Origin of the sequence: Streptomyces sp. 378, from assembly GCF_030124145.1 — a bacterium.
Lineage (GTDB): Bacteria > Actinomycetota > Actinomycetes > Streptomycetales > Streptomycetaceae > Streptomyces.
This window is the reverse complement of record NZ_JASKMS010000005.1, coordinates 325,079-378,981: the sequence shown is the minus strand read 5'-3', so window position 1 is coordinate 378,981 and position 53,903 is coordinate 325,079. Positions and strand designations below refer to the sequence as shown.

Here is a 53,903-nt window from a genome sequence, read left to right as displayed (position 1 = left end):
GTCCCAGAACTCGAACATGTTGTCGACGTCGATGCCGAAGTCCGCGACCTTCTCGGCGTTCGTCGACAGCGCCACGAAGTGCTGGGCGACGGCGGCGTCGTCACCGAGCGCGTCCAGCAGCCAGGAGCGGGCCGAGGTGGCGTTGGTGACCGTCTCGATGGTGGTGAACGTCTTGGAGGCGATGACGAACAGCGTCTGTGCCGGGTCCAGGTCCCGGATCGCCTCGTGCAGGTCGGCGCCGTCCACGTTGGACACGAAACGCACCGTCAGCGAGCGGTCGGTGAAGGCGCGCAGCACCTCGTACGCCATCGCCGGCCCGAGGTCGGAACCGCCGATGCCGACGTTGACGATGTTCCGGATCCGCTTGCCGGTGTGGCCGGTCCACTCGCCCGAGCGCACCCGGTTCGCGAAGTCCGCCATCTTGTCGAGCACGGCGTGCACTTCCGGCACCACGTTCTCGCCGTCGACCTCGATGACGGCGTCCCGCGGGGCGCGCAGCGCGGTGTGCAGCACGGCCCGGTTCTCGGTGGTGTTGATCTTCTCGCCGCGGAACATGGCGTCCCGGAGGCCGAAGACGTCGGTGGCGGCGGCCAGTTCGCGCAGCAGCCGCAGTGTGTCGTCGGTGACGAGGTGCTTGGAGTAGTCGACGTACAGGTCGCCGACCCGGAGGGTGTACGCGGTGCCGCGGCCGGAGTCGGCGGCGAACAGCTCACGCAACCCGACTTCGCCCAGTTCCTCGCGGTGCTTGGCCAGTGCCGCCCACTCGGACGTCTGGTTGAGCCTGGTGCGGCCGTCTGCGTTCATCTCGGACTTCAGCCTTCTTTCCTGTGCTGCCTGCGTACCTTGCCCCGCTGCCGGTCCCAACCTAATGGAGCCGCCCGTGACATCGGCTGCCGCGGCGCCGTCCACCGGCTCGACAACAGATACGTTCACCTTGCGCACGGGTATCAGCGCGACCACGGCGAGGACGAAGAAGGCGGCCGTGAGCAGCGGCGGCGTGTTCGGCCCCCAGGCGGCGGCGACGGCTCCGCCGAGCAGGGCGCCGACGGGCACCCCGGCGAAGGCCAGGGTCCGGAAGGCCGAGCTGACCCGGCCCAGCAGCCCGGCCGGGCTGCGCTCCTGCATGAGCGTCGTCGTGTTGACGTTCCACACCATGCCCAGAAGCCCGAACACGGCCAGCGCGCCCACCAGCACGGCCAGGCTGCGTACCGTGCCCATGACGACGAGGAGCACGGTCTGCACCGAGCCGGCGAGCAGCACCGACCGCAGCCGGCCGAGCCGCGCCACCATGCGGCCGTTCACCGCTCCCCCGGCCAGGCTGCCCAGGGTGAAGGCGGTGCCCGCCGCCGCGTATCCGGCCGGGCCCGCCCGGAGCCAGTCGGTGACGAGGAGGACGAGCATGGCGAGCTGGGTGCCCATGCCCACGTTGCACAGGGCCGTGGCGGTGCACAGGGCGCGCAGGGCGCGGTCCCGCCACAGGGTGCGCAGGCCCTCCGCGATCTCCCGGCGCAGGGTGCTGCCCGCCGGTCGCGGCGTCGGGTCGGAGGCGGCCGCCGGCAGGGCGGCGATCAGTGCGGCGGCCACGAGGAAGGTCACGGCGTCGACCGCGAACGGCACGGCCGTCCCGGCTGCCAGCAGCAGCGGCACGGCGGGGCCGCCGACGAGGCCGCCCACGATGCGCTGACCGGTCATCAGCCGGGCGTTGGCGCTGCCGAGCGCCTCCCGGTCGACCAGGGCGGGCAGCAGTGCCGTGGCGGCGTTGTCGAACACGGTCTGGAGGGTGGTGAGGGCGACGGCCAGCACGATGAGGAGGCCGATCGAGGCGTGTCCGAGTGCGACGGCCAGCGCGAAGGCGGCGACCAGCAGCCCGCGCAGGGCGTCCACCCTCCACATGGCCCGCCGCTGGTCCACGCGGTCGGCAACCGCCCCGCCGAGCAGGCCGAAGACGATCCAGGGCAGATAGCCACAGGCCGTGACGGAGGCGATGAGGAGCGGATCGTCGGTCAGGGTGACGGCCAGCAGGGGCAGCGCGGCCGTCCGCAGCGCGTCGCCGAAGCTGGACAGCACGGCGGCGCTCCACAGCCGTCCGAAGCCCCCGCGCCACGCGGGCGCGCACGCCGCCCCACCCACCTCGACCGCCGCCACCGCTCCCCCTCCACGGTTCGTCCGATGCACAAACCGTAGGGGGCACCACTGACAATCGGTCGGCGGCGAAGGCCGGGAGGCGGCTCCGGCCGGGCACCCGATGGTGCCCGGCCGGTGTGACGTCCAGGGGGTGTTCCGAAAGTCCGGGTGCCGTGGGTGCTGTGCGGGACTTTCGAAGACCCTCTAGATCTCGCCCCGGAGTTTGGCGAGCGCCTCGGCGAGGATCGCCTCGCCGTCCGCGTCGCTGCGCCGCTCCCGTACGTACGCCAGGTGCGTCTTGTAGGGCTCGGTGCGCGGCGGGTCCGGCGGGTTGTCCCGGTCCTGGCCTGCCGGAAAGCCGCAGCGGGGACAGTCCCAGGTATCGGGCACCTGCGCGTCGCTGGCGAAGCTCGGCTGGGTCTCGTGTCCGTTGGAGCACCAGAAGGAGATGCGCAGCCGCGGCGCGGACTCGCCGCGCTCGGCCTCGCCCATCGGCCCCGCCCCGACCCGGCTTCCCCGGATCGCGTTGCCACTTGCCACGGTCGTAACTCCCTGCGTGATGGTGCCGCGAAGCGAGTCGGCGTTCCGCTTCGCTGCGAGCGCCTCAGTCTACGTAAGGCCCAACGCGCGTCCAGTGATTGGAGTTACAACCCTCACACCTAGACGCAAGCCCCATGATAGGCCGCGCTCAGCTGCGCGTACCGGACATGGGGCCTTACGTACGAGTTCCGTGCGGATTGCGGCTCGGTCAGTTGTTCACCTTCATCAGGATGCCGAGCACGACGATGCACGCGAACCACAGCAGACCGATCACGACGGTGATCCGGTCGAGGTTGCGCTCGGCGACCGAGGAGCCGCCGACGGAGGACTGCATGCCGCCACCGAACATGTCGGAGAGGCCGCCGCCCTTCCCCTTGTGCATCAGCACCAGCAGCATCAGCAGCAGGCTGAAGAAGATCAGGGCGATCGAGAACCCCAAAACCACGGCTGGACCAACTTCCTCGGATTCGGACGGACGACGCGGGGTCCAGCACAGCGCTGGACCCCGCAAGGGTACGACGGATCGTCGCTACGGCATACTCGCGATGCGCCGGGTCGCCTCCGGGGCGCTCACTGGTCGCGGAAGCGCACGATCTTGACGAACTCGTCGGCGTCCAGTGAGGCGCCGCCGACCAGGGCACCGTCGATGTCGGCCTGGGCCATGATCTCCGCGACGTTGCCGGCCTTGACCGAGCCGCCGTACTGGATACGGATCTTGTCGGCCAGCTCCTGCGAGTACAGCTCGGCGATCTTGCCGCGGATCGCCGCGCAGACCTCCTGGGCGTCCTCGGCGCCGCAGACCTTGCCGGTGCCGATGGCCCAGACGGGCTCGTAGGCGATCACGACGGTCTCGGCCTGCTCGGCCGGGAGGTCCTTCAGACCGCCCTCGACCTGGGCGAGGGTGTGGGAGACGTGGTTGCCCGCCTCGCGGACCTCCAGTTCCTCCCCGACGCACAGGATCGGCGTCAGACCGTGCTTGTAGGCGGCCTTGACCTTGGCGTTCACCAGCTCATCGGTCTCGGCGTGGTACTGGCGGCGCTCGCTGTGGCCGATGGCGACATACGTGCACTTCAGCTTGGCGAGCATGGGGCCGGAGATCTCGCCGGTGAAGGCACCGCCGTCGTGCGCCGAGATGTCCTGGGCGCCGTACTTGATCTTGAGCTTGTCGCCGTCGACCAGGGTCTGCACGGAGCGCAGGTCGGTGAAGGGCGGCAGGACGGCGACCTCGACGGCCTCGTAGTCCTTGTCGGCCAGGGCGAAGGCGAGCTTCTGGACGTGCGCGATGGCCTCGAGGTGGTTGAGGTTCATCTTCCAGTTGCCCGCCATCAGCGGCGTGCGCGTGCTCATTGAGTTCAGTCCTCCAGTGCGGCGAGGCCGGGGAGCGTCTTGCCCTCGAGGTATTCGAGGGAGGCGCCGCCACCGGTCGAGATGTGGCCGAATGCGTTCTCGTCGAATCCCAGGATGCGGACGGCCGCGGCGGAGTCGCCACCACCGACCACGGTGAAGGCCTGGGAGTCGAGGAGGGCCTGGGCGACCGCCTTGGTGCCCTCGGCGAAATCGGGGTGCTCGAAGACGCCCATGGGGCCGTTCCAGAAGACGGTGGCGGCGTCGGCGATCTTCGAGGCGTACAGCGTGCGGGACTCGGGGCCGATGTCCAGCCCCATCTGACCGGCCGGCATGGCGTCCGCGGCGACGGTGCCGGGCCGGGCGGGGGCCTTGGTCTTGAGGTCCGGGAACTCCGGCGCGACCACGACGTCCACGGGCAGGACCAGTTCGACGCCGTTCTTCTCGGCGCGCTCGATGTACTCCCGGACGACCGGGAGCTGGTCCTCCTGCACCAGGGACGTGCCGATCTCGTGGCCCTTGGCCTTGAGGAAGGTGAAGACCATGCCGCCGCCGATGAGCAGGCGGTCGGCCTTGCCGAGCAGCTGGTCGATGACGGCGAGCTTGTCGGACACCTTGGCGCCGCCCAGGACGACCACGTAGGGCCGCTTGACGTCGTCGGTCAGCTTCCTCAGCACGCCGACCTCGGTGGCGATGAGGTGGCCGGCGTAGTGCGGCAGGCGGGCCGGGAGGTCGTACACGGACGCGTGCTTGCGGTGCACCGCGCCGAAGCCGTCACCGACGTAGACGTCGGCGAGGGCGGCGAGCTCGTCGGCGAAGGTGCCGCGCTCGGCGTCGTCCTTGCTCGTCTCACCGGCGTTGAAGCGCAGGTTCTCGACGACCGCGACCCGGCCGTCGGCGAGACCGGCGACGGTGGCACGGGCGGACTCGCCGATCGTGTCGGTCGCGAAGGCCACGTCCGCCCCGAGGAGTTCACCGAGGCGCGCGGCGGCCGGGGCGAGGGAGAAGGCCGGGTCCGGGGCGCCCTTGGGGCGGCCCAGGTGGGAGGCGACGACCACCCGGGCGCCCGCGTCGGCGAGGGCCTTGACCGTGGGCAGCACGGCGCGGATGCGGCCGTCGTCGGTGATGCGCGTGCCGTCCAGCGGCACGTTCAGATCGGCGCGGACGAAGACCCGCTTGCCCGCGACCCCTTCGGTGAGGAGTTCGTCGATCGTCTTCATGAGGGGACTCTCCTGAAAGAGCTCGTGAACGCTCGAAAGCGCTCTTGATCGAACAGCTCTGATCTGTACGTGACGCAGGGCTCGGGCGGCGCGTCCTCGCGCCGCCCGAGCCCTGCTGTCACACGGCCGTGCCTGCTCGGTTGATCAGAGCTGGTTGCCGACGAAGACCGTAAGGTCGACGAGGCGGTTGGAGTAGCCCCACTCGTTGTCGTACCAGCCGATGACCTTCACGTTCTTGCCCTCCTGGACCATGGTCAGGGAGGAGTCGAAGGTGCAGGACGCCGGGGCGTTCACGATGTCGGAGGAGACGATCGGGTCCTCGGTGTACTCGAGGATGCCCTTGAGCTCGCCCTCCGCGGCCTTCTGGAAGGCGGCGTTGACCTCTTCCTTGGTGACCTCGCGGCCGAGCTCCAGCACCAGGTCGGTGACCGAGCCGGTCGGGACCGGGACGCGCATGGCCATGCCGTCCAGCTTGCCCTTGAGCTGCGGCAGGACCAGCGCGGTCGCCTTGGCGGCACCCGTGGTGGTCGGAATGATGTTCTCGGCGGCGGCCCGCGCGCGACGCAGGTCCTTGTGCGGGAAGTCCAGGATGCGCTGGTCGTTGGTGTACGCGTGCACCGTCGTCATCAGGCCCTTGACGATGCCGAAGTTCTCGTCGAGGACCTTCGCCATCGGCGCCACACAGTTGGTGGTGCAGGAGGCGTTGGAGATGACGTGGTGGTTCGCCGGGTCGTACGTGTCCTGGTTGACGCCCATCACGATGGTGACGTCCTCGTCCTTGGCCGGAGCCGAGATGAGGACCTTCTTCGCGCCACCGGCGATGTGCTTCTCGGCGTCGGCCTTCTTGGTGAAGATGCCGGTCGACTCGATGACGACGTCGACGCCCAGCTCGCCCCACGGGATGTCGGCGGGGTTGCGCTCGGCGAGCACCTTGATGGTCTTGCCGTCGACCGTGATGGTGTCGGCGGTGTGGGTGACCTCCTGCTTGAGACGGCCCAGGATGGTGTCGTACTTCAGCAGGTGGGCGGTGGTCGCGGTGTCACCCAGGTCGTTGACAGCCACGATCTCGATGTCTGCACCCTGCTCCAGCAGCGCGCGGAAGTAGTTGCGACCGATACGACCGAAGCCGTTGATGCCTACGCGGATCGTCACGAACCGATCTCCTCGTTGGTACGCCGGCCACGAGGTGCCGGCGAGCTCTGTTTGGGATGTCCCCGACCGCCTACGACCCTACCTCTCGTAAGCCCTGGTAGTGACATCCAGATGCCTCATACACGGCAGGGCGGTCCGTACCCGCCAGTAGGGGTACGGACCGCCCACCACCGAGAGCGGGACCACTCGGTTCGGCCAGGGGACGTGTTTCCCTGGCGACCAGGGAAATCACCCGTCCAGGGAAGCGAGCGCCTTCCTCATCAGTGCCGCCCGGTCGGCAGCGCCGCCGACGTGCTCCAGGCCGAAGCCCAGCAGCACGGTGTCGTCCGTGGTGACGGCGCCGTACGTCTGGAACAGGGCGCCGGTGCGTGCCCAGTCCTTCAGGACGGCCGGGCTGCCCTCGGGCGGCCCGGTCACCTTCCAGGCGCCGAGCGAGGTCTCGAAGCCCTCGGTCTCCTTCGCCGTGCCGCCGACGACGAGCGAGGCGTCGTCGGCGAGGACGCCGTGCCCGCCGCTGCCCGGGTCGGTGACGTAGGCGATCGAGACCTCCACCGTCTTGCCGGCGTAGGCGCTCAGGTCGAAGTTCACCTGCTGCCAGCCGCTGGAGGCGCCGGTGAGGCTGTTCCACGTGCCGGTGGTGCCGGTCGCGGTGCAGCCGTCGGCCGCCACGGTCAGGTAGTGCTTCAGCCAGGGGTGCTCGTTGACGTAGAACCCGCCCTCGCACTCCGTGGGCACGGCGCTCCTGGTGGCGCCGCCCGCCTCGGGAAGGGTCGTCCAGTCGTCGGCACCCGTGGTGTGGGCCTCGACGACGGCGTGGTCGTAGCCGGCCTCCGTGTCCCACAGCAGCTGGGTGCGCAAGGTGGGCTTGTCGGCCGCCGTGATGCCGGTGAGGTCCACGGTGCGGGTGAGGCGCTTGTAGGCGTCGTCGGTGTGGACGGCGGCGGCCATCGACGAGCCCGCGAACGGGCCGTACGGGTTGACGGTGCCGGCGAACTGCCCGGCGCCCTCGCTGGCGAACTGCGGGAACTCGTCGGTCCCGAGCTCGTCCGAGGTCACGCTGTAGGTGCCGGCCTTGTCCAGCGGGTTGCCGGGGGCCGCGCCGAGCGGGCTGGTGACGCCGCCCAGCTCGCCGGAGCCGGTGAAGCCGGTCGCCCCGGGGGTGGCGGTACGGGTGTAGGCGCCCAGGTAGTACTGGCTGAAGTCGTTCGACAGCGTGCCACCGCCGAGGTCCACATGGCCGCCGGCCTGCTCACCGGCCTCGATGAGCCGGCCCCCCTCGTTGAGGAAGGCCCGCAGCTGGAGCTGGGTGGCGACGCCCGGGACGCCCTCGCCCGTGTAGTGGACGACGGTGTCGAAGTGGCTCAGCACGCCCAGCGCGTCGGGTGCGCCCCGCTGGGAGACGTCCCAGACGATCGCCTTGCGGCCGCTCGCCTTGAGCGCGTCCACGTACGTCTGCGCCTGCGTGGCGGCCGCGCCCTCCTCGGCGACGACGAGGGTGTTCGCCCGGGGGCGCTCGGCGACGGTGTAGGTGAAGCGCTCGCTGGCGAGCTTCCTGCCGTTCTTCGCCTCGCCGGTGAACCAGACCTCGACCTTGTCGCCCGGCTCGCCGTCCTTGACCTTGGCCCGGTACTCGTCGAAGTAGAGGTTGTCCTCACCGCCGTAGGTCTCGCCGCCCTTCCAGGGCTTGAGCGCCATGTCCAGGGTGCGGCCGCCGTTGACGCGGTACTTGAGCTCCTTGTCGCGCACCGACTTGCGTACGACGACGGAGACCTCCTGGTCGGCACCGCGGGAGTACGACGTGGGGAACGCGGCCGGGGTGAAGTCGGCGGCGTTCAGGCCGACCGACGAGGAGGGCCGGTCGGGACGGGCGGCGGACTCGGCGACGGAGAGCGCGAACGGGACGTTCTTGGCGAACTCCTGCCGGATCAGCCTCTCGTCGTCCGGGAAGGTGAAGACCGACTGGCAGTCGGCCGCCTTCCACGCGTCGTTCGGGTCGAGGTCCGAGACGGTCTGGCAGGTCGACATCTCTGGGGTGAACATGGCCAGCCCGTTGACGTTCGCCGCGTGGCCGTCCGCCTCGCCGTTGGTGGTGTACAGCTCGGAGGACAGCTGCGGGTGGTAGCCGGGGATCGCTGAGTTGTCGGGCGTGCCGGCCAGCGCCTCGTACAGGACGTCGTCCGGGGTGTGCGTGGCCACCTGCCAGCCGACTCCGTAGAGGAGGAGTTCGGCGGCGGAGTGGTAGTTGATGCCGTAGGTGAAGCCGATCCGCTTCTGGAAGGCGTCCAGGGCCTGGGTCTCCGGTTCGGAGTTCGGGCCCCCGCCGCGGTAGGTCTGGCTGGTGGGATTGGGGGACGACCCCTCGTTGTCGTAGCCCCACTTGTAGGCGAAGTTGCGGTTGAGGTCGACGCCGTCACCGGTGGTGATGGTGCCGTCGCCGTTGACGTCCCGCAGGTTCTTGCGCCACTGGCGGTTCGCCGGGTCCGCGAAGGTGAAGTCGTAGCCGTCGGGGTTGGCCGACAGCAGGAACCACAACTCGGTGGAGTCGACGATCTTCTTGACGCGCCGGTCCTTCTTGTAGTTGTCCAGGTAGTGGTGCATCAGACGCCGTGTCATCTCCGGCGTGATCCACTCGCGCGCGTGCTGGGCGGACATGTAGAGGACGGAGGGCTTGGAGCCGTCCTTCGTCCTCTTCGCGCCCTTGGTGAGCTTCAGCGCGAGGATGTCCTGCCCCTTGATGGTCTTGCCGATGGAGACGACCTTGGTGAGGTCCGGGTTCTCCTGTGCGGTGCGCAGGAGTTCCTCCCGCAGACCGCCCTTGCCGCTGTACGGGCGGAACACGCCCTCGGCAGCGTCCTCGACCCGGGCCTCGGCCCGGGCGGAGAGCTCGTGCACGGTGAGGTCGACGCCCTGCTTCTCCAGCTTCTTCGCCTGCTGGTCCGTCAGGTAGACCTCGACGGTCGCGGCGCCCTTCTCGGGGACGCGCTCGCTCAGTTCGTGACCGTCCTGGCCGGCCGCCAGCAGCAGGGGTACCTGCTTGCGGGTGACGTCGGCGCGGAAGACCTTGACTTCGTCCGGATCGGACGGGGTCGAACCACCCGGTTCCGCCTGGGCGATGGGTGCGAAGCTCGCTCCGCCGATCAGGAGCGCGCCGACAGCGAGGATCGATCTCGCTCTACGTCTCATGAACCCCCCTAGCGTGGGTCCGCCACAGCAGCGAACAGATGCCAGGCTCATGACAGTCCATGATCGAGTCAAGGGTGCCTCACCGACACGCGAACACCGGTGACGACCACCCAAGTGGGCGTCGGCACCGGTGTGCTGACGGCTCGTGAGGTCAGGCCGTCGGCGTCAGCCCACGAGATGGTCGGCCAGGTCCTCGCTGAGGTTGGCCTCCGTACCCGGGATGCCGAGGTCGGAGGCACGCTTGTCGGCCATGGCCAGCAGGCGGCGGATCCGGCCGGCGACGGCGTCCTTGGTCAGCGGCGGGTCGGCGAGCGCGCCCAGCTCCTCCAGGGAGGCCTGCTTGTGCTCCATCCGCAGCCGGCCGGCGGCGGCGAGGTGCTCGGGCACGTCGTCGGCGAGGATCTCCAGGGCGCGCTGCACCCGGGCACCGGCGGCAACGGCCGCGCGGGCCGAGCGGCGCAGGTTGGCGTCGTCGAAGTTGGCGAGCCGGTTCGCCGTGGCGCGCACCTCGCGGCGCATCCGGCGCTCCTCCCAGGCCAGCACCGACTCGTGCGCGCCGAGGCGGGTCAACAGGGCGCCGATCGCGTCACCGTCCCGGACGACGACCCGGTCCACGCCGCGCACCTCGCGGGCCTTGGCGGGGATCGACAGCCGGCGGGCGGCACCGACCAGGGCCAGCGCGGCCTCGGGGCCCGGACAGGTCACCTCCAGGGAGGAGGAGCGGCCGGGCTCGGTGAGCGAGCCGTGCGCCAGGAACGCGCCACGCCAGGCGGCCTCGGCGTCGCAGGTGGCCCCCGAGACCACCTGCGGGGGCAGACCGCGGATCGGGCGGCCCCGCCCGTCGACCAGGCCGGTCTGGCGAGCGAGCTGGTCGCCGCCCGCCACCACACGCACCACGTAGCGCGAACCGCGGCGCAGCCCGCCCGGGGCCATCACGATCAGCTCGGAACTGTGTCCGAAGATCTCCAGGATGTCCCGCTTGAGCCGGCGGGCCGCCATCGCCGTGTCCAGCTCCGCCTCGATCACGATCCGACCGCTCACCAGGTGAAGGCCGCCGGCGAACCGCAGAATGGCGGAGACCTCCGCCTTTCTGCAGCAGGTACGGGTGACGGGGAGCCGGGAGATCTCGTCCTTCACCGCTGCCGTCATCGCCATGGGCCGATCCTTCCATGCATCCGAAAAATACGGTCGTACGCGGCGGCCAACAGCTCCGGGTCGTGCCTCGGGGTGCCGTCGGGCCGGGCCACCGGCGCCAGCTCGACCGCGGCCCCGAACCGCTTGGCGGCATCGGTCAGGGAGTCGCGGTCGGGCACGGCGGCCTCGTCGGCCAGCACCACGTCCAGGGCGAGTTTAGGGGCGTGTCGTCCCAAAACCTCCAAATGACGCTGCGGGGAGAAGCCCTCGGTTTCTCCGGGCTGCGGCGCGAGGTTCAGGGAGAGTACCCGGCGGGCCTTCGTCTGCGAGAGCGCGTCCAGCAACTGGGGTACGAGCAGGTGCGGAATGACCGAGGAGAACCAGGAGCCGGGGCCGAGCACCACCCAGTCCGCGTCGAGGACGGCCTGGACCGCCTCGGGCACGGCCGGCGGGTCGCACGGCACCAGGTGCACGGACTGCACCTCACCCGGGGTGAGGGCGACGGTCGCCTGGCCGCGGACCGTGTCGACCTCCTCCGGGCGGGCCGGGTCGTGGCCCTTGACCAGGGCCTGGAGCTCCAGCGGCACGGCGGACATCGGCAGCACCCGCCCCTGGGCGCCCAGCAGCCGCCCGACCAGGTCGAGGGCTTGGACATGGTCGCCGAGCTGCTCCCACAGGGCGACGATCAGCAGATTGCCGACCGCGTGCTCGTGCAGGTCGCCCTTGGACTGGAAGCGGTGCTGGATGACCCGGGCCCAGGTCTGGCCCCAGTCGTCGTCGCCGCACAGCGCGGCCAGCGCCTTGCGCAGGTCGCCGGGCGGCAGCACGCCGAGCTCGTCGCGCAGCCGGCCGCTGGAGCCGCCGTCGTCGGCCACGGTGACGACGGCGGTGAGGTCACCGGTGATCCGGCGCAGCGCGGCGAGCGAGGCGGACAGGCCCATGCCGCCGCCGAGGGCGACGACCTTGGGCTGGGTGCCCCGGCGGCGCGGTCTGCCGCCCCGGGCCTCGGCGGGCCGGCCGCCCTTGCCGCCCGTGTTGCCCTCGGGCACCACCCGGCGCAGCCGGCTCAGCCGCGGAGTACGTCGTGTCATTCGCGTCCCATGTCCCGGTGTACGACCACCGTCTCCACACCCTCGGCGGCGAGCCGGGCGGCGAGCCTCTCCGACATGGCGACCGAGCGGTGCTTGCCGCCCGTGCAGCCCACGGCGATGGTCACATAGCGCTTGCCCTCACGGCGATAGCCGGTGGCGACGAGCTGGAGGAGCTCCGTGTAGCGGTCGAGGAACTCCTTGGCGCCGGGCTGGTTGAAGACGTAGCCCGACACCTCCTCGTTCAGGCCTGTGTAGGGGCGCAGCTCCGGGACCCAGTGCGGGTTCGGCAGGAAGCGGCAGTCGACGACGAGGTCGGCGTCGACCGGCAGGCCGTACTTGTAGCCGAACGACATCACCGTGGCCCGCAGCTCCGGCTCCTCCTCGCCGGCGAACTGGGCGTCCATCTTGGCGCGCAGCTCGTGCACGTTCAGGCTGGAGGTGTCGATCACCAGGTCGGCGTCCCCGCGCAGCTCGCGCAGCAGCTCGCGTTCGGCGGCGATGCCGTCGACGATGCGGCCGTCGCCCTGGAGGGGGTGCGGGCGGCGGACCGACTCGAAGCGGCGGACCAGGGCCTCGTCGGAGGACTCCAGGAAGACGATCCTCCGGGTGACGTTCTTCGCCTCCAGGTCGGCGAGGGACTCGCGGAGGTTGTCGAAGAAGCGGCGGCCGCGCACGTCGACGACGACGGCGATCCGCGCCACATTGCCCTGGGAGCGGGCGCCGAGCTCCACCATGGTGGGGATCAGCGCGGGCGGCAGGTTGTCGACGACGAACCAGCCGAGGTCCTCCAGGCACTTCGCCGCCGTGGACCGCCCGGCTCCGGACATGCCGGAGATGATCACCAACTCGGGGATGGCCGCTTCCGGGACCGGGGCCTTCTCGTTGGGCGTGCCCGTACTCACCTGTGCTCCGTCTCCGGTTTGTTCTTGCTGCCCGTGGTGCTCGTTCACATTCATGTCTCCTGCCCCCGTCGTTCGTCCGGGGCTCCCGTCGTCACGGGTTCCCCACTGGAACCCATGGTGCCGGGTTCCTCCTCCATGATCTCTCCAGTCGCCGTGTTGACGGCGGGTGCGGCCGGGGCCGACCGGGCGAGTGCCACGGCGATCGTCTCGGCCGTCTTGCGGCCTATGCCGGGGACCTCGCAGATCTGGTCGATGGTGGCGGATCGCAGTTTCTTCAACGAGCCGAAGTGCTTCAGCAGTGCCTGCTTGCGCGTGTCCCCGAGACCGGGGACGTCGTCCAGGGGGCTGGAGCGGAAGCGCTTGGACCGCTTCGTGCGCTGGTAGCTGATCGCGAACCTGTGGGCCTCGTCACGCACGCGCTGGAGGAGATACAGGCCCTCGCTGGTGCGGGGCAGGACCACCGGGTCGTCGTCGCCGGGCAGCCAGACCTCCTCCAGGCGCTTGGCGAGGCCGCAGACGGCGATGTCGTCGATGCCGAGCTCGTCCAGGGCGCGCCGGGCGGCGGCGACCTGGGGGGCGCCGCCGTCCACGACCACGAGCTGGGGCGGGTAGGCGAACTTCTTGGGACGGCCGTCGTCCTCGGTGAGGGTGTTCGCGCTGGTGAGGGTGTCCGTACCGGTGACTGCGTCCGTACCGGCGAGGGTGTCCCCACTCGTGAGGGAGCCCTCGTGCCCGGCGGCCTCACCGTTCCCGGTGCTCGCGGCGCTCCCGGCGGCCTCGCCGTCGGCCCACTCGCCCGTCTTCTCCTTCTCGGCGAGATAGCGCCGGAAGCGGCGGGTGATCACCTCGTGCATCGAGCGAACGTCGTCCTGCCCGGCGAAGCCCCTGATCTGGAAGCGGCGGTACTCGCTCTTGCGGGCGAGCCCGTCCTCGAAGACGACCATGGAGGCCACGACGTCGTCACCCTGGAGGTGGGAGATGTCGTAGCACTCGATCCTGAGCGGGGCGCTGTCCAGTTCGAGGGCGTCGGCGATCTCCTCCAGGGCGCGTGAGCGCGTGGTCAGGTCGGAGGCGCGCTTGGTCTTGTGCAGCACGAGCGCCTGCTGGGCGTTGCGCTGCACGGTCTCCATGAGCGCCTTCTTGTCGCCACGCTGCGGGATGCGCAGGGAGACGCCCGAGCCGCGCCGCGTGGTGAGCCACTCCTGGACGGGCTCGACGGGGTCGGGCAGGGCCGGGACCAGGACTTCCTTGGGGACGGCGTCCCCCGTCTCCTCGCCGTACAGCTGCTGCAGCGCGTGCTCCACGAGGGCGCCGGTGGTGATCTCCTCCACCTTGTCGGTGACCCAGCCGCGCTGGCCGCGCACCCGCCCGCCGCGCACGTGGAAGATCTGGACGGCCGCCTCCAGCTCGTCCTCGGCGACCGCGATCAGGTCGGCGTCGGTCGCGTCGGCGAGCACGACCGCGTTCTTCTCCATGGCCCTCTTCAGGGCCTCGATGTCGTCACGCAGCCGGGCCGCCCGCTCGTACTCCATGTCCTCGGCCGCTTCGCCCATCTGCTTCTCCAGGCGGCGGATGTACGTGTTCGTGCGGCCGGTCATGAAATCGCAGAACTCGTCGGCCAGTTCCCGGTGCTCGTCGGCGGAGACGCGGTCCACACAGGGGGCCGAGCACTTGCCGATGTAACCGAGGAGGCAGGGGCGGCCGGTGCGGGCGGCGTTCTTGAACACGCCCGCGGAGCACGTACGCACGGGAAAGACGCGCAGCAGGAGGTCGACCGTGTCGCGGATCGCCCACGCGTGCGCGTACGGCCCGAAATAGCGGACGCCTTTCTTCTTGTGACCGCGCATCACCTGCACGCGTGGGTACTCCTCGTTCATCGTCACCGCGAGGTACGGGTAGCTCTTGTCGTCGCGGTACTTGACGTTGAACCGGGGGTCGTACTCCTTGATCCACGAGTACTCCAGCTGGAGCGCCTCGACCTCCGTGGACACCACCGTCCACTCCACGGACGCGGCCGTGGTGACCATGGAGCGGGTGCGCGGGTGCAGGCCCGCCAGGTCCTGGAAGTAGTTCGCCAGGCGCTGGCGCAGGCTCTTGGCCTTTCCGACGTAGATCACCCGGCGGTGCTCGTCACGGAACCTGTACACCCCCGGTGAGTCGGGGATCTCACCCGGTTTGGGGCGGTAGCTGGAGGGGTCGGCCATGTCTCACACCCTACTGGCGAGCACCGACAGTCCGGCCCTGCCGCCGGGGCGCGGTCGCGCCCCGGCGGCAGGGCGGTTTCCAACGGCATGCCCCGCCCCGGGGTTACGGCCCCCCGGGAGCGGGAATGGGGCTCACCCACGGGACAAGGCGACGTCCGGCGGACGGAGCCGGTCCCGGTGCAGGCACAGGTTGTCGGTGCGGACCGTCGTTCCCGGTGCGGAGCGGGCGGGCCACGGGTCGGAGGGCTGCGCACATGAAGCGGATGCGGATCGAGAAAACCCGGCGGGCGGTCCGTGCCCGCAGGTACCCGGACGAGCCGTTGGCGCTGCGCGACGCCCTGGACCCGCGCGATCCCGACATCGCGCGGGCCAAGCGCCTGGCCCTGCGGGAACAGGGTGGAAGCGACCGCGCCTAGAAGCCCACGTCCACTGCGAACGCCCGGGGCGCACGCCCCGGGCGTTCGCATGTCCGGACGGAGCCGACCGGAGCGGGTACGTCACTGTCCGGCATCAGGTGTTGTCGGGACCAGGTCAACACGCTTCAATGCGGGGGAACTCGGGGCCCTGAACGACGGCGTACGGATGTGAAGACCTCCCTGACGTCGAGACGGAACGGCCCCGGGCGGCCCGCGCCGACGGTCTGACCAGCCGTCGCCGACTCACAGAGAGGCCCCTGCATGCCGCACGCCCCACAGCACGCGGACGTCGCCACCGCGGAACTGGACTCGGCCCTGCGAGGAGGCCCCTTCCACGTCGCCCTGCGCGCCGCGATCGCCGCCCGCGGCCTGCCCCTGCAACGCGTGCAGCACCATCTGTCCCGTCACGGTGTGAAGGTCGGCGTCACGAGTCTCAGTTACTGGCAGCAGGGGGCCCGGCGCCCACAGCGCCCGGAGTCGCTGCGGGCCGTGCGCGCGCTGGAGGAGATCCTGGAGCTTCCCGAGGAGTCGCTGATCCGGCTGCTCGCGGAGTCCGGGCAGAGCCCGTCCGGTCTGCGGCCGGCCGCCCGCTCCTATCGCTCGCTCGTCGAGGCCTCCGGGGTCCTGGACCAGTTGCTGGCCGAGCTGGGCTGCCCGCCGGACGGGGGCCTGCACACCCTCGGCCACCACGAGCGGCTCCGGATCGGGGCCCGGCGCGAACTGGCCGAGCGCGAGTCGCACCACATCGTGCGCGCCCATCGGGACGGCGTCGACCGCTTCGTGGCCGTCCACCACGGCGACCGGGGAGCCGCGCCCGAGCGCATGCGGGTGCACGCCCTGGAGAACTGCCGTACCGGGCGGGTCCGTTGGCACCGCGACACAGGCGTGCTCGCGGCCGAGCTGCTCTTCGACACCCGGCTGCGGGCCGGGGACACCTTCCTGTTCCGCTACGGCGTCGAGGACGGCACGGCGGGCGTGTCCCGCGAGTACGTCCGCGGCTTCGACTCCCCCGGCGGCCAGTACGCCCTCCAGATCTGCTTCGACGCGGCGGCCGTCCCGGTGCGCTGCCACCGCTTCGCCCAGCACTCGGCGGCGGCGCCGCGCAGCGGATGCCAGGACCTGGCGCTGAGCAGCCGGCACCGGTCGGTGCACCTGGTCGAGCCGCGGGTGCGGGCGGGGTTCCTGGGGATCGGCTGGGACTGGGAGTAGCGGCTCGCGGGGCAGCGGCGGCCCGCGGTCGGCGCTGTGGGCCTCGATCCTGCGTAAACGATTGCGTAAGCGTTTACGTCGGCTGCTCCGATGGGGTACGTTCCCCGCCGGGACCTGATCGAGGAGGCGGGAGCGGCATGGCGACGATGGCCGACGTCGCACGGAGCGCCGGTGTCTCCGTGGCGACCGTCTCACACGTGCTGAACGGCACCCGGCCCGTACTGCCGCACACCCGCCAGGCGGTCCTCGACGCCGTGGAGGAGCTCGGCTACACCACCAACACGCTGGCCCGTTCCCTGGTGACGTCCCGCACCCGGTCGTTCGGGCTGGCGGTGTCGGCGATCAGCAACCCGTACTTCACGGAGATCCTCCAGGGCGTCGAGGCCGCCGCACTGGAGGCCGGTTACAGCCTGCTGATCGCAGATCCGCACGACGACCCGGAGCACGAGCGCAAGGTGGTCCAACTGCTGCACGAGCGCCGGGTGGACGGCATGATCGTCGCACCCTCGGCCGACCCCCGCGGGCTGCTCGCCTACCTGGGGCGGCACGACGTACCGGCCGTGTTCCTGGACCGGCTGGTGGACGCGCCGGGGGCCGCCGCCGGTCCGGGTTTCGACCAGGTGTGCGCCGACAACGCCGAACCGATGTCCCGGCTGGTCACCCATCTCGCCGACCTCGGTCACCGGCGGATCGGGTTGGTGGCGGGGCGGCCCGGGCTCAGCACCACGAGCGAGCGGATCACCGGCTACCGCAGTGGTCTGGCGTTCGCGGGGCTGGCGTACGACGGGCGGCTGCTGGTGCACGGCGACTCGGAGTCGGCCGGCGCCGAGCAGGCCACGGAGGCCCTGCTGTCCCTGGGTGTGCCGCCCACCGCCCTGGTCACCGGCAACAACGCCATGACCATCGGCGTGCTGCGTACCCTGAGCGCGCACGGCCTGTCCGTACCGGGTGACATCGCGCTGTGCTGCTTCGACGACTTCGCCTGGGCGGATCTGTTCTCGCCCCGGCTCACCGCCATCGCGCAGCCCGGCAAGGACATCGGCGCCCGGGCCGTGGGCGTGCTCCTGGAGCGCCTCGCCGAACCGGACCGGCCCGCCCGGACCGTGCGCCTGCCCTGCGCCTTCGTCCACCGCACGTCCTGCGGCTGCCCCAGCCCGTCCGAGGAAGGAACACCGTCGTGATCGTCGTCGCCGGTGAGGCACTGATCGACCTGGTACCGCAGGGCACGGGTGCCCTGGCGGCGCTGCAGCCGGCGCTCGGCGGCGGCCCGTTCAACACGGCCGTGGCGCTGGGGCGCCTCGGCTCCTCCGCCGCCTTCTGCTCCCGGGTGTCGGCCGACGCCTTCGGGGAGGCCCTGCTGGACCGGCTGCGCGAGACCGGGGTCGATGTGTCCGCGGTGCAGCGGGGCACCGAGCCGACGACCCTCGCCGTCGCCACGATCGGCACGGACGGTTCGGCGGCGTACTCCTTCTACGTCGACGGGACGGCGGACCGGCTGTTCTCGGCGCCCTCGGCGCTGCCGTCCGGCACCCGGGCGGTGTCCTTCGGCACCTGCTCCCTGGTGCTGGAGCCGGGAGCGAGCGCATACGAGGAGCTGATGCGCCGGGCGTCCGCGCAGGGCGTGTTCACCGCGCTGGACCCGAACATCAGGCCCGGGCTGATCCCGGACGCGGACGCCTACCGGGCGCGGTTCAAGAGCTGGCTGCCGTCGGTGTCCCTGCTGAAGCTGTCCCAGGAGGACGCCGAGTGGCTGGGCGGGACGCCCCAGGAGTGGCTGGCGGCCGGCCCGGCGGCGGTCGTGATCACCCGGGGCGGGGACGGTCTGACCGTGTTCACCGCCGACGGCGGCGTGCACGCGGTGCCGGGCGAACGTGTGGCGGTCGTGGACACGATCGGCGCGGGCGACACGGTCAACGCGGCGCTGCTGCACGGACTCGCGGTGCGCGACGCCCTCAGCAGGCACGCGACGGCCGCCCTGGGCCCCGACGGCTGGAGGGAACTGCTGGGCTTCGCGGCCCGCGCGGCGGCCGTCACCTGCTCACGGGCCGGGGCGGAGCCGCCCTACGCGCACGAGCTGACGGACTGACCCGGGCAGAAGGACTCGCGGCGGGCCGAGGGGCCTCAGCCGGTCTCCCCCGTCGCGACGGCCCGCAGGGCGCCGGGGCGGCGGCCGTTGAGGCGGTCCAGGGCGGCGGCCGTGGCGTCGTCCGCGGGGAGGTGGATGACGACCTGCTGCCCGTCGTCGGGAAGCGTGAGCGTCTCGACCAGCAGCCGCAGGGAACCGGCCTCGGGGTGTTCGATGTCCTGGCAACCCGTCCGCCGCGGTGTCATGGCCAGGTCGGCGAACCGGTCGGTTGGCGAGCTGACGATCGGCGGCGTGACCCGCCCGGTGACGCTCGCCGTGGAGTTCGGTGGGCTGGTCGAGGTGCCGATGGACGGCAGCCGGCATGCCGGGTTCGAGGCGACGGGTGAGATCCGGCGCAGCGAGTTCGGCCTCGACTTCGCCCCCGGTCTGCTCGGCGAGGTGGTCAAGATCCAGCTCGACATGCAGTTCGTGGAGCCGAAGGACGCCTGAAGGACCCCTGACCGCACGCGGAACGCGCCGTGTCCCACAGGACATTGCCTGTGGGACACGGCGCGTTCGGCCGGGACGTCAGCCCTTGCTGGTCCGGGTCGTCTTCTTCGCTGCGGCCTGGGTGGTCTTGGCCGTCGTCTTCTTGGCGGCCGCGCCGCCGACCGTCCTGGTGGCGGTCTTGCGGGTCGAGGCCGTCTTGGCCGCGACGGTCTTGCGGGCCGTCGTCCTGCGGGGTGCCTTCACCGAGGACGCGTCACTGACGCGGTCGGCGCCGAGGATCTCCCGCAGGAACTTGCCGGTGTGGCTGGCCGGGACCCCCGCCACCTGCTCGGGCGTGCCCTCGGCGACGACCAGGCCACCGCCGGCGCCGCCTTCGGGGCCCATGTCGACGACCCAGTCGGCGGTCTTGATCACGTCGAGGTTGTGCTCGATGACGATGACCGTGTTGCCCTTGTCGACCAGTCCGGACAGCACCGTCAGCAGCTTGCTGATGTCCTCGAAGTGCAGACCGGTGGTCGGCTCGTCCAGGACGTAGACCGTACGGCCGGTGGAGCGCTTCTGCAGCTCGCTGGCGAGCTTCACACGCTGTGCCTCGCCACCGGACAGGGTGGTCGCGGCCTGGCCGAGGCGGACGTAGCCGAGACCGACGTCCTTCAGCGTGTTGAGGTGCCGGGCGATCGCGGGGACCGCCTCGAAGAACTCCGTGGCCTCCTCGATCGGCATGTTCAGGACCTCGGCGATGGACTTGCCCTTGTAGTGGACCTCCAGGGTCTCCCGGTTGTACCGGGCGCCGTGGCAGACCTCGCACGGGACGTAGACGTCCGGGAGGAAGTTCATCTCGATCTTGATGGTGCCGTCGCCCGCGCAGTTCTCGCAGCGGCCGCCCTTGACGTTGAAGGAGAAGCGGCCGGGCAGGTAGCCGCGGACCTTCGCCTCGGTGGTCTCGGCGAACAGCCTGCGGATGTGATCGAAGACGCCGGTGTACGTGGCCGGGTTGGAGCGCGGGGTGCGGCCGATGGGCGACTGGTCCACGTGCACGACCTTGTCGACGAGGTCGTCGCCGTCCACGCGCGTGTGCCGCCCGGGCACGCTCCGGGCGCCGTTGAGCTCGCGGGCCAGGTGGGTGTACAGGATGTCGTTGACCAGCGTCGACTTGCCGGAGCCGGAGACACCGGTGACGGCGGTGAAGACGCCCAGGGGGAACGAGACGTCGATGTCCTGGAGGTTGTTCTCCCGGGCACCGTGCACCGTGAGCTGCCGGGACGGGTCCAGCGGGCGCCGGATGTCGGGCAGCGGGATGGCCTTCCTGCCGGACAGGTACTGCCCGGTCTGCGACTCGTCGTTGGCCAGCAGCTCCTTCAGGGAGCCGCTGTGCACGACCCTGCCGCCGTGCTCACCGGCGCCGGGGCCGATGTCGACGATCCAGTCGGCCATCTTGATCGTGTCCTCGTCGTGCTCGACGACGATGAGCGTGTTGCCCATGTCGCGCAGCCGGACCAGGGTCTCGATCAACCGGTGGTTGTCGCGCTGGTGCAGGCCGATGGACGGCTCGTCCAGCACGTACAGCACTCCGACCAGGCCGGAGCCGATCTGGGTGGCCAGGCGGATGCGCTGGGCCTCGCCGCCGGACAGGGTGCCGGCCGCGCGGTTCAGCGAGAGGTAGTCCAGGCCGACGTCGACCAGGAAGCGCAGCCGTTCGTTGACCTCCTTCAGCACGCGCTCGGCGATCTTCTTGTCGCGGGCGGTGAGCCTCAGCTCACCCAGGAAGTCCGCGCAGTCGCTGATCGACATCGCGGAGACCTCGGCGATGGACTTGTCCATGATCGTGACCGCGAGGACGATCGGCTTCAGGCGCGTGCCCTCACAGGTCGGGCAGGGCACCTCGCGCATGTAGCCCTCGAAGCGCTCGCGGCTGGAGTCGCTCTCCGCCTCGCTGTGCCGGCGCTTGACGAACGGGACGGCGCCCTCGAAGGCCGTGGTGTACCGGCGCTCACGGCCGTAGCGGTTGCGGTAGCGGACCTCGACCTGGGTCTTGTGGCCGTGGAGGAGGGCCTTCCTGGCGCGCTGCGGCAGTCCCGCGAAGGGGATGTCGGTGCGGAAGCCCAGCGCGTCGGCGAGGGCGCCGATCAGGCGGCCGAAGTAGTCCTTGGTGTGGCCGTGGGACCAGGGGTGGATGGCGCCCTCGTCCAGGCTCTTGTCCGGGTCCGGGACGATCAGCTCCGGGTCGACCTCCATGCGCGTGCCGATGCCGGTGCAGTCGGGGCAGGCGCCGAAGGGCGAGTTGAAGGAGAAGGAGCGGGGCTCCAGCTCCTCGAAGGACAGGTCGTCGTACGGGCAGTACAGGTGCTCCGAGAACATGCGCTCGCGCTCGGGGTCGTCCTCGGGAAGGTCGACGAAGTCGAGCACGACCATGCCGCCGGACAGACCGAGGGCGGTCTCGACGGAGTCGGTGAGGCGGCGCTTGGCGCCGTCCTTCACCGTGAGGCGGTCGACGACCACCTCGATGGTGTGCTTCTCCTGCTTCTTCAGCGTGGGCGGGTTCGACAGCTGGATCGTCTCGCCGTCGACCCGCGCGCGGGAGTAGCCCTTGGTCTGGAGGTCGGCGAAGAGGTCGACGAACTCGCCCTTGCGCTCGCGCACCAGCGGCGACAGCACCTGGAAGCGGCTGCCCTCGGGCAGCTCCAGGACCCGGTCGACGATGGCCTGCGGCGATTGGCGGGTGATCGGGCGGCGGCACTGCGGGCAGTGCGGCTTGCCGATGCGCGCGAAGAGCAGGCGCAGGTAGTCGTAGACCTCGGTGATGGTGCCGACCGTGGAGCGCGGGTTGCGCGAGGTCGACTTCTGGTCGATCGAGACGGCCGGGGACAGGCCCTCGATGAAGTCGACGTCCGGCTTGTCCATCTGGCCGAGGAACTGCCGGGCGTACGAGGAGAGCGACTCGACGTAGCGCCGCTGGCCCTCGGCGAAGATGGTGTCGAAGGCCAGCGAGGACTTGCCCGACCCCGACAGGCCCGTGAAGACGATGAGCGAGTCGCGCGGGAGGTCGAGCGAGACGTTCTTGAGGTTGTGCTCGCGCGCTCCACGGACGATGAGACGGTCGGCCACGCCGGTCCGCACCTTTCTTGAGAGAAGTGACAGGGGCGGGGCCCCCGTCTTTCTCAGACTAGGGGGAGCCACTGACAACGCCGGACGGATTCACGGGTTGTCAACAAACCCCGGCTCTCCAGCATGCCCGACGCCACGTCCGACCATATAGCACGTGCTTTCGATTTACGGCACTGCTTCACCACCTTCACCCGAAGGAGTGGCGGAGCTAAGGTCAGCAGCATGATTGATCACGCTCATGACCTGGCGTCTGTACGTGACGCGACGGAACGGCTGCTGACCGCAGTCGGCACACTGGACAACGCGGCTGTGACCCACCCGTCACGGCTGCCCGGCTGGAGCCGCGGTCATGTCCTGGCCCACCTCGCCCGCAACGCGGACGCCCTGGTGAACGTGCTCGAAGGGCGTCCCATGTACGTCTCCGGCGAGGCCCGGGACGCCGACATCGAGCGGGACGCCCCGCGCGGCCTCGCCGTCCAGCTCGCCGACCTACGGGAGAGCGCGGCCCGCTTCCAGGAGGCCGGGGGCGCCCCCGCGGACTGGGCGCGCACGGTGGAGCTGCGCAACGGCGTCACGGACTCCGCGTCCCGGGTGCCGTTCCGGCGATGGGTCGAGGTGGAGCTGCACCACGTGGACCTGGACATCGGGTACGAGCTGGAGGATCTTCCGGCGGACTTCACCGAGCGGGAGATCGGCTTCCTCGCCGACCGGTTCGCCGGACACCCGGACGTGCCGCCCACGCGCCTCACGGACGGCACGCGCGCGTGGAGCACGGGACGGCAGGCCGAAGGCCGTCCGGAGGTGACCGTCACGGGCTCTCCGGCGGACCTGCTGGGCTGGCTCGCCGGCCGCCGTACCGGGACCGCGCTCAAGGTGGACGGGGGTCCGCTCCCGGCGTTGCCCCCGCTGTAGGGCCGCTTCCCGGGTGCGGGACCGTGGCCGCTCCCCCGCTATAGGCTGGCGGACATGACGTACAGCGGAGAGGTGACGGTCGGCGGACCGGCCGATGTGCACGAGCTCAAGGACCTGATGATCACGAAGATCGCGGTCGGCCCGATGAACAACAACGCCTATCTGCTGCGCTGTCGGGCCACGGACGAGCAGTTGCTGATCGACGCCGCGAACGAGGCCGGGACACTGCTCGGCATGATCGGCCGCGACGGCGTCGCGTCCGTCGTCACGACCCACCGGCACGGCGACCACTGGCAGGCGCTCGCCGAGGTCGTGGCGGCCACCGGCGCCCGCACGTACGCGGGCCGGGAGGACGCCGAGGGCATCCCCGTACGCACCGACGTGCTGGTCGACGACGGCGACACCATCCGGGTGGGGCGCGTGGAGCTCACCGCGCGCCACCTGGTCGGGCACACGCCCGGTTCGATCGCCCTCGTCTACGACGACCCGCACGGGCACCCTCATGTGTTCACAGGGGACTGCCTCTTCCCGGGCGGTGTGGGCAACACCCACAAGGACCCCGAGGCGTTCGCCAGCCTCATCCACGATGTCGAGACCAAGATCTTCGGCGCCCTTCCGGACGAGACCTGGGTCTACCCGGGGCACGGCAACGACACGTCCCTCGGCGCCGAGCGCCCGCACCTGCCGGAGTGGCACGCGCGCGGGTGGTGACGGACGCGTCGGAGTGGCACGCACGGGTGGTGACGGACGCGTCGGAGTGGTGCGTGACTGCGCGGGGCGCGAACGTGTGGAGTGGTGAGCCGCGCACGCGCCCCGTGTGAATCGTTCGCACACACCGGCGCCGCACAGACGCTCCCCCTCCCCCTTGGTTGCGCAGTCAACTGGTATCAGCCCCGCGCAGGATGACGGCTCCTGGGCGGATGGGCCGCCGGCCTGTCGATCCCCGCCCTCGGCCGGCGGCCCCGGCACATGCCGCCGCCGTCGGTAAGCGGCGCTCGCCATGCCCGGCGGGGCTTACATCGTCGGCTGCCGCCTACGCGTCCGCCCGCGCCGCCCCGGTCAGCGCCACGACACGCTCCACCCCGAAGACGTACCCCTGCACGCCGCAGCCCGCGATGACCCCGTCGGCGCGCAGCGAGACGTAGGAGTGGTGCCGGAACGTCTCGCGCTGGTGGATGTTGGAGATGTGGACCTCCAGCACCGGCAGGCCGTCACAGGTGTTGAGGGCGTCCAGGATGGCGACGGAGGTGTGGGAGTAGGCCCCCGGGTTGATCACGATGCCGCAGTGGTTCAGCCGCGCCTCGTGGATCCAGTCGACCAGCTCGCCCTCGTGGTTGGACTGGCGGAAGTCGACCGTACCGCCGTGCGCGGCCGCCGCCTTGGCGCACAGGGCCTCGACGTCGGCGAGGGTGTCGGAGCCGTAGATCTCCGGCTGACGCTGGCCGAGCAGGTTCAGGTTGGGGCCGTTGAGGATCATGATCGGGGCGTTGGCCAGGGTGCGGGGCACGGTTCCTCCGGTCCGTTCAGGGTCGCGGCCCGTGACGGACCGCTGCTCACAGCCGGTCTATCACGGGGCGCGCGGCCGATCCCCCTCCGCGCTCGACACCGGCTTCTCGCGGTGTGCCGTGGCCGGCCCCTCTCCGCGCTCAACGCCGTTTAGGGCGGTGCGCCGCGACCGTCCCCCCTCCGCCCTCACCACCCCTCATCGCGGTGCGCCGCAGCCGTCCCCCCTCCGCCCTCACCACCCCTCATCGCGGTGCGCCGCAGCCGCCCCCCCTCCGCCCTCACCGCCGGTTTATCGCAGTGCGCCGCAGACCGGCGGGTCGTAGTCTCCCGGCATGACGAGCCTGACCAGCCCGACGTGTCCGCCCAAGCCGTCGCCCGGTGACCGCATCGCGGTGATCTCCCCTTCCTCCGGCCTGCCGGCCCTCTTCCCGCTCCCCTACGAGTTGGGCCTCGATCGGCTGCGCAAGGAATACGGGCTGGAACCGGTCGAGTACCCGGCGACCCGCGTGATGGGTTCCACGCCCCGGGAACGGGCCGACGACATCCACGCCGCCTTCTCCGACCCCGGCATCAAGGCGGTCGTCGCGTCGATCGGCGGGGACGACCAGATCACCGTGCTGCCGTATCTGGACCGGGAGTTGATCCGGGCGAACCCGAAGCCGTTCTTCGGGATGAGCGACAACACGAACCTGCTCGCGTTCCTGCGCACCTGCGGCATCGTGGCCTTCCACGGCGGGAGCGTGATGTGCGAGCTGGGCCGCCCCGGGGCCATGCACCCGCAGACCGCCGAGTCCCTGCGGGCGGCCCTGTTCACCTCCGGTCCGTACGAGTTGAGGCCCGCCGAGCGGTGGCGCGACGTCGACCGGGACTGGGCCGACCCGGCGACCTTCGACGCGGAGCCGGAGACCCGGCCCGGGACCGGCTGGACCTGGGTGAACCCCGACCGGGTGATCGAGGGCCGCAGTTGGGGCGGCTGCCTGGAGATTCTCGGCTGGCTCCTGATGGCCGACCGGGAGATCGCACGCGACCTGTCCGAGTACGACGGCGACGTGCTGCTCCTGGAGACCTCCGAGGGCATGCCGAGCGCCACGGAGGTCTTCTGCACCCTGCGGAACATGGGCGAGCGCGGCCTGCTGGGGCGCTTCTCGGCCCTGCTCATGGGCCGGCCGAAGACCTGGTCCTTCGAGCAGCCCAACCCCCCTGAGGAGGGCGCCCGTTACGCGGCCGACCAACGCGAGGCCGTCCTGCGCGCCATGCGGACCTACGCCCCCGGGACCACGATCGTCTTCGACGTGGACTTCGGGCACACCGATCCGCAACTGGTGATCCCGTACGGAGGAATCGTGCGCGTGGACGGCCCCGCCCGGCGCATCACGGTCACGTACTGAGGGCCCCCGAGCCCTCCGCGCGCCCCCGTAACCGCCGGTCACGGTGGGTAGTTGACGCGGCATGCACGACGTACACACCGTAAGGGCACCCTCCATGCCGCGCCTCGCGGCCGCCTCCCTCGCCGGCACCGCCATCGAGTTCTACGACTTCTTCGTCTACGGCACCGCGGCGGCTCTGATCCTGGGGCCGTTGTTCTTCCCGACCTTCTCCCCGGTGGCCGGGACGCTGGCCGCCTTCGCCACCTTCGGTGTCGGCTTCGTGGCCCGGCCGCTCGGATCGGTGCTGTTCGGGCACATCGGGGACCGGCGCGGGCGACGGCCGGTGCTCCTCGCCTCTCTGTTGCTGACCGGGGCCTCCACCGTCGCGGTCGGCTGCGTGCCGACGTACGACACGATCGGCGTGGCCGCTCCTCTGCTGCTCCTGGTGCTGCGCTTCCTCCAGGGGCTGGGGCTCGGCGGGGAGTGGGGCGGGGCGGTCCTGCTGGCCGTGGAGCACGCGCCGGCCGAACGACGCGTGCTGTGGTCGAGCTTCCCCCAGGTCGGGCCCGCGCTGGGGTTCCTTCTCGCCAACGGTGTGGTGCTCGGGCTGTCCTCGACGCTGACCGACGCGCAGTTCGCCGCGTGGGGGTGGCGGGTGCCGTTCTGGGCGGCGGGTGTGCTGGCCGTGGCCGGACTGTGGCTGCGCTCGTCGCTCACCGAGAGCCCCAGCTTCCTCGCGATCGGCGACCACGCGCGCGTGCCCTTCGCCGAAGTCGTCCGCGACCACTGGCGGCTTCTCCTGCTGACCGGCGGAGGACTCGCGATCGGCTACGCCATCTTCTACGCGGTGACGACCTGGTCCCTCGCCTACGGGACGGAGCGGCTCGGGGTGAGCCGCTCCGTCATGCTCACCTGCATCATGGGCGCGGTGCTGGTGAAGGGCGCGCTCACCCCGCTGATGGCGCTGCTCGGCGACCGCTGTGGCCGGCGGCCGCTGTGTCTGGCCGGTTGTGCGGCCGCCGCTCTGTGGATGTTCCCGATGATCGCGTTGCTGGCCACCGGGGCGCCGCTGCCGATGTTCCTGGGCTTCCTCGGGGCGATGCTGGCGTTCATCACGATGTTCGCCGTGATCGCCGCGTACCTGCCGGAGCTGTACGAGCCACGGGTGCGCTGCACCGGCGCCGCCGTGGGCTACAACCTCGGCGGGGTCCTCGGAGGCGCGCTCACACCGATCGTGGCGACGGCCCTGGCCGAGCAGGGCGGACGGGTGCCGTGGGGCGTGGCCGCCTATCTGACGGCGATCGCGCTGTGCAGCCTCGGGTGTTTCGCGTTGCTGCCGGAGACACGTCCCATGCCGGCCGGGGCGGTCGCGGGGACCGCCGCCGGATGAGACCGGGGGTGCGGCGGGTGCACCCGCCGCGACGACGCCCGGTGGCCGTGCCGCTCGCGCGACAGTGTGCGTACAGGCTGGCGTGAGCGTGTACGCGCGCCGATGCGGGCGACCGCCTACAGGTTGATCGCGAGTTCCGGGTACGCGGTAACCAAGCAAGCACCGGGACCGGTGTCGGCAATGCGCCGACCACCGGTCCCGGTGTTGGTTGTTCCTGCGTCCGACGCGTCAGACGTCGATGGTGTCCTTCGGAGCGTCTCCGCTCTTGCCCTGCGCCGCCTCGGCCGCCGCCTGCTTCTTGGAAGCGCGCAGGCTGGTGATCGTGGTGATGACCAGGACGCCGCAGATCACGCCGAGAGAGACCGGAATGCTGATCTCGGGGACGTGGACGCCCGACTCGTGCAGTGCGTGCAGCACCAGCTTCACGCCGATGAAGCCGAGGATGATCGACAGGCCGTAGCTGAGGTGGACCAGCTTCCTCAGCAGTCCCCCGATGAGGAAGTACAGCTGGCGCAGACCCATCAGGGCGAACGCGTTGGCCGTGAAGACGATGTACGGGTCCTGGGTCAGGCCGAAGATCGCGGGGATGGAGTCGAGCGCGAAGAGCACATCGGTGGTGCCGATGGCCAGCATCACGACCAGCATCGGGGTCATGACCCGCTTGCCGTTCTCCTGGATCCACAGCTTGGTGCCGTGGTAGCGGTCGGCTACACCGAAGCGGCGCTCGGCGGCCTTGAGCAGCTTGTTCTCCTCCCAGTCCTCGTCCTGCTCGTCGGCCCGGGCCTCCTGGATGAGCTTCCAGGCGGTCCAGATGAGGAAGGCGCCGAAGAGGTAGAAGACCCAGGAGAAGCTGGCGAGGATCGCCGCACCGGCGGCGATGAAGATCGCCCTGAGGACCAGGGCGATGAGGACACCGATCAGCAGCACACGCTGCTGGTACTGCGACGGCACCGCGAACTTCGCCATGATCAGGACGAAGACGAAGAGGTTGTCGACGCTGAGCGACTTCTCGGTGATGAAGCCGGCGAAGAACTCACCGGCGGGCTGACCGCCGGCGAAGAGAAGCAGACCGAACCCGAAGAGGGCGGCCAGCACGATCCAGACGACCGTCCAGATCCCGGCTTCCTTGATCGACACGTCGTGCGGCTTGCGGCCGATGAAGAAGTCGACGGCGATAAGGGCGGCAAGGCCCACGATCGTCAGGACCCATAGGGTCGCGGAAACATCCACTACTGCGCCTCCGGCAGTCGTAACGGCAAGTGTCAGCGTCGTCGCTGCCGGAGGTCTCTTCCACCCAACGATGGGCCGGCGCCCCGGGATCTGGCCTGATCCGTATTGACGGGTACGCCGCAGCAGACAGGGAGTACTCCCCTCCGTGCCGCCAACAGTACCCAAACACCAAGAACAGGTAAAGCGCTTGGCAAAAGAAAGACCAAATCCCCTGGTCACTGCCCTTTACGTGAACTTGGTACGGGCGGCGGCGACCTGGGCGAGCACCTGCTGGAGGACTTGGCTGCCGGGCGGCACCAGCGTCGGCTCGTACGTCCAGGCATGGCCGACCCACGGGTCGGCGAGGTGGTCGTCGGCCACCGGGGTCAGTCGGAGCAGCGAACGCCACAACGGATCGAGCAGAGGACCGTACCCGGAGGACTCCTCCCGGTCGGCGACCATCATCAGGTGGACGCCGAAGGCGGGGCCCTCGTCGGCGAGGTAACGCAGCTGGTTCACCGCCCGGTCGTCGAAGCCGTGCGGAAAGTCGTTGACGATCAGGAGCTGCTGGGAGGTGTCGAAGCCGGGCGGCAGGGAGTCGGCGGCGCCGCCCCGGACCGCCATCTGCACCAGGTCGACCCGCTGGGTGAGCCGGCCCAGCACGTCGGCCACCCCGGCGGCGCCGCGCGCGGGCGGGGCCGCGAGCACGCCGGCCTGCACGAGGGGCGCCAGCGGCTGCGCTCCCGAGCCGGCCGGGTCGATGACATGGACGGTGAACTCACCGGCCGGATAAACGGCCAGCAGCCTGGCGGCGTGCGCGACCGCCGTCTCCATGGCGAGACGGCTCATGGCGTGGGAGTCGGTGAACGAACCGTCGGACGAACCGGCCGCTCCGCTGTCGATCCACAGGCCGCGCTCCAGCGGCAGCCGGACCAGCATCGGGATGCGGATCCGCTCCGCCTCGGGGAGATGCAGATCGCCCAGGCGCAGGGCCATGGGGATCTCCATCGGCACCCGGTAGGCGTGCCAGACGGGGGTGTCCCAGCGGGCGTATGCCACCGGAAGGGCCGGTTCGACGACGTCGGCCTCGGCCGCGAGCTGGGCGAGGTCCCGGTCGAGGGCCTCGCGGGCCTGGTCGACGAGCTGGGCGTGCCGGGCCCGGGCCGCCTCGCGGGCGGCGTCACCCTGTCCACCGATCCGGCTGCGCGGGTCGGAGAGGACCTGCTCCAGCTCCTTGTCCATGCGTGACTCGGCGAAGTCGACGGCGCTGCGGTAGGCGGCGGTGGTGCGGGCCAGGTCCTCGAACATGCCCCACACCTGGTTGTAGAGCCGCTCCTCCATGGACCAGCCGGTCGCGTCGCCCGCGACGGGCTGGGCGGGCTGTCCGGGTGCGGCCGGGGGCGCGGTCGGCGGAGGCGGGGGCGGAGCGGCGTTCTGGCGGCGCGGGTGGCTGTAGTCGATCGGGCCGCCGGCCGTGGCCGCGGACGGCTGGGTGACGGCGTTGGAGTCGGGTGCGCCGCCGGGGTACGACGGCTGCTGCGGGGCGGGCTGCCCCGGGCCGCCGGGCGTCTGGTCGCCGTACGGGGACGTGGGTGGCGCAGGACCGCGCTGAGGTGCCGTACCGCCATGGTCCGGGCCGAGGGCTGGGGCCGCCGCCTGCCGGGAGCGGTCGCCGTCGGCCGTGCGGGGCGGGGGCGCCTGCACCGAACGGGCCACTCCCCGGGCCACCGCGTCGTTGATGCTGCCGGCCAGCTGGTGGGCCTGTGGCAGACCCTGATCGGTGAGGAGTTCGGCGAGGCCGCCGGCGTAACCCTGGCCGACGGCGCGCACCTTCCAGGCGCCCTGCCGACGGTAGAGCTCCAGGGCGACGACGGCCGACTCGGCCTCCAGGCCGGTGACGGTGTAGCTGGCGACCTCTTCCCCGTCGAGGCCGGTGACGGCGACGAAGGGGGCCGCCACCGCACCGAAACGGACCGGGCCCGTCCCGCCGACGGGCAGGGCGAGCAGCACACTGACACGGTGGACGGTCTCCGCCACGGCGTCCAGGTCCACCGCGAGGCGGTGGTCGGCGGCGGCCTGCCGGGAGACCTCGAGACCCGGCTGGGTGGGTGCGCCCGGGTGGGCCACCCACTCCACGCCGTGGATCCGGCCGTTCTCGTCACCGAGCGCGGCCACGGCCATGATCGGCGTACCGGCCGAGATCCGGATCTCGAGACGGGCCTGGGAGAGCGGATGGTTCTGCCCCCGCACCAGCTCGGCCGTCATCGCCCTCGTCCCCCTGTGTCGTTGTGTGGTGTCGTGTGCTGCCCGCCGGGCCCGCCGGTCCCGGGCCCGGGGTGCGTCAGAGCACCGGCAGGATCGCCGGCATCAGGTCCTGGAAAGTACGGCCGTTGGCGGGGTTGCCGAGGGCCGTCATGTTCCAGCCGGGGCCCGAGCGGTGGACCTTGGCCATGATCTGAGCCGTGTACTGCCCGCCGCCCGCGAGGGTGTAGCGGGCGAGTTCCTGGCCGTTGGTCTCGTCGACGAGGCGGCAGAACGCGTTCTGCACCTCCTGGAAGGTTTGGCCCGTGAAGGAGTTCACGGTGAAGACGATCTGGTCGATGTGGACCGGTACCCGTGCGAGGTCGACGAGGATCGCCTCGTCGTCGCCGCCCTGGCCGACACCGCCGACGAGGTTGTCGCCGGTGTGGCGCACCGAGCCGTCGTCGCTCACCAGGTGACGGAAGAAGACGACGTCGACCGGCTGCTTGTCCGCGAACAGGACGGCGGAGGCGTCGAGGTCGACCTCCCGTGTGCGCGAGCCGAACAGGCCGCGCCGAGGAGCCGCCTGCCAGCCGAGACCCATGCGAACCGCAGTCAGGCTGCCACCGTCGTTCTTCTGCAGACTGATGGCCTGACCCTTGGTCATGTTGACGGTCACGCGCTGATTCCCCTCTCGAACGTCCCCTGTTGCCGCGTGCTCGCGGTTGACCAGAACCCTACGCAGGGGCACTGACAGTGACGTACCCCGGTCCGCCATTTGTGTCGGTCTTGCAACACTGCGCGTACGCGGCACGCTGTCAGGCCAGGCCGGCCTCCTTCATCTGGCGCAGTTCCTTCTTCATCTCGGAGACCTCGTCGCGCAGCCGGGCCGCGATCTCGAACTGCAGCTCCGCCGCGGCGGCCCTCATCCGCGCGGTCAGCTCCTCGATCTGCCCGGCCAGTTCGGCCGCGGGGCGGTCGGTCGGCACCGTCTCCTCGGCCTTGCCCTTGCCCTTGGCCGCCTTGCCGAGGGAGGGCACGGGAGCCTTGGTTCCTCCGCCGTCCTTCTTCGCCTTGCGGTAGCCCGAGCCGAGCAGCTGCTCGGTGTCGATGTCCTCGCGGGCGATCTGGGCGACGATGTCGTTGATCTTCTTGCGCAGCGGCTGGGGGTCGATGCCCCGTTCCGTGTTGTACGCGATCTGCTTCTCGCGGCGCCGGTTGGTCTCGTCGATGGCCTTCTCCATCGCCGGGGTGATCTTGTCGGCGTACATGTGGACCTGGCCGGAGACGTTGCGCGCGGCGCGGCCGATGGTCTGGATCAGGGAGGTGCCGGAGCGCAGGAAGCCCTCCTTGTCGGCGTCCAGGATCGCCACGAGGGACACCTCGGGCAGGTCGAGTCCCTCGCGCAGCAGGTTGATGCCGACCAGCACGTCGTACTCGCCCGCGCGCAGTTCGCGCAGCAGTTCGACGCGGCGCAGGGTGTCGACGTCGCTGTGCAGATAGCGGACCTGGATGCCCAGTTCGAGGAAGTAGTCCGTGAGGTCCTCGGCCATCTTCTTGGTGAGCGTGGTGACCAGGACGCGCTCGTCCTTCTCGGTGCGCTGCCGGATCTCGTGCACCAGGTCGTCGATCTGGCCCTCGGTGGGCTTGACGACGACCTCCGGGTCGACGAGGCCGGTGGGGCGGATGATCTGCTCGACGAAGCCGTCCGAGCGGGACATCTCGTACTTCCCGGGGGTGGCCGACAGGTAGACCGTCTGGCCTGTGCGCTCCTGGAACTCCTCCCACTTCAGGGGGCGGTTGTCCAGGGCGGAGGGCAGCCGGAAACCGTGGTCGACGAGGGTGCGCTTGCGGGAGGCGTCGCCCTCGTACATGGCACCGATCTGCGGGACGGTGACGTGCGACTCGTCGATGACGAGCAGCAAGTCGTCCGGGAAGTAGTCCAGCAGGGTGTTGGGCGGGGAGCCGGGCGAGCGGCCGTCGAAGTGCATCGAGTAGTTCTCGACGCCGGAGCAGCTGCCGATCTGGCGCAGCATCTCGATGTCGTACGTGGTCCGCATGCGCAGGCGCTGGGCCTCGAGCAGCTTGCCCTGCTTCTCCAGCTCCGTCAGGCGCTCGCCCAGTTCCTTCTCGATGTCGTTGACGGCCCGCTCCAGGCGCTCGGGTCCGGCGACGTAGTGGGAGGCCGGGAAGACGTAGAGATGCTCGTCGTCGCTGATGATCTCGCCGGTGAGCGGGTGCAGGGTGGACAGCGCCTCGATCTCGTCGCCGAACATCTCGATGCGGACGGCCAGCTCCTCGTAGACCGGGAAGATCTCGATGGTGTCGCCGCGGACGCGGAAGGTGCCGCGAGTGAAGGCCATGTCGTTGCGCGTGTACTGGATGTCCACGAAGCGGCGCAGCAGCTGGTCGCGGTCGATCTCCTCGCCGACGCGGAGGGGGACCATCCGGTCCACGTACTCCTGCGGGGTGCCCAGGCCGTAGATGCAGGAGACCGAGGCGACCACGACGACGTCGCGGCGGGTGAGCAGCGAGTTGGTCGCGGAGTGGCGCAGGCGCTCGACCTCCTCGTTGATCGAGGAGTCCTTCTCGATGTAGGTGTCCGACTGCGGGACGTACGCCTCGGGCTGGTAGTAGTCGTAGTACGAGACGAAGTACTCGACGGCGTTGTTCGGGAGCAGCTCACGGAACTCGTTCGCCAGCTGGGCGGCCAGGGTCTTGTTCGGCGCCATCACGAGCGTGGGGCGCTGGAGCTTTTCGATCATCCACGCGGTGGTGGCGGACTTGCCGGTGCCGGTCGCGCCGAGCAGCACGACGTCCTTCTCGCCGGCCTCGATGCGCCGGGCGAGCTCGGCGATGGCCGTCGGCTGGTCGCCGTTCGGCTGGTAGGGGCTGACGACCTCGAAGGGCGCCACCGTGCGTTCGATCTTTGAAACGGGCCGCATGGCATCCACCGTACGACTCCGCACTGACAATGGGCTCTGATCAGCGGTTCTGCGGGGTGCGGGACTCTCGGTGCTCCACGGTGCGGCGGGGGCGGAGCCGCAGGCGGTGGGCGGAGTGCTGGACGTGGGTGTGGGCGGGGATGCCGGGCTTGCGCTCGACGGGGACGACGGTGGGCTTCCCCATGACCATGAGCGGGTCGAACATGACGACGACGCCGGCCAGGAGCAGGAAGGCGAGCGGGCCGACCAGCATGGGGGCGAGCAGGTTCGCGGGCGACTCCCCCGTGGCGGGTTCGGCCGTGCCGTGCAGGTGGACGGTGAGGGCGGCCATGCCGGTGTAGTGCATGCCGCTGACGGCGAGTCCCATGACGAGGCTGGCGCCCACGCTCCAGAGGAAGCCCCTGACCTGGCCGGCGGCCCACAGGGCGGCGGTGGCGGCGCACATGGCGATCACGACGGAGACGGCGACGGTGACGGTGTTGTACTGCAGCCTCCCGTCCAGGCTCATGCTGGCCATGCCGAGGTAGTGCATCGACGCGATGCCCAGGCCGGTGATGGTGCCGCCGGTGAACAGGGCCGTACCGCGGGCTCCCCTGTAGCCGACGATGAAGATGCCGATGCCCACCATGATGATCGCGACGGCGAGGCTGGCGAAGGTCATCGCCTTGTCGTAGTGGATCGGGGTCCCTCGGATCGTGAACCCCATCATCGCGACGAAGTGCATGGTCCATATGCCGGAGCCGATGGCGGCGGAGCCGAGGGCGAGCCAGCCGGGGCGCCAGGACTGGGCGACGAGCATGGATCTCGTGGTGCATCGCAGGCCCAGTGCGCCGCCCAGACAGGCCATGAAATACGCCACCAGGGGTGTGACCAGGCCATAGCTGAATCCGTCGACCGTGCCTTGCATGCGGCTGCCTTCCCGCCCTCGTACGTCCCGGAATTCCTGATGTGCGCCCCCTCCCAGGACCGCACGAGCGGTCAGGGTTGACGCAGAGAGTATGACCCCCACCGGAATGGTCGAACGACTTTCCGGCAAAGAAACACGGCCCTGCCGCAGTTGTGCGGTACCAGTGAGCGGAGTTGGGCCGACTCCGTTCAACGTGTGGCCATCCCGTACCCCTCTCGCGTTGACCCTCTGCTGTCACAGTTGTGCTGTCCGTGATGTCACCGATCACTCGTCGCGAGGAGTACGCATGCATGCGCGCGCTGTCGCCGCCTCGACCACCGCGCTCCTGGGGACCGCCGCTCTCCTGTTCCCCGCCTCCGCCGCGCGGGCCGCGGGTAGCGGCCCGTCCCCGGTGGTCATCGCGCACCGGGGTGCTTCCGCCTACGCGCCCGAGAACACCCTGGCGTCCGTGGACAGAGCGGCGGAGCTGGGCATCCGCTGGGTGGAGAACGACGTGCAGCGGACCCGGGACGGGGAACTGGTCGTCATCCACGACGACAACCTGCGGCGCACCACCGACGCCGAGGAGGTCTTCCCCGACCGGGCCCCCTGGAACGTGAAGGACTTCACCGCCGCCGAGATCGCCCGGCTGGACGCGGGCAGCTGGTTCTCACCCGCCTACGCGGGCGCGCGCGTGCCGACCCTGGAGCAGTTCGTGCACCGCCTGGAGCGTCATCACCAGAAGCTTCTGCTGGAGATCAAGAACCCGGAGCTGTACCCGGGCATCGAGCGGCAGACGCTGAAGGTCCTCAGCAACGAGGGCTGGCTGGACCGGCCGCATCGGGCGGGCCGGCTGATCGTGCAGAGCTTCAGCGCGGACAGCGTGCGGACGGTGCACGAGCTGAAGCCGGGGGTGAAGACGGGCCTGCTCGGGACGCCACCGGTGTCGGAGCTGCTCGCCTGCGCGGAGTTCGTCGACCAGATCAACCCCTCGTACAGCTCGCTCTCCCCCGCATACGTCTCCTCCGTGCAGGCGTTCGACGGGCCGCACGGCAGGCCGATGGAGGTCTTCGCCTGGACGGTCGACGACGCGAGGACGGCCCGGCGGGTCGCCGCGTACGGCGTCGACGGGATCATCACCAACAGGCCGGATGTGGTGCGGAAGGCCGTGGGCGGCTGATCCGGTGTTCCGCCGGGCGCGTTGTCAGTGGCGGGTCCTACGGTGGGCCCATGGACAGCGAAGGGCAGGACGAGCCGCGGGTCGTGTGGGCGGTCGTGGAGAGCGGGATCGGGCCGCTGCTGCTGGCCGCGAGCCGGGACGGCCTGGTCAACGTCGTGTTCCACGCCACGGACGCGGTGCGGGAGCGGGCCGTCGAGCGACTGGCGTCGCGGCTGGGCGCCGAGCCCGTCGAGGCACCCGGCTCCCCCCTGCTCGCCGAGGCGATACGGCAGGTCGAGGCCTACTTCGCGGGGGCGCGACGCGAGTTCGACCTGCCGCTGGACTGGTCGCTGATCTCCGGCTTCAACCGGGAGGTCCTGCGCGAACTGACCTCGGGCGTGCCGTACGGCACGGTTGTCGGATACGGCGATCTGGCCGCGCGGGTCGGTCAGCCGGGCGCGGCCCAGGCCGTGGGCATGGCGATGGGCGCCAATCCGCTGCCCGTGGTGGTGCCTTGTCACCGGGTGGTCGAGAGCGGCGGCGGCATCGGCGGCTTCGGGGGCGGCCTGGAGACGAAGCGGCGGCTGCTCGCCTTGGAGGGTGTCCTTCCCGAGCCGCTCTTCTGACACCCGGGCCCGGTCAGTCGTAGTGCCGGGCCTCGAAGACGTTGCCGTCCGGGTCGCGGAAGTAGAAGCTGCGGGTGGCCGCGCCGCGGGCTCCGAAGGCGTCGTGGGAGAGGTCCGACATCGGTACGGAGTGTTCTTCCAGGCGGCCGAGGAGGGCGTCGAAGCCGCCACGGGACAGCGACAGGCAGACGTGGTTCACCGGGTGCCCCGCGCTGTCGGCCGAGCCGGGCAGCATCGTCATGCGCTCGGCGTAGGTCAGCGGCATGAGGTCCAGGATGGTCTCGTCGTTGACGCGCACGGACGGGAAGGGTGCCTCGCCCGCGGCGAACTCCGCGAGCCTGACCGCCTCCAGACCGACGGCCTTCGCGTAGAAGTCGGCGGCGGCCAGCGGGTCGCGCACCCAGAGGACGACGTGGTCGAGACGTGGCGTGTGGTCCGTCATGCACCCCAGGCTCGTGACGACTCCGGCGGCCCGCAAGGGTTTGGCCCGGCGCGCCGCCCGCCAGAGATGAGGGAAGACGACTGACCGACGGCAGGAGGCGGGCGCGTGGTGCTGGTGGTGTCCGAAGAAGTGCGGGAGGCGATCGACGCGCGCCGGCCCGTCGTGGCCCTGGAGTCCACGATCATCGCCCACGGGCTGCCGCGCCCGCGCAACCTCCGGGTGGCGCTGGAGCTGGAGACGGCCGTACGGCAGGAGGGGGCGGTGCCCGCCACGATCGCGGTACTGGACGGGCGGCCGCACGTCGGCCTGGACAAGGAGCAGCTGGAACGGGTCGCGAACGAGGACGGGATCCGCAAACTGGGCCACCGTGACCTGCCGCTCGCGGTGGCGTCCGGGGCGAGCGGGGCGACCACGGTGTCGGCGACCGCGCTGCTCGCGGCGCGGGCGGGTGTACGGGTCTTCGCGACGGGTGGGCTCGGCGGGGTGCACCGGGAATGGACCGTGACGCAGGACGAGTCGGCCGATCTGGGGCTGCTGGCGCGCACGCGCATCACGGTGGTGTGTGCCGGGGTGAAGTCGATCCTGGACGTGCCGGCGACCCTGCAGCGGCTGGAGACGCTGGGTGTCGCCGTGGCCGGTTACGGCACCGGCCGGTTCCCCGGCTTCTACCTCTCCGACTCGGGGCACGCCGTGGACTGGACGCTGGGGACGCCGGAGGAGGTGGCGGGCGTCATGCGGGCGCAGGACACGCTCGACGGGCCGGAGTCGGCGCTGATCGTCGCCAACCCCGTCCCCGAAGAGGAGCAGCTCGATCCGGATTTGCACGCACGCGTGCTGGCGGACGCGCTGCACGCGTGCGCGGAGGAGGGGATCACCGGCCAGGCGGTCACGCCGTTCCTGCTCGATCATCTGGTGCGGCACACGGACGGCGCCTCCCTGAGCGCCAACCTTGCGGCGGTGCGGGGCAACGTACGCCTGGCGGCACGGATCGCGGCGGCCTGGACCCGGGGATGACGGCGGCCGGCGGCGCGGGGCCGGGAGTGGAACCGGGCTCCGGGGACGCGGGCTCGGCGACGGGGCGTGGGCTGCTGGTCGTCGGGGATGTCATCACCGATGTCGTCGCGCGCTACCGAGGGCCCCTCGCGGCCGGTACGGACACGCCTGCCGCGATCCGGACCGTGGCGGGCGGGGCGGGCGCGAACGTCGCCTGCTGGGCGGCTCACCGGGGAGCGCCGGACGTGCGGCTGCTCGGGCGCGTGGGAGCGGAGGCGGCCGACTGGCACGAGCGGGAGCTCGTCGCCCAGGGCGTGCGTCCGCGGCTCGTCGTGGACCCGCTGGTGCCGACCGGCACGGTGGTCTGCATGGTCGACGGGGGCGCTTCGGCGGAGCGGACGTTCCTCACGGACAGCGGCGCGTCGTTGCGGCTCGAACCCGCCGACTGGTCGGACGCGCTGCTCGACGGAGTGGCCCGGCTGCACCTGTCGGGCTACCTCCTGTTCTCCGAGCCGAGCCGGGCCCTGGTGACCGTGGCCCTGAAAGCCGCACGCGCGCGTGGCGTACCGGTGAGCCTGGACCCGGCATCGGCCGGTTTCCTCGCGGAGCTGGGGGCGGAGCGGTTCCTGGCGCTCGTCGACGGAGTGGACGTCCTGCTGCCCAGCCGGGACGAGGCGTGCCTGCTGGCGGGACCGGCGGACGCGGCCGAGGCGGCGGCCCAGCTGAGCCTGCGCGTGCCGCTGGTCGTCGTCAAGCAGGGTCATGAGGGGGCCGTCCTGGCTCGCGCCGGGAAGGTGTGCGCTCGCGTTCCGGCCGCGTCGGCGACAGCACGGGACACGACCGGCGCCGGTGACGCCTTCACCGGCGCTTTCCTCGCCGCCCTGCTCGCGGGTGCCGGGCCGCAGGACGCCGCGGCGGAGGGCTGCCGGGCGGGTGCGCGAGCGGTGGAGAAGGTGGGCGGCAGACCGCCCCTGCCGAGCTGACGAACCTGGCCGGGCCTGCGGGCCCCGCCCCCTTCGTGCCTCGCCCCGTTCCCACCGCGCGGCACGCCCCCTCGGCACCGTCGCCTACTGCTTGCGCCCCCACGCCGAGATCATCGGGGCCGTCGTCAGATCGAGCGCACCCGACGTGACGTTCACGAGATGCCGGTCGATGTCCTGGTCGGTCGCGAGGCCCGCGCCGACGAGCTGGTCGCGGACTTGGCGGGTCGTGACGGACTCCAGGGCCGCGCAGGCCGGCGACGTGAGGGGGAAGTAGGCGTCGGCCTGGACCCGGGTCAGTCCGGCCTCCCGGAGCAGTCGCGGCAGGATGCGGCCACAGGGGAGGTCGGTCCCGCGGTCGGCGAGCAGTGTGCGGAAGCCCTGCCGCAGCCGGTTGGCGAGCTGCTGCTCGGGGCCGTACTCGTCGGGGCAGAGCAGGGGTTGCAGAGTGGGGTCGGCGTCCTCGACCAGGAGGCGTCCGCCGGGGCGCAGGGACATGACCATGGAGCGCAGCGCCTGTTGCCGGTCGGTCACATGGACGAGAGCGAGGCGGGCGTGCACGAGGTCGAAGCCCTCCCCCGGGGGTTCCGGCGAGCCGAGCTCGTGGGCCCGCACCTCGACGGGTGGCCGGGCGGCGGAGGCGAGCCGTGAGGTGTCGGTGTCGGTCGCGACGACACGTCCGGTCGGACCCACCTTCTTGGCCAGCCAGGACACCACGGTGGTGCCGGCGCCGACCTCCCAGCACCGCCAGCCGGATCCGACGCCGAGCTCTTCGAGGTGCCGGAACGTCGTGGGGTCGAAGAGGGCGGCGAAGGCGCTGAAGCGCTCGGCCGCCTGGGTCTGCCGGTTGTCGAGGAGATGCCCATCGGTTCGCGTCATGCCGCGATCATCCCATTTGTCCGACATATCCGTAATTGTCGACGCTCCGGCGCGTAGTACCGCGTCGGACGCCGCCGCACGCCAGAACCGTTCGGCGCGGGCAGGCGTCGATGCGTCAGGACGACGACGTCGGCTCGCCGTTCGTCCACAGCCGGGAACCAAGCGGAATGGGGCGTATCCACAGGCTCACCCGCAGCTCACACAGGCCTGGCAGACTGACGCGCCAAGGCGCAGGAACGGCGCGAGAAGTTCCACGCAAGGAGATCCGGATGTCCATGGCAGGGAATCTGCGGAAGGTGACGAGCCTCGGCGGGGTCGGCGGCCTTCGCAGAGTGGCCCGGCTGGCCCGACGGCGTCCGCGCGTCGACCTGAGTCACCCGGCCCGGTCTCCCCTGGGCTCCTCTGTGGTGAACTGCGTGACATACCAAGACGGCGTGCGCACCGACGCGCGCGGTGACCTGGTGGACGCCGTGGAGCGGGTACGCAAGAGCCGGGACGGCTTCGTCTGGCTCGGTCTGCACGAGCCCACGGACAGCGAGTTCGCGGGCATCGCCGAGCTCTTCGACCTGCACCCGCTGGCCGTCGAGGACGCGATCGAGGCCCACCAGCGCCCCAAGCTGGAACGCTACGGCGAGACACTCTTCGCGGTGTTCAAGACGGTCTGCTACGTCGAGCACGAGGAACTCACGGCCACCAGCGAGGTGGTGAACACCGGCGAGATCATGGTGTTCGTCGGCGCGGACTTCGTGATCACGGTGCGACACGGCCGGCACGGTTCGCTGGGACCGCTGCGCGAGGAGCTGGAGTCCGACCCGGGTCAGCTCGCCAAGGGGCCGTCGGCGGTGCTGCACGCGATCGCGGACCACGTGGTCGACGACTACCTGACGGTCACGGACTCGGTGCAGGCGGACATCGACCACGTCGAGACGGATGTCTTCTCCGAGGCCGGCGCGCGGGCCGACCCCGGGCGCATCTACCAGCTCAAGCGTGAACTGCTGGAACTGAAGCGGGCGGTGGTGCCGCTCAGCAGGCCGCTGGAGGATCTCGCCACCCGGCCGATCCGCGTGGTGGACCCGGAGATACAGGCGTACTTCCGCGACGTCTCGGACCATCTGCTGCGGGCGAAGGAGCAGATCGCGGCCTTCGACGAACTGCTCAACTCCATTCTCCAGGCGCACCTCGCGCAGGTCACCGTCGCGCAGAACGAGGACATGCGGAAGATCACGGCGTGGGCCGCGATCGTCGCCGTGCCGACGATGGTGTGCGGCGTGTACGGCATGAACTTCGAACACATGCCGGAGCTGCAGTGGCGGTACGGCTACGGCATGGTCATCGGCGTGATATCCGCCGCGTGTCTCGCCCTGTACCGGGGGTTCCGGCGCAGCGGCTGGCTCTGAACCGGCCCCGTGCCCCCCCCGGAGGGCCCGCCTGAACCACCCGGGGGGGGTGAACGTCGGGGTCAGTGCGACGCGGTCGTGGCGTAGACGCCCTCCGCCCAGGAGGCGATCTGGTCCTTCGCGAGATGCCGGACCAGGTCGGCTTCGCTGATCATGCCGACCAGGCGCTTGTCATGGATCACCGGCAGTCGGCGGATCTGGTGCTCCCGCATCTCGCGGAGCACGTCGCCGACATCGGCGTCCGCGTCGATCCAGCGGGGCGTGCCCTTCGCCATGTCGCCCGCGGTGACCCTGGCGGGGTCGTGACCCATGGCGACGCAGCCGACGACGATGTCGCGGTCGGTGAGGATGCCGCAGAGCCGCTCGTTCTCGTCGCTGATGGGCAGGGCGCCGACGTTCAGCTCGCGCATGAGCTGGGCGGCGCGGTCGAGGTTTTCGTGCGCGGGGATCCACTGGGCGCCGCGGTGCATGATGTCTCCGGCGGTGGTCATGGAGTACCTCCCGGTGCCGGACGGCCGGCGCGGCGCCGGACGCACCGCGAGTCCCGGCGCCCTTCATTCTCGCCGCGTCACCGGACGCCCGCACACGGAACTCGGCCCCACGGCCCGTTGCCGGGCCCTGCCGCCTCAGCGCTGCCGCCCGGTGCCGACCTCTGCCGCCTCCGCCCGGGGCCGGTCTCTGCGACTTACGCCCGGGGCCGGATCCTGCCGCCTCCGCCGGATACCGGACCCCGGCGCCACCTCGTCCGCCGCCACCTCACCCGGGCGCCGGCACCCCGGCTCCTGGCTCAGTCGCTCCGACCGCTCCAGGCGGGGTGGCGGGGGTCATCGGCCCGCACCAGGACATCGGCCGTGGCCACCGGGTCGGTCTCCTGCTCGTAGCGCTCGAACGCCGGGAGGGTCCAGTGCACGGCCTCGGGTGTGCGACGGCGCAGGGCGCCCGGCGAGAGGAGGACATGGACGCTCAGATCGAAGGGGAACCAGTGCCGAAGGAGGAAGGGTCCGTGCAGCAACAGCACACCGCCGGGCGGGAGTTCGGTGTAGGGACTGCGGGTGGCTCGGTCGGCGGCGGGGTCCCACAGGTCGGGCAGGACGCGACCGTCGCCGTCGGCTTCGAGCGGACCGAACACCTCACGCCACAGGGCGCCGGTGTCGTACCAGCCGCTGTAGTACGCCTCGACATCCTGATGGCCGTACTCCAGCCGTACCGAGGCGGGCCGCAGAAAACCCTCCGTGCCCACCACGAGCGAGGAACGGCCGCGGACGCGCAGCGCCTGGGAGATCCGGTCGGCGAGGTCTCCCGGGCGGGCTGCCGGGGCGCCGTCGAGGGCGATGCGAAGCCAGGGAGAGCCGTCGGCGGGCTTCAGATCGAGGAGATGCTCGGCGAGCAGGTCGCCGAGCCGTTCCCAGGTGATCGCTTCGAGTCGCACACGACCCATGATGCGTCAGCCCACCGCGGGAAGCGTCCGGCCCTGAGGCGCCGTGGCGAGGACGGTGCCCGGATCGCCAGGGTCTGTGGCGGGCTGCGTAGTTCACGCCTCCGTCAACGGGAATGAACCCCCTATGGTCCCCCGCGCGACGCTCCAGCCCTTCACCGGACTTCTCGCCTTCCAGCCCCTCAAGCGGCGCTACTGCGCCGAGTGCCGACGGGGGCCGTTGCCGCTGCTCGCCCTCGAGGACGGCGCCCCGCGCTGTCTCGACTGTGCCGACCTCGGGCATCTGGTGTTCCTGCCCAGCGGTGACACCGCGCTCACCCGCAGATCACGGGAGGAGAGCACGCTGTCGGCGGTGGTCGTGCGGTTCAACCGGAGAAAGGGCCGGTACGAGCGGCAGGGCGTGCTGGTCGAGGAAGCGGCACTGGCCAGGGCGGAGCAGCGGTGTCTGGCGGACGCCGAGGCGAGACGACGGCGCCGGGTGCGGGACGCGCGGCGGCGAGCGGCTCATGACGCTCTGTTCGCCGAGGCGTTCGCGACCGAGATCCTGCTGCTGTTTCCCGGGTGCCCGGCCGATCGGGCACGGGCCATCGCCCTGCACGCCTCGGAGCGGGGCAGCGGACGGGTCGGCCGCAGCGCGGCGGGGCGTGCACTGACGGAGTCCGCGGTGACCTCGGCGGTCGTGGCGTCCGTACGGCATCTGGACACGCCGTACGACCGGCTGCTGATGAGCGGGGTGCCGAGACACGAGGCCCGGCGGCGGATCGCGGCGGCGGTGGCGACGGTAATGAGGGGGTGGACGGAGGCACGGCTCGGTTCCGCGGGGTGACACAAGAGCGCCGGGGCTCTGAGCCGTCATGTCGTCGGCCGTCGTGCACGTCGGCCGTCGGCAATGGTTTCGTCATGCCGTGGTGCCGTGGTGCCGTGGTGCCGTCGGCCGTCATGACGGCATGACGGCATGACGTGGTCCCATGGTGCCGTCGGCCGTCATGCCGTCGACGCGGCCGTTCGGCGGGCCGTGGACGTTCGCTTATGGCGTCGCGGCGCTCGGCCATGGTCACTGCGCCTGTTCGGGAATTCACTGGGGTCGAGAAAGGGGTGCCGGGCGGTGTTCCGGCGCGACGGGCGGGAGAGAGAAATGATCGACGGACCGTACTTCGTGCTCACGGTGCTGGGCGTGCTCGGGACCGGCCTGGTGGCCGGTGTGTTCTGCGGGTTCTCGACCTTCGTCATGCGCGGCCTCGGCATGCTGCCGCCCGCGCAGGGGGTCGCCGCGATGAACGCGATCAACGTGGCGGCGGTGACGCCGCCGTTCATGATCGTGTTCCTGGGGTCGGCCGTGCTGTGTGCGGTGATCGCGGTGGTGACGTTCGTGCTGTGGCCGGAGGAGGGGACGGTGGAACTGCTGGTGGGCAGCGTGCTGTACCTGTTCGGCACGTTCGGGCCGACCATGGTCGCGAACGTGCCGCGCAACGACGCGCTGGCCGGTCTGGAGCCGGGCACACCGGAGGCGGCGGCGTACTGGCCGGTGTATGTGCGCGAGTGGACGCTGTGGAACCACGTCCGTACGGCGGCCTCGGCCGGAGCGGCACTGGCGTACGTGCTGGCGCTCACCTGACACCCGCGCCCTGGGGCGACAGGCATCGGCCGGGAGGCGGACGTATCGTGGCGAAAAGGAGTGCCGCCAGAGTGGGACCAGTGCCGCCCCACGACGCACGGCCTGTCTCACGCGCACGCAAGGAAGACGGCCATGGCCGATCCCAAGGGTTTCATGACCACGCCCCGCCAGGACTGGCCACGCAGGCCGGTCGAGGAACGGGCCCGCGACTGGGACGAGGTTCATGTCCCCGGGGCGCTGCTGCCGATCATCAGCAAGCAGGCCGACCGGTGCATGGATTGCGGCATTCCCTTCTGTCACGACGCCTGTCCGCTGGGAAACCTGATCCCGGAATGGAACGACCTGGTGTCCAGGGAGGACTGGCGGGGGGCCGCCGACCGGCTGCACGCCACCAACAACTTCCCGGAGTTCACCGGCCGGTTGTGCCCCGCTCCGTGCGAGGCGGGCTGTGTGCTGGCGATCAACCAGCCGGCCGTCACCATCAAGAACGTGGAGTGCGCGATCGCCGACCGTGCCTGGGAGGAGGGCTTCGCGCCGCCGAGGCCGCCGGAGCGGCTGTCCGGCAGGACGGTCGCGGTGATCGGTTCGGGACCGACCGGGCTGGCCGCGGCCCAGCAGCTGACCCGGGCCGGACACACGGTCGCCGTGTACGAGAGGGACGACCGGCTCGGCGGTCTGATGCGGTACGGCATCCCGGCGTTCAAGATGGAGAAGCACCATCTGGAGCGGCGGCTGGAGCAGATGCGGGCCGAGGGGACGAAGTTCCGGACGTCTACGGCGGTCGGCTCGGACGTCGGGGCCGCCGAACTGCGCTCCCGCTACGACGCCGTGGTGCTCGCCACCGGGGCGACCGCCTGGCGTGAGCTCCCGGTGCCGGGGCGCGAGCTGACGGGCATTCACCAGGCGATGGAGTACCTGCCGTTGGCCAACCGGGTGTGCGAGGGCGATCTGGAGACGTCCCCGCTGTCGGCCGCCGCACAGCACGTCGTCATCGTCGGTGGCGGCGACACCGCGGCGGACTGTCTGGGGACGGCCGTCCGGGAGGGTGCCGCGTCCGTGACCCAGTTGGACATCTACGCGCTGCCGGACACGGAGCGCGACGAGGACGCCGAGCCGTGGCCGACCTACCCGATGCGGGTCTATCGACTGTCCGCTGCGCACGAAGAGGCCCGAGACCTGCGCACCGCCCCGGTGGCGGACGCGGACGCACGCCTGTTCGCGGCGTCCACGCTGCGCTTCGACGGTGACGCGCAGGGGCGGGTGCGGTCGCTGCACCTGGTCGAGGTGGACGCGCGGCGCCGCCCCGTGGAAGGCACCGGGCGCACTCTCCCCGCCGACCTCGTGCTGCTCGCCCTCGGTTTCTCCGGGCCGGACCGGGAGGACGGGCTCGTCGATCAGCTGGGGCTGGAGATGGAGCCCCGCGGGACGATCGCGCGGGACTCCGCTTTCGCCACGAACGTGCCCGGGGTGTTCGCCGCGGGGGACGCGGCCCGGGGGCAGTCGCTGATCGTGTGGGCGATCGCCGAGGGGCGGGCGGTGGCGGCAGCCGTCGACCGTCATCTGACGGGCAGTTCACGGTTGCCGGCGCCGATCGGGCCGTACGACCGGCCCATGGCGGTGTAGACCGTCGGCCCGCTCGACCACGCCGCCCACCTGCCCGCCCGAAGACGGCCACCATCCACCTGAACGACCGATCACCGCCCGCCCCGACCGAACGGCCACCGCCCACCGAAACGACCGGCCACCGCCCACCCGCGGGACGATCACCGCTCGTCCGTCCCCGCCACCTTCCCCGTCGACAGCGCCACCCGGTTCCACGTGTTGATCGTGCAGATCAGGGCGAGCACCTGGGCCAGTTCGCGGTCGTCGAACTGTGCGGCGGCCTGCGCGTAGACGTCGTCCGGGACTCCGGCGTCGGCGACGAGGGTCATCGCGTCCGTGAGGGCGAGGGCCGCCTGCTCCCGCTCGGTGAAGAAGGGGCGGGCCTCGCGCCACACGGCGACCATGTGGAGGCGGTCCTCGCTCTCGCCGGCTTTGCGGGCGTCGTTGGTGTGCATGTGCAGGCAGTACGCGCAGTGGTTGAGATGCGAGGAGCGGATCTGGATCAGTTCGACGAGGGCCGGGTCGAGGCCCTCGCGGGCGGCGGCGTCGAAGGCGATGAGGGCCCGGAAGGCCTTCGGGGCGGACGTGCCGAAGTCCAGCCGCTTCGGGGCCAGATGGGTGCGGTGCGTGCTCGTGTTCGTCGTCATGCCCTCGAATCTACGAGCCGGAAAGACCCGCTGTAGGGTGCATTTCCATGGCATCATCGTGGGTCAATTCCGCGCAGCGGATCGGGTCCGATCTGCATCTGGAGCTGACCGGGCCGGGCGGCCGGCGGGCGGCGCTGACCCGGGCCCTGCGGGAGGCCGTGCGCAGCGGGCGGCTCGCTCCGGGCACGCGGCTGCCCCCGTACCGCTCGCTCGCGGCAGACCTCGGCGTCGCCCGCAACACGGTGGCGGACGCGTACGCGGAGCTCGTCGCGGAGGGCTGGCTCACGGCACGGCAGGGCTCGGGGACCCGGGTCGCGATGGGGGTAGCGGCCATGCCCTTCAGGCAATGGGGGAGGGCGGAGCCGCTGCGGCCCGCCGCGCGCGTGCCCAAGAAGGCACCGCCACGCGCGCGTGGTCCCCGGCACGACCTCGCCCAGGGCACATCGGACGCCTCGGCGTTCCCGCGCACCGCCTGGCTGGCCTCCTACCGGCGGGCCCTCCAGCAGGCGCCCAACGAGGTGTTCGGTCCGGGCGACCCCGCCGGCCGGCCGGAACTGCGCCAGGCACTCACGGAGTACCTGGCACGCGCGCGTGGGGTGCGGACCGAGCCGGGCCTGATCGTGATCTGCTCCGGCTTCGCGCACGCCTTGCGGCTGCTGTTCGGAGGCGGTGTTCTGCGCGGGCCGCTGGCGGTGGAGGCGTACGGGCTGGGGTTCCACCGGGAGGTCCTGGCCGCCGCCGGCGTGCGCACCGTGCCGCTCCCCCTCGACGAACACGGCGCGCGCGTCGACCGGTTGGGGCGGCAGCGGGCGGTGCTGCTCACGCCGGCGCACCAGTTTCCGACCGGCGGCCCGCTGCATCCGGCGCGCCGGGCCGCCGTGATCGACTGGGCCCGCGCGCATGACGGACTGGTCCTGGAGGACGACTACGACGGGGAGTTCCGCTACGACCGCAAGCCGGTCGGTGCCGTCCAGGGGCTCGACCCCGAGCGGGTGATTCACATCGGCTCGGTCAGCAAGAGCCTCTCGCCGGCGGTGCGGCTGGGCTGGATGGTGCTCCCGGAGCGGTATACGGGCGCCGTCGTGGCCGCCAAGGGGGAGCGCGAGGCGTGGGCGAGCGTCCTCGACCAGTTGAGTCTGGCGGACTTCATCGCTTCGGGGTCGTACGACCGGCATGTACGCCGGATGCGGCTGCGGTACCGCAGCCGCCGGGACCGGCTGGTCGCGGCGCTCGCCGAACACGCGCCGCACATCGAGGTCACCGGCATCGCGGCCGGGCTGCACGCGGTGCTGCGACTGCCGCCCGGCACCGAGGCGTCCGCGGTCAAGGCCGCCGTGTGGCAGGGCATCGCCCTCGACGGCCTCGCCGCGTTCCGGCACCCGGAGACGGACATGCCGACGGGCGACGGTCTCGTCGTGGGGTACGCGACCCCCTCCGAGCACGCCTACGGACCGGCCTTGGAGGCACTGTGCGGTGCGCTGCCGCCTCCGTGACCGGCCCGAAGCGGAACCCGGGCGTCCGGGAAACCAGCGGCCCGCGCCGCCGCCTCCGTGACCGGCCCGAAGCGGAACCCGGGGCCCGGGAAACCAGCGGCCCGCGCCGCCGCCTCCATGACCGGCTTGAAGCGGAACAGCCGCTCGCGGCGGGGACCCTGGAAACCGGCAGCCCACGCCCCTGCCTCCGTAACCGGCCCGAAGCCGAACCGGGGCCCCGGGAAACCAGCGGCCCGCGCCCCGCCCAACCCCGAGGTGCTCAGGCCTTGTGTGCCACCGCCCCGTACCCCGGGATCACCCCGTCGTCCTGCCCGGGCACGGGCTCGCCGAGCTCGGGGTGCCAGCGGTGGGGGACCTCGACGCCGGGTTCGACGAGGTCGAGGCCGTCGAAGAAGCGGGTGAACTCCTCGCGGGAGCGCAGGGCCAGGGTGACCCCGGCGGCCCGCAGCTTCTCGGTGGCCGCCTTCGACTCCTCCGGGGTGAAGTCGGCGGTCGCGTGGGTCATCACCAGGTAGCTGCCGGAGGGCAGTTCGGCGACCAGCCGGCGGACCAGGTCGTGGGCGCCGTCCTCGTCGGAGACGAAGTGCAGCAGCGCGACGAGGGACAGGGCGACGGGCCGGGTGAGGTCCAGGACCTTCCTCGCGCCCTCCAGGATGGCGTCCGGGTCACGCACGTCGGCCTGGAGGTACTCGGTCACGCCCTCGTCCGTGCCCCGCAGCAGGGCCGCCGCGTGGGCCAGCACGATGGGGTCGTTGTCGCAGTACACGACCCTGGCCTCGGGGGCGGTCTCCTGGGCGATCTGGTGGAGGTTGGGTTCGGTCGGGATGCCGGTGCCGATGTCCAGGAACTGCCGGACACCGCTCCGGGCCAGCCAGCGCGTGGTGCGGTGCATGAACGCGCGGTTGACCCGTGCCATCACCGGCACCCTCGGATCGAGGGTGAGCATCTGCCGGCCCATCTCCTCGTCGACCGGATAGTTGTCCTTGCCGCCGAGGTACCAGTCGTACATCCGCGCGGGATGGGGTCTGGTCGTGTCGATGTGGACGGCCGACGTGGGGTCCTGCCCGGTCATGTGGCACTCCGTAAGGCGCAGAGGGTGGTCAATTCAGCACCTGCGATTCCGTGACAACGCAAGAAACGTGAGAGTCGAGCGACGGCAAGGGGCAACGGCCATCACCCTAGGACAGCAGGAAGTCCGCCGCCCCCGCCTTCGCTCCCTCGATGAAGGCCGTCATCTCGTCCGTGGTGTAGATCAGCGCGGGACCGTCCGGGTCGGTGGACTGGCGGAGGGCGATCCGGCCGTCGGCGAGTTTCATCGCCTCCAGGCAGTTCCCTCCGTTTCCGCCGCTCCACGGCTTGTGCCAGCCTTCGCTGCCCAAGTCACGCGCGGGCATGCCGTTGTAGACGTGTTTGCGCGGCTTGATGCGATCCATTCACAGCTCCTTGCGGAGGTCCCGGAGGATCTCCTTCGTGCGATGTGCCGTAGCGGCCTGCGCCGCCATGCGGTCCATGACCTCGAGGTGGGTCGCCACCTCGCTGCGCGCGTCGAGATAGACCGCGCCGGTCAGGTACTCGCTGTAGACCATGTCCGGCAGTTCGGGCACGGCGAATCGGAACAGCACGAACGGCCCGTAGGTGCCCGGGTGCGGTCCATTGGCGAACGGGGCGATCTGGAGCGTCACGTTGGGCAGCTTCGTGGCGTCGAGCAGTTTGTCGATCTGGGCACGCATCACCTCCGGGCCACCGGCCGGGCGCCGCAGCGCGGTCTCTTCCATCACGACCCACAGCCGGGGCGCGTCCTCGCGGGTGAGCAGGTCCTGGCGCCGCATCCGCAGGGCGACGTGGCCCTCGATGTCCTCGGGCCGGGTCTGGCCGATGGCGCCGGAGCGGAGCACCGCGCGCGCGTAGTCCTCGGTCTGGAGCAGCCCGGGGACGAAATGGGGCTCGTAGCTGCGGATGACGCCGGCGGCGCCCTCCAGGCTGACGTACATCGAGAACCAGCCGGGCAGGATGTCGTGGAAACGCTGCCACCAGCCGGGCTTGTTGGCGTCCTCGGCCAGCCGGACGAAGGCTTCGGCCTCCTCGTCGGAGATTCCGTATGCCTTGAGGAGCAGTTGCAGGTACGGGATTTTGAGCGCGACCTCGGCCATCTCCATACGGCGGACGGTGGCGGGGGCGACGCGCAGGATACGCGCGGCCTCCTCGCGGTTCATCCCGGCGCGTTCCCTCAGGTCCAACAGGCGTCGGCCGAGTACGACCTGACCGACCGTCGGCGCGGACCGCGGTTCACTCACGCTCCACCTCCACGAAGAGTTCTGACGAGCCGGCCACAAAAGAACGCTGACAGCCCGGCGGCGCCATTCGAAAACCCTTTCGAAGAGCCGATTCGAACAGGCATCTCAAACGAATCTTCGACGGTCTCAATTGGCGCCGCGCATGGTGCTGTTGCGAGCAGTGTGCCACGGCCATCCAGACCGTCACACAGCACTCTGCAATTTTCAGAGTGACACTTGCCAAGTGTTCGCGGCGGGGCGATAGTGGCAAGCGTGATTCCGTCCGCGCCCTTAGGAACAGATGCCGCCGCAAGCCCTCTCGGGCATGGCGCCGCCACGGGAGAGGCCCCTCTCGGGGTCGCTGCCGAGCGCAGGTTCCGTTTCGAGCTGGCCGCACATCCGGGTTCTCCCGCCCAGGCCAGACGCCTGACGCAGGCCCGGCTCACCGGCTGGTCGGTGTGCGAGGACACGTGCGACAGCGCGGCCTTGGTGGTCTCCGAGCTGGTCACCAACGCCATCGTGCACACGGCGAGCACCCACATAGTGTGCGAGCTGCACGACGGCGACGACCTGGTGCGGATAGCCGTGCGGGACGAGGGCTGCGCCCCGGGCCAGCCCCACGCCGCCAGCCGGACCCGGCCCGAGGAGGAGCACGGGAGGGGACTGCTCCTCGTCGACGCCCTCTGCCATGCCTGGGGTGCCCACGAGGACGGCCCCGGGCTGCTGGTCTGGGCCGAGCTGCCGCGCACGGCCGACGCCCCGCCCGAGCCGGCCGGCCCCCGCGGCGACCTGGGCTGGGGCACCCGCCCGAAGCGGGGCCCGTCCGACGACCCGGGCGACGGCGACGGCACCCACCAGACACGCCACCACCTGCGGGACGCCCCGGAGGTCCCCCCGCAGGGGCGCCACCGAGACCTGGGACGCACATGAGCCCCGCGCACGCGGGCCGCGTGCTGAACCTGGACACCCTGGTCCGCGTCGGGCGCGGACTGCGCACGCCCGGCCCGGCCCTGCGCCTGCCCGTGCCCGACGGCATGACCGACCCGCTCGGCTGCGACGCGGTCGCGGTCCCCGCCCACGTCGGCCCGCTGGTGATGCCCCGGCTGCCCCGCGTGGGCTGCGTCTACGCCGACGAGACGCACTGGTGGTGGCTGGTGCCGTCCGACTCCGACCACGCCCTGGAATGGCCCTCCCCGGCGCGCTACGCCACCGGCGCGGTCGTCCCGGACCTGTTGGAGATCCCCGACCTGATCCACCGCCCCGACGGCACGCTTCCGTACACCCCGCCCATCCCCCTCTACCTGGCGCTGTGCCGCGCCACGGGGACGGCGCCGTCCTGGTCCCGCCCGGTCAGCGCGTAGCCGGGACCGGCAGACCGCTGCGCCGCACCACCCCGCACCTCCGCGCCGCCCCTCCGCCTCCCCGGGTCGGGTCGTGCGCCCGCGCGCTTCCGGCGCCCCGGGGTGCGCCCTGCCCGGGCCCGGACCCGCCCCGCGATAGTGGGCCGCTCACGGGCTGGCACGAGGCGGGGAGGTCGGTCGACGGTGGGGAAGAAGCGGACCGCGCCGGAGGTGTCCGAGTCGGAGCGGCTGCTCTTCGGCGGGCCGCTGCGCTACGACATGGGCTGGAACCAGCACGCCGACGCGTTCCTGGAGCTGAACTTCCGTGCCATGATCACCCGGCTGCCATCCCTGCTGGCGTCCAGCCTGCGGCTCGCGCGAGAGGCCGACCGGGGCGCCGCGCGGACCGTGCTGGCCGCCGAGGCGGGCCGGGGCGTGGCGCAGGCGGTCAGCCTGCTCGCGGTGAACAGTGTGCTGGCCCGGCTGATGGGCGGCGGCCCGATCGACGACCGGTTGCGCGGAGCCGTCCCCGCCCTGGTCACGGTGGCCGTCGTGATGTTCCTCGCGGCGCTGCTGCGAGCCGCGAGCACCTACGCCACCGGTCGGCTGGAGCCCAAGGTGGAGCGGGTGGCGACCGAGCGGTACCTGGAGCGGGCCGCGGCCGTGGAGCTGGCCGCGATCGAGGACCACGCCTTCCACAAACTGCTGGACACCGCGCAGTACGGCGCCGCCTCCGCCCGCCGGATGATCTCCTACGGCACCCGCGTGATCAACGCGATGATCTCGCTGGTCGCGGCGGCGGGAGTGCTGACCGTACTGCACCCGGCCCTGCTGCCGCTGCTGGTCACGATGACCCTGCCGAGCGCCTGGAGCGCGCTGACCGTCGCCCGGCGGCGTTACGAGTCCTTCCACGCCTGGGTGCAGCACGCCCGCGCGGGCCGGCTGCTCGGCAATCTGCTGATCGAGCCCGAGGCGGCCCCCGAGATCAGGGTGCACGGGGTGGGCTCCTTCCTGCTGCGGCACTTCCGCGCGATGTCGGAGACGGCCGAGACCGAGCAGGCGCGCCTCGCCGGGCTCGCGGCGCGCACGGGCCTGATCGCGGCGGCGTGGACGGGCCTGGCGACGGTGGCGACGTACGCGACGCTGGGCGGGCTGCTGCTGACGGGGTCGATGGCCCTGTCCGTCGCGGGTACGGCCGTGATCGCGATCCGGACCGGCTCGCAGAGCCTGGACACGCTCGTCGTGGAGGTCAACGCGCTGCACGAGGAGGCCCTCTTCGTCGGTGATCTGCATCGGCTGTACACCGAGGCGGACCGGTGGGCGATCCCGGCGGGCGGCGCGTCGCTGCCGGAGGATCCGCGCGAGATCCGCTTCGAGAACGTCACGTTCCGCTATCCGGGCGACTCGGCCCGGCCGGCCCTCGACGACGTGACGCTCAGCCTGCCGCTGGGCCGGATCGTGGCGCTGGTCGGTGAGAACGGTTCCGGCAAGACGACCCTGGTCAAGCTGCTGGCCGGGCTCTACACGCCGGAGCGGGGCCGGATCCTGTGGGACGACGTGGACGCGGCGACCGCCGACCGGCACCGGCTGGCCGAGCGGATCGCGATGGTGGCGCAGGACTTCAAGCGCTGGCCGTTCACGGCCCGGGTGAACGTCGCCCTGGGGCGTCCCTCGGTGCCCGTGTGCGAGGACCGGCTGGCCGCGTCGGTCGCCGAGGCCGGGGCACAGGCCGTGATCGCGGACCTGCCGCGCGGGCTGGACACGCTACTCGCCCGCAATTTCAGCGGCGGGCACGAACTGTCGGGCGGTCAGTGGCAGCGGCTGGGCATCGCCCGGGCGGCCTACCGCAGGGGTCGCATCCTCATCGTGGACGAGCCCACGGCGGCCCTGGACGCCCGGGCCGAACTGGAGGTCTTCGAGCGGATCCGCGCCCTGGCCGACAGCGGCCAGACGGTCGTGCTGATCACGCACCGGCTGGCGTCCGTACGGCACGCGGATCTGGTGCACGTCTTGGACCAGGGCCGGCTCGTGGAGTCCGGGACGCCGGACGAGCTGCTGGCCACCGGCGGGCTCTACGCCGAGCTGTACGCGCTCCAGGCGGAGCAGTTCGCCTCGTCGCCCGCGCCGGTCCCGAAGGTGCCGGCGCCGAAGGCGGGCTGAGGGCACACGTCAGGCGGTGGCGTCGGCCACGTCCCCGCTGCGCACGATCACCAGGAACATGTCCGTGGCGAGGTCCATGACGACCTCGGCGGGCAGGCCTTCCCGACGCCGCGCCTGCGCGAACTCCTCCGCAGGCCAGGAGCCACGCGGCCCACCGGCGGGAAAGCGTTCGAGCACCGTTCGCCCGTTCACCCTGCACCTCCATGT

At 71.3% G+C, this 53,903-nt stretch carries 48 protein-coding genes and 1 pseudogene; 21 read left to right on the top strand and 28 right to left on the bottom strand.

Annotation, left to right across the window (positions count from 1 at the left end; translation table 11 throughout):
* The 11 genes from QNO09_RS39685 to uvrC all read right to left on the bottom strand — a co-directional run.
* Positions 1-2,145 (bottom strand): phosphoglucose isomerase-related protein (locus QNO09_RS39685; protein WP_349636957.1); only part of this gene is annotated, 2,145 nt, incomplete at its 3' end.
* Positions 2,146-2,328: 183 nt separating this feature from the next.
* On the bottom strand, positions 2,329-2,664 hold the full coding sequence (locus QNO09_RS10455) for an RNA polymerase-binding protein RbpA (protein ID WP_003957010.1): 336 nt from the start codon (positions 2,662-2,664) through the stop codon (positions 2,329-2,331).
* Between the two features lie 208 nt (positions 2,665-2,872).
* Positions 2,873-3,109: a preprotein translocase subunit SecG gene (gene secG / locus QNO09_RS10450; protein WP_283969821.1), complete on the bottom strand. Its 237-nt coding sequence runs from the start codon at positions 3,107-3,109 to the stop codon at positions 2,873-2,875.
* Positions 3,110-3,234: 125 nt separating this feature from the next.
* Entirely contained in the window at positions 3,235-4,011 is a 777-nt protein-coding gene (gene tpiA / locus QNO09_RS10445; RefSeq protein ID WP_283969820.1) for a triose-phosphate isomerase, read from the bottom strand.
* A gap of 5 nt (positions 4,012-4,016) precedes the next feature.
* Complete coding sequence (locus tag QNO09_RS10440) at positions 4,017-5,228, bottom strand: phosphoglycerate kinase (protein WP_283969819.1); 1,212 nt, start codon at positions 5,226-5,228, stop codon at positions 4,017-4,019.
* A gap of 144 nt (positions 5,229-5,372) precedes the next feature.
* Complete coding sequence (gap, locus tag QNO09_RS10435) at positions 5,373-6,380, bottom strand: type I glyceraldehyde-3-phosphate dehydrogenase (RefSeq protein ID WP_283969818.1); 1,008 nt, start codon at positions 6,378-6,380, stop codon at positions 5,373-5,375.
* A gap of 228 nt (positions 6,381-6,608) precedes the next feature.
* Entirely contained in the window at positions 6,609-9,563 is a 2,955-nt protein-coding gene (locus QNO09_RS10430; RefSeq protein ID WP_283969817.1) for a M14 family metallopeptidase, read from the bottom strand.
* 165 nt (positions 9,564-9,728) lie between these two features.
* Entirely contained in the window at positions 9,729-10,718 is a 990-nt protein-coding gene (gene whiA / locus QNO09_RS10425) for a DNA-binding protein WhiA (RefSeq protein WP_283969816.1), read from the bottom strand.
* On the bottom strand, positions 10,709-11,788 hold the full coding sequence (locus QNO09_RS10420; RefSeq protein ID WP_283969815.1) for a gluconeogenesis factor YvcK family protein: 1,080 nt from the start codon (positions 11,786-11,788) through the stop codon (positions 10,709-10,711). The genes whiA and QNO09_RS10420 overlap by 10 nt, the downstream gene beginning before the upstream one ends.
* Entirely contained in the window at positions 11,785-12,744 is a 960-nt protein-coding gene (gene rapZ / locus QNO09_RS10415; protein WP_283969814.1) for an RNase adapter RapZ, read from the bottom strand. Before rapZ ends, QNO09_RS10420 begins: the two co-directional genes overlap by 4 nt.
* The gene (gene uvrC / locus QNO09_RS10410; protein ID WP_283969813.1) at positions 12,741-14,894 is read right to left on the bottom strand and encodes an excinuclease ABC subunit UvrC; all 2,154 of its coding nucleotides are present in this window, start codon (positions 14,892-14,894) and stop codon (positions 12,741-12,743) included. The genes rapZ and uvrC overlap by 4 nt, the downstream gene beginning before the upstream one ends.
* A 263-nt stretch (positions 14,895-15,157) precedes the next feature.
* Between uvrC and QNO09_RS10405 the strand changes: the two genes are divergently transcribed.
* The 4 genes from QNO09_RS10405 (at position 15,158) to QNO09_RS10390 (ending at position 18,605) form a co-directional block, all read left to right on the top strand.
* Entirely contained in the window at positions 15,158-15,310 is a 153-nt protein-coding gene (locus tag QNO09_RS10405) for a hypothetical protein (protein WP_283969812.1), read from the top strand.
* A gap of 261 nt (positions 15,311-15,571) precedes the next feature.
* Positions 15,572-16,519 carry a hypothetical protein gene (locus QNO09_RS10400; RefSeq protein ID WP_283969811.1) on the top strand — a complete coding sequence of 316 codons (948 nt, stop codon included), beginning with the start codon at positions 15,572-15,574 and terminating at the stop codon, positions 16,517-16,519.
* Between the two features lie 137 nt (positions 16,520-16,656).
* The gene (locus QNO09_RS10395; RefSeq protein ID WP_283969810.1) at positions 16,657-17,700 is read left to right on the top strand and encodes a LacI family DNA-binding transcriptional regulator; all 1,044 of its coding nucleotides are present in this window, start codon (positions 16,657-16,659) and stop codon (positions 17,698-17,700) included.
* A complete protein-coding gene (locus QNO09_RS10390; protein WP_283969809.1) occupies positions 17,697-18,605 on the top strand; it encodes a carbohydrate kinase family protein in 909 nt (302 codons plus the stop codon). The genes QNO09_RS10395 and QNO09_RS10390 overlap by 4 nt, the downstream gene beginning before the upstream one ends.
* Positions 18,606-18,640: 35 nt before the next feature.
* Here the strand turns inward: QNO09_RS10390 and QNO09_RS10385 are convergent, their stop codons facing one another.
* The gene (locus QNO09_RS10385) at positions 18,641-18,850 is read right to left on the bottom strand and encodes an MmyB family transcriptional regulator (protein ID WP_502962273.1); all 210 of its coding nucleotides are present in this window, start codon (positions 18,848-18,850) and stop codon (positions 18,641-18,643) included.
* 25 nt (positions 18,851-18,875) lie between these two features.
* Here QNO09_RS10385 and QNO09_RS10380 point away from each other — a divergent pair.
* A pseudogene (locus QNO09_RS10380) lies at positions 18,876-19,094 on the top strand (YceI family protein); the annotation flags it as partial.
* A 78-nt stretch (positions 19,095-19,172) separates the two neighbouring features.
* On the opposite strand, the gene uvrA reads toward QNO09_RS10380, so the two are convergent.
* Positions 19,173-22,199: an excinuclease ABC subunit UvrA gene (gene uvrA, locus QNO09_RS10375; protein ID WP_283969808.1), complete on the bottom strand. Its 3,027-nt coding sequence runs from the start codon at positions 22,197-22,199 to the stop codon at positions 19,173-19,175.
* A gap of 222 nt (positions 22,200-22,421) precedes the next feature.
* Between uvrA and QNO09_RS10370 the strand changes: the two genes are divergently transcribed.
* Both QNO09_RS10370 and QNO09_RS10365 read left to right on the top strand, forming a co-directional pair.
* Positions 22,422-23,111, top strand: coding sequence for a maleylpyruvate isomerase family mycothiol-dependent enzyme (locus tag QNO09_RS10370; RefSeq protein ID WP_283969807.1), 690 nt, complete (start codon positions 22,422-22,424; stop codon positions 23,109-23,111).
* 54 nt (positions 23,112-23,165) lie between these two features.
* Positions 23,166-23,822: an MBL fold metallo-hydrolase gene (locus tag QNO09_RS10365; protein ID WP_283969806.1), complete on the top strand. Its 657-nt coding sequence runs from the start codon at positions 23,166-23,168 to the stop codon at positions 23,820-23,822.
* A 322-nt stretch (positions 23,823-24,144) separates the two neighbouring features.
* Here QNO09_RS10365 and aroQ read toward each other — a convergent pair whose 3' ends face one another.
* Entirely contained in the window at positions 24,145-24,618 is a 474-nt protein-coding gene (gene aroQ / locus QNO09_RS10360; protein WP_283969805.1) for a type II 3-dehydroquinate dehydratase, read from the bottom strand.
* A gap of 331 nt (positions 24,619-24,949) precedes the next feature.
* On the opposite strand from aroQ, the gene QNO09_RS10355 reads away from it, so the two are divergent.
* Both QNO09_RS10355 and QNO09_RS10350 read left to right on the top strand, forming a co-directional pair.
* The gene (locus tag QNO09_RS10355; protein WP_502962272.1) at positions 24,950-26,005 is read left to right on the top strand and encodes a S66 family peptidase; all 1,056 of its coding nucleotides are present in this window, start codon (positions 24,950-24,952) and stop codon (positions 26,003-26,005) included.
* A 94-nt stretch (positions 26,006-26,099) separates the two neighbouring features.
* Positions 26,100-27,374, top strand: coding sequence for an MFS transporter (locus QNO09_RS10350; protein WP_283969804.1), 1,275 nt, complete (start codon positions 26,100-26,102; stop codon positions 27,372-27,374).
* Between the two features lie 228 nt (positions 27,375-27,602).
* Here the strand turns inward: QNO09_RS10350 and QNO09_RS10345 are convergent, their stop codons facing one another.
* The 5 genes from QNO09_RS10345 to QNO09_RS10325 all read right to left on the bottom strand — a co-directional run bounded on the left by QNO09_RS10345 (position 27,603) and on the right by QNO09_RS10325 (position 34,676).
* Positions 27,603-28,604 (bottom strand): TerC family protein, encoded by a 1,002-nt coding sequence (locus tag QNO09_RS10345; RefSeq protein ID WP_283969803.1) that lies wholly within the window; start codon positions 28,602-28,604, stop codon positions 27,603-27,605.
* A 225-nt stretch (positions 28,605-28,829) separates the two neighbouring features.
* Positions 28,830-30,848, bottom strand: a complete 2,019-nt coding sequence (locus QNO09_RS10340; RefSeq protein WP_283969802.1) for a TerD family protein — start codon at positions 30,846-30,848, stop codon at positions 28,830-28,832.
* Between the two features lie 76 nt (positions 30,849-30,924).
* Positions 30,925-31,503 carry a TerD family protein gene (locus tag QNO09_RS10335; protein WP_283969801.1) on the bottom strand — a complete coding sequence of 193 codons (579 nt, stop codon included), beginning with the start codon at positions 31,501-31,503 and terminating at the stop codon, positions 30,925-30,927.
* Positions 31,504-31,642: 139 nt separating this feature from the next.
* Entirely contained in the window at positions 31,643-33,769 is a 2,127-nt protein-coding gene (gene uvrB, locus QNO09_RS10330; protein ID WP_283969800.1) for an excinuclease ABC subunit UvrB, read from the bottom strand.
* Positions 33,770-33,809: 40 nt separating this feature from the next.
* Positions 33,810-34,676, bottom strand: a complete 867-nt coding sequence (locus QNO09_RS10325) for an MHYT domain-containing protein (RefSeq protein ID WP_283969799.1) — start codon at positions 34,674-34,676, stop codon at positions 33,810-33,812.
* Positions 34,677-34,962: 286 nt separating this feature from the next.
* Here QNO09_RS10325 and QNO09_RS10320 point away from each other — a divergent pair, with 286 nt between their 5' ends.
* The gene (locus QNO09_RS10320; RefSeq protein ID WP_283969798.1) at positions 34,963-35,835 is read left to right on the top strand and encodes a glycerophosphodiester phosphodiesterase; all 873 of its coding nucleotides are present in this window, start codon (positions 34,963-34,965) and stop codon (positions 35,833-35,835) included.
* Between the two features lie 50 nt (positions 35,836-35,885).
* Positions 35,886-36,440: a methylated-DNA--[protein]-cysteine S-methyltransferase gene (locus QNO09_RS10315; protein WP_283969797.1), complete on the top strand. Its 555-nt coding sequence runs from the start codon at positions 35,886-35,888 to the stop codon at positions 36,438-36,440.
* Positions 36,441-36,453: 13 nt separating this feature from the next.
* On the opposite strand, the gene QNO09_RS10310 is transcribed toward QNO09_RS10315, so the two are convergent.
* Positions 36,454-36,882, bottom strand: coding sequence for a VOC family protein (locus QNO09_RS10310; RefSeq protein ID WP_283969796.1), 429 nt, complete (start codon positions 36,880-36,882; stop codon positions 36,454-36,456).
* Positions 36,883-36,987: 105 nt separating this feature from the next.
* Between QNO09_RS10310 and QNO09_RS10305 the strand changes: the two genes are divergently transcribed.
* Positions 36,988-37,896 (top strand): pseudouridine-5'-phosphate glycosidase, encoded by a 909-nt coding sequence (locus tag QNO09_RS10305; protein WP_283969795.1) that lies wholly within the window; start codon positions 36,988-36,990, stop codon positions 37,894-37,896.
* Positions 37,893-38,858 carry a carbohydrate kinase family protein gene (locus tag QNO09_RS10300; protein ID WP_283969794.1) on the top strand — a complete coding sequence of 322 codons (966 nt, stop codon included), beginning with the start codon at positions 37,893-37,895 and terminating at the stop codon, positions 38,856-38,858. The genes QNO09_RS10305 and QNO09_RS10300 overlap by 4 nt, the downstream gene beginning before the upstream one ends.
* Before the next feature lie 84 nt (positions 38,859-38,942).
* On the opposite strand, the gene QNO09_RS10295 is transcribed toward QNO09_RS10300, so the two are convergent.
* On the bottom strand, positions 38,943-39,734 hold the full coding sequence (locus QNO09_RS10295; RefSeq protein WP_283969793.1) for a methyltransferase: 792 nt from the start codon (positions 39,732-39,734) through the stop codon (positions 38,943-38,945).
* A gap of 269 nt (positions 39,735-40,003) precedes the next feature.
* Between QNO09_RS10295 and QNO09_RS10290 the strand changes: the two genes are divergently transcribed.
* Positions 40,004-41,131: a magnesium and cobalt transport protein CorA gene (locus tag QNO09_RS10290; RefSeq protein ID WP_283969792.1), complete on the top strand. Its 1,128-nt coding sequence runs from the start codon at positions 40,004-40,006 to the stop codon at positions 41,129-41,131.
* Between the two features lie 62 nt (positions 41,132-41,193).
* On the opposite strand, the gene QNO09_RS10285 is transcribed toward QNO09_RS10290, so the two are convergent.
* Together QNO09_RS10285 and QNO09_RS10280 are read right to left on the bottom strand one after the other, a co-directional pair.
* A complete protein-coding gene (locus tag QNO09_RS10285) occupies positions 41,194-41,622 on the bottom strand; it encodes a CBS domain-containing protein (protein WP_283969791.1) in 429 nt (142 codons plus the stop codon).
* A gap of 296 nt (positions 41,623-41,918) precedes the next feature.
* Entirely contained in the window at positions 41,919-42,569 is a 651-nt protein-coding gene (locus tag QNO09_RS10280) for a nucleoside/nucleotide kinase family protein (protein ID WP_283969790.1), read from the bottom strand.
* A gap of 124 nt (positions 42,570-42,693) precedes the next feature.
* Between QNO09_RS10280 and QNO09_RS10275 the strand changes: the two genes are divergently transcribed.
* From QNO09_RS10275 to QNO09_RS10265, 3 genes are all read left to right on the top strand, one after another.
* Positions 42,694-43,392: a DUF2293 domain-containing protein gene (locus tag QNO09_RS10275; protein WP_283969789.1), complete on the top strand. Its 699-nt coding sequence runs from the start codon at positions 42,694-42,696 to the stop codon at positions 43,390-43,392.
* Positions 43,393-43,701: 309 nt separating this feature from the next.
* Positions 43,702-44,181 (top strand): anthrone oxygenase family protein, encoded by a 480-nt coding sequence (locus QNO09_RS10270; RefSeq protein WP_283969788.1) that lies wholly within the window; start codon positions 43,702-43,704, stop codon positions 44,179-44,181.
* Between the two features lie 132 nt (positions 44,182-44,313).
* Complete coding sequence (locus QNO09_RS10265) at positions 44,314-45,804, top strand: glutamate synthase subunit beta (RefSeq protein WP_283969787.1); 1,491 nt, start codon at positions 44,314-44,316, stop codon at positions 45,802-45,804.
* A 140-nt stretch (positions 45,805-45,944) separates the two neighbouring features.
* Here the strand turns inward: QNO09_RS10265 and QNO09_RS10260 are convergent, their stop codons facing one another.
* The gene (locus QNO09_RS10260) at positions 45,945-46,430 is read right to left on the bottom strand and encodes a carboxymuconolactone decarboxylase family protein (RefSeq protein WP_283969786.1); all 486 of its coding nucleotides are present in this window, start codon (positions 46,428-46,430) and stop codon (positions 45,945-45,947) included.
* A gap of 47 nt (positions 46,431-46,477) precedes the next feature.
* Here QNO09_RS10260 and pdxR point away from each other — a divergent pair, with 47 nt between their 5' ends.
* Positions 46,478-47,923: a MocR-like pyridoxine biosynthesis transcription factor PdxR gene (gene pdxR, locus QNO09_RS10255; protein ID WP_283969785.1), complete on the top strand. Its 1,446-nt coding sequence runs from the start codon at positions 46,478-46,480 to the stop codon at positions 47,921-47,923.
* Positions 47,924-48,182: 259 nt separating this feature from the next.
* Here pdxR and QNO09_RS10250 read toward each other — a convergent pair whose 3' ends face one another.
* The 3 genes from QNO09_RS10250 to QNO09_RS10240 form a co-directional block, all read right to left on the bottom strand.
* Positions 48,183-48,995: an SAM-dependent methyltransferase gene (locus QNO09_RS10250; protein ID WP_283969784.1), complete on the bottom strand. Its 813-nt coding sequence runs from the start codon at positions 48,993-48,995 to the stop codon at positions 48,183-48,185.
* 106 nt (positions 48,996-49,101) lie between these two features.
* Entirely contained in the window at positions 49,102-49,356 is a 255-nt protein-coding gene (locus QNO09_RS10245) for a DUF397 domain-containing protein (RefSeq protein ID WP_283969783.1), read from the bottom strand.
* Positions 49,357-50,217, bottom strand: coding sequence for a Sco1979 family transcriptional regulator (locus QNO09_RS10240; RefSeq protein ID WP_283969782.1), 861 nt, complete (start codon positions 50,215-50,217; stop codon positions 49,357-49,359). It abuts the gene before it with no gap.
* A gap of 243 nt (positions 50,218-50,460) precedes the next feature.
* Here QNO09_RS10240 and QNO09_RS10235 point away from each other — a divergent pair, with 243 nt between their 5' ends.
* The 3 genes from QNO09_RS10235 to QNO09_RS10225 all read left to right on the top strand — a co-directional run bounded on the left by QNO09_RS10235 (position 50,461) and on the right by QNO09_RS10225 (position 53,696).
* A complete protein-coding gene (locus tag QNO09_RS10235) occupies positions 50,461-51,126 on the top strand; it encodes an ATP-binding protein (RefSeq protein ID WP_283969781.1) in 666 nt (221 codons plus the stop codon).
* Positions 51,123-51,557, top strand: coding sequence for a hypothetical protein (locus QNO09_RS10230; RefSeq protein ID WP_283969780.1), 435 nt, complete (start codon positions 51,123-51,125; stop codon positions 51,555-51,557). The genes QNO09_RS10235 and QNO09_RS10230 overlap by 4 nt, the downstream gene beginning before the upstream one ends.
* Positions 51,558-51,740: 183 nt before the next feature.
* Positions 51,741-53,696 carry an ABC transporter ATP-binding protein gene (locus tag QNO09_RS10225; RefSeq protein WP_283969779.1) on the top strand — a complete coding sequence of 652 codons (1,956 nt, stop codon included), beginning with the start codon at positions 51,741-51,743 and terminating at the stop codon, positions 53,694-53,696.
* Between the two features lie 9 nt (positions 53,697-53,705).
* On the opposite strand, the gene QNO09_RS10220 is transcribed toward QNO09_RS10225, so the two are convergent.
* Positions 53,706-53,888: a DUF8839 family protein gene (locus QNO09_RS10220; protein WP_184912631.1), complete on the bottom strand. Its 183-nt coding sequence runs from the start codon at positions 53,886-53,888 to the stop codon at positions 53,706-53,708.
* Positions 53,889-53,903: the final 15 nt, after the last annotated feature.

What these genes read in the sequence shown, in the direction of transcription:
- QNO09_RS10265 (WP_283969787.1), top strand. Translation starts at nt 44,314, where the DNA reads ATGGCCGATCCCAAGGGTTTCATGACCACGCCCCGCCAGGACTGGCCA.
- QNO09_RS10315 (WP_283969797.1), top strand. Translation starts at nt 35,886, where the DNA reads ATGGACAGCGAAGGGCAGGACGAGCCGCGGGTCGTGTGGGCGGTCGTG.
- QNO09_RS10430 (WP_283969817.1), bottom strand. Translation starts at nt 9,563, where the DNA reads ATGAGACGTAGAGCGAGATCGATCCTCGCTGTCGGCGCGCTCCTGATC.
- QNO09_RS10295 (WP_283969793.1), bottom strand. Translation starts at nt 39,734, where the DNA reads ATGACGCGAACCGATGGGCATCTCCTCGACAACCGGCAGACCCAGGCG.
- QNO09_RS10300 (WP_283969794.1), top strand. Translation starts at nt 37,893, where the DNA reads ATGACGGCGGCCGGCGGCGCGGGGCCGGGAGTGGAACCGGGCTCCGGG.
- QNO09_RS10325 (WP_283969799.1), bottom strand. Translation starts at nt 34,676, where the DNA reads ATGCAAGGCACGGTCGACGGATTCAGCTATGGCCTGGTCACACCCCTG.
- QNO09_RS10340 (WP_283969802.1), bottom strand. Translation starts at nt 30,848, where the DNA reads ATGACGGCCGAGCTGGTGCGGGGGCAGAACCATCCGCTCTCCCAGGCC.
- whiA (WP_283969816.1), bottom strand. Translation starts at nt 10,718, where the DNA reads ATGGCGATGACGGCAGCGGTGAAGGACGAGATCTCCCGGCTCCCCGTC.
- QNO09_RS10405 (WP_283969812.1), top strand. Translation starts at nt 15,158, where the DNA reads ATGCGGATCGAGAAAACCCGGCGGGCGGTCCGTGCCCGCAGGTACCCG.
- QNO09_RS10290 (WP_283969792.1), top strand. Translation starts at nt 40,004, where the DNA reads ATGTCCATGGCAGGGAATCTGCGGAAGGTGACGAGCCTCGGCGGGGTC.
- QNO09_RS10260 (WP_283969786.1), bottom strand. Translation starts at nt 46,430, where the DNA reads ATGACGACGAACACGAGCACGCACCGCACCCATCTGGCCCCGAAGCGG.
- uvrB (WP_283969800.1), bottom strand. Translation starts at nt 33,769, where the DNA reads ATGCGGCCCGTTTCAAAGATCGAACGCACGGTGGCGCCCTTCGAGGTC.
- tpiA (WP_283969820.1), bottom strand. Translation starts at nt 4,011, where the DNA reads ATGAGCACGCGCACGCCGCTGATGGCGGGCAACTGGAAGATGAACCTC.
- QNO09_RS10250 (WP_283969784.1), bottom strand. Translation starts at nt 48,995, where the DNA reads ATGACCGGGCAGGACCCCACGTCGGCCGTCCACATCGACACGACCAGA.
- QNO09_RS10365 (WP_283969806.1), top strand. Translation starts at nt 23,166, where the DNA reads ATGACGTACAGCGGAGAGGTGACGGTCGGCGGACCGGCCGATGTGCAC.
- QNO09_RS10245 (WP_283969783.1), bottom strand. Translation starts at nt 49,356, where the DNA reads ATGGATCGCATCAAGCCGCGCAAACACGTCTACAACGGCATGCCCGCG.
- QNO09_RS10320 (WP_283969798.1), top strand. Translation starts at nt 34,963, where the DNA reads ATGCATGCGCGCGCTGTCGCCGCCTCGACCACCGCGCTCCTGGGGACC.
- QNO09_RS10395 (WP_283969810.1), top strand. Translation starts at nt 16,657, where the DNA reads ATGGCGACGATGGCCGACGTCGCACGGAGCGCCGGTGTCTCCGTGGCG.
- QNO09_RS10370 (WP_283969807.1), top strand. Translation starts at nt 22,422, where the DNA reads ATGATTGATCACGCTCATGACCTGGCGTCTGTACGTGACGCGACGGAA.
- QNO09_RS10230 (WP_283969780.1), top strand. Translation starts at nt 51,123, where the DNA reads ATGAGCCCCGCGCACGCGGGCCGCGTGCTGAACCTGGACACCCTGGTC.
- QNO09_RS10350 (WP_283969804.1), top strand. Translation starts at nt 26,100, where the DNA reads ATGCCGCGCCTCGCGGCCGCCTCCCTCGCCGGCACCGCCATCGAGTTC.
- uvrC (WP_283969813.1), bottom strand. Translation starts at nt 14,894, where the DNA reads ATGGCCGACCCCTCCAGCTACCGCCCCAAACCGGGTGAGATCCCCGAC.
- QNO09_RS10285 (WP_283969791.1), bottom strand. Translation starts at nt 41,622, where the DNA reads ATGACCACCGCCGGAGACATCATGCACCGCGGCGCCCAGTGGATCCCC.
- QNO09_RS10420 (WP_283969815.1), bottom strand. Translation starts at nt 11,788, where the DNA reads ATGACACGACGTACTCCGCGGCTGAGCCGGCTGCGCCGGGTGGTGCCC.
- QNO09_RS10355 (WP_502962272.1), top strand. Translation starts at nt 24,950, where the DNA reads ATGACGAGCCTGACCAGCCCGACGTGTCCGCCCAAGCCGTCGCCCGGT.
- rapZ (WP_283969814.1), bottom strand. Translation starts at nt 12,744, where the DNA reads ATGAATGTGAACGAGCACCACGGGCAGCAAGAACAAACCGGAGACGGA.
- QNO09_RS10310 (WP_283969796.1), bottom strand. Translation starts at nt 36,882, where the DNA reads ATGACGGACCACACGCCACGTCTCGACCACGTCGTCCTCTGGGTGCGC.
- QNO09_RS10385 (WP_502962273.1), bottom strand. Translation starts at nt 18,850, where the DNA reads ATGACACCGCGGCGGACGGGTTGCCAGGACATCGAACACCCCGAGGCC.
- QNO09_RS10440 (WP_283969819.1), bottom strand. Translation starts at nt 5,228, where the DNA reads ATGAAGACGATCGACGAACTCCTCACCGAAGGGGTCGCGGGCAAGCGG.
- QNO09_RS10400 (WP_283969811.1), top strand. Translation starts at nt 15,572, where the DNA reads ATGCCGCACGCCCCACAGCACGCGGACGTCGCCACCGCGGAACTGGAC.
- QNO09_RS10275 (WP_283969789.1), top strand. Translation starts at nt 42,694, where the DNA reads ATGGTCCCCCGCGCGACGCTCCAGCCCTTCACCGGACTTCTCGCCTTC.
- QNO09_RS10270 (WP_283969788.1), top strand. Translation starts at nt 43,702, where the DNA reads ATGATCGACGGACCGTACTTCGTGCTCACGGTGCTGGGCGTGCTCGGG.
- QNO09_RS10280 (WP_283969790.1), bottom strand. Translation starts at nt 42,569, where the DNA reads ATGGGTCGTGTGCGACTCGAAGCGATCACCTGGGAACGGCTCGGCGAC.
- pdxR (WP_283969785.1), top strand. Translation starts at nt 46,478, where the DNA reads ATGGCATCATCGTGGGTCAATTCCGCGCAGCGGATCGGGTCCGATCTG.